The following is a 55,756-nucleotide window of genomic DNA, read 5'->3' as shown; positions in this document are numbered from 1 at the left end:
CAATATGCTCAGGTCCGCTGTTTCTCGCTTTATCAGACCCTTTGAGCTTTCGAATCACACGTTCAACGTACGGCGCTTCTTTCAAATGAAAGGTCACGATATAGTTTTCACCAACAAACAGATCGACTTCCTCAGAACGAAGCGTTTTTTGATTAAGGGCATGCAGCACGAAAAACAAATATCCTTCATAAAAATCAAGCTTGGGACGCTGTAAATAATGAAAACAATCTTCAATCGCAAGCGGATGGAAATGAAAATATTCCTTTAAAAGCGCTGCTTCCTTTTCCGTTGGCGCATGAAAATCAATCCAATACCAGGCGATATCGGGGCTTGAAATCTGCTGCAATGTTGCATGTTCAATCAAGTCGCCGTTTTTTGTCACTGCAAGTTTTCTCAGCATGTGCACCCCTCCAGACTTGCATTATATCATGAAGCAGCACCGGTGAACTTATACGTTTTCTTCATAAAAAAAGCCGATCTCATTTTTGAGATCGGTTCAATGTGCGTGTATGATTGATGGATAAAACCGAGAATTAAGGACGACGGAAGTTGACGAAACCACCATTACGGTCGAACCAGCCTCTAAATGCCCAGTTGATGTAGCCGCCGTCACCTTTGTTTGTGAAAGATCCATTTTCGAATACCCAGACTCCGTACGTAATACTTCCGTATTTCACAGTAGCAAACGTTTTGACGCCGTTGAAACGAGTCTCATAACCTTGGCTTAAGTTAAATACCATGACATTGTATTTTGCGCCAGCAGCATAGAAAGCAGACTCCATTAATCCTTTCACAAAGCCTTCACGGTTTGTGTTAGCATTTGCAGCATTGATTAATGCATTCGCAATACCAAGTACGTCAAAGTTAATATTAACGTTTCCTGCAGTTGTAGATGCTTTACCTTCAGCAGCTTTGTTTAAAACGGTTTGCTGTAATGTAGTAGAAACAGGTGCTGAAGTTTTTGGCTCAGCAGCGTCAGCGAATACTGGCAGTGTCGAAGAAACAGCAGTGGCAAGGGCAACAGAAAGAATTGTTTTTTTCATTGGTCGGATCTCCTTTGTTTTAAAATTTTGGGTCTTCTTTTTTGTAAAATGTGAAACTAAGTGAAGCCGGTCATCAATGAGGTAAATATGTTCCTGCAAGATAAAACAAATGATTGCCTAATCCGCTAATTTCTTTGTTCACCTCCTTGATATGTCATAATTATACAAATATTTTTAGAATGGAAGATATCACCCAGAGGTTCTATTTCTAATTTAAGGAAAATGAGCCTAAAATGTTGCAGGATGCTGTCGAATTTTAGCTGAATTCGACTAAAAACTTTCATCTATCCAAAAGGAGAATGACCACAAATAAGGAAGATATAACTGATAAATTCTTGTACTCTTTATGTTTAAAAGTATTCAATCTAGAGAATCATTCATGCAAAATGAAACAATCACATCTGCGTATGTTTGCAGAAAGGAAGAGGACATGTATGTGGGAAAAACAGCTGGCGGTAGAGCCGCCGTATCATTTCGATCAAGTGCTTAGACGCTTATCAAGTGATCCATTAAAAGCAGTCGATTTGAGTCAAAGAGAAATCAAAGTGCCGATCAGATTAGAGCAAAAACCGTACGTGGTCATCGTTCAAGCTACTGGAACAAAAGATGCGCCTATGTTCCGGGTGCAATCAAACGGCCCAGAGGAACCCCTTCTTTCTGAGGTGAAACGGATATTTGGCATGGAGCATCAATTACACATGATTCAAGACCATTTTTCTCAAACCAATCTAGCGCCCATTTTTGAGCAGCATATCGGAACGCCGCTCATGCTTGATTTCCATTTATATCATTGTTTAATGAAATGCATCATTCATCAGCAGCTTAATCTTTCGTTTGCTTACGAGCTCACGAAACGATTTGTCCATACGTACGGCGAGCAAATAGAAGGTGTATGGTTTGATCCTTTACCAGAAACCATTGCCTCTCTTGAAACAGATGATTTGAGAAAGCTTCAATTTAGTCAGCGAAAAGCAGAATATGTCATCGATGTATCGAAACGAATTGTGAGCGGCTCACTTTGTTTAGAGGAATTACACGATTTATCCGATCTGGAGGTGGAAGAGCGATTGCTTCCGATTAGAGGGATCGGCCCGTGGACGGTTCAAAATGTGCTCATGAATGGGCTTGGAAGACCAAATCTTTTCCCGATGGCAGATATCGGCATTCAAAACGCAATCAAACGACACTTCGACCTGCCTGAAAAACCGACAAAAGAAGAGATGGCAGCGCTAAGCAAGGAATGGACTCCATATTTAAGCTACGCTTCTTTATATTTATGGAGAAGCATTGAGACAGATAAATAACGGAAAGGAATTTTCTCTCTTTGTCTAAGACGTGATATACTAATGAGATGGAATAAAATGAAGACAACCTATCAAGGGTTCAAATAGAACGGAGAGAATAAAGTGAAAGAAAAACAGCAAGGTGCCCTTTTGCAAAAGGGACAGCAGTTCCCGCTTACCATTAAACGCCTTGGCATTAATGGTGAAGGGGTCGGTTATTTTAAAAAGCAAGTGGTCTTTGTCCCAGGTGCACTTCCAGGTGAGGAAGTGGTGGTTGAGGCAACGAATGTCCAAGCAAAATATGCTGAAGGTACAGTGAGGAAGGTGCGAAAGCGCTCCGAGCATCGAGTCAAACCGCCATGCCCAGTATACGAAGAGTGCGGCGGCTGTCAGCTGCAGCATTTGGCGTATGAGCAGCAGCTAAATGAAAAGCGTGATATTGTCATTCAATCAATGGAGCGACATACAAAGCTATCGGTTGAAAAGCTTGATATTCGGCCAACGATCGGCATGGAAGATCCGTGGCATTATCGAAACAAAAGTCAGTTCCAAGTAGGACGTTCTCACAGCGGAGACATCATTGCAGGACTTTATGGACTAAATTCCCATAAGCTTGTACCGATCAAGGAATGTATCGTGCAGCATCCAAAAACGAACAAAACAACAGGCGTTGTCCGCAAAATTTTAGAGAAATTCGGCGTATCGGTCTACAATGAACGGACAAGAAAAGGTGACGTACGCTCGATTGTCGTGCGTGTGGGCTTTGAAACAGGTGAAGTACAAGTCGTTCTTGTCACATCAAAACCTGAATTTCCAAAGAAAAAAGAAATCGCCGAAGCCATTCAAAAACGTCTGCCAGAAGTGACGTCTATCATGCACAATATTAATGGTGAAAAAACGTCGGTCATCTTCGGCCATAATACATCTCACCTAGCTGGAAATATGGTCATCCAAGAATTTTTAGGAGACGTCTCTTTTGAACTAAGTGCACGTGCTTTCTTCCAATTGAATCCGAAGCAGACGCTAAAGCTTTACGATGAAGCGAAAAAAGCGGCCAAACTGACAGGAAAAGAAAAGGTTGTCGATGCGTATTGCGGCGTTGGAACCATTGGAATGTGGCTTTCAGATGGCGCCAAAGAGGTACGAGGAATGGATGTCATCAAAGAATCAATTGATGATGCCAAGAAAAATGCCAAAAAACACGGCATGAAAAACGCGACCTATGTGACAGGAACAGCTGAACATTGGCTGCCAAAATGGGTCAAAGAAGGCTTCCGTCCTGACGTCATCGTCGTCGACCCGCCAAGAACCGGCTGTGAGCGCACCTTCTTAGACACCGTCAAACAAGTCAAACCAAAACGCTTTGTCTACGTCTCTTGCAACCCATCCACACTAGCAAAAGACCTTGAATACATGTCAAAAGACTACAAAATCGAATACATGCAGCCAGTTGATATGTTTCCGCATACCGCGCATGTGGAGTGTGTGGTGTCTTTATCTCTTAAGTAAAAAGGAAATGACAGCTATGATGGACCGAAACCAGCAATAGAAAAGGCAGTATCTAAATGATAAAAACCCTTCCAACAGGAGGGGTTTTACTTTAACTAACAATCTATTTTTCCTATTAGGATTCTTATTGTACTGAGTCCTCTATAATGAGACACCCATCATGTACTCTCGATTCTCAAAACAACTCATGTCTCACTCAATTATCAGCTGGATGAATATAAAATCAAGGTCTTCGGCAAGGTGCTCTTTAAATATAATTTTAAGTATTTTAATGGGAGTGATTCAATATGAGACTGAAAGAACATGAAATATAACAACTTTATACATTCGTAAGAGGCCCGCCAAATATTTAATCATTAAACTCAAAATGATAATTGGAGGGATTATGATGAATGACAAACAGTTTTCTTCATTTATAAAACAAGCAGATGAACCTTTTGTTGGGTGGGATTTCTCATTCATATCTGAAACTGGAAGAATGAAAAGTGAGCTGCTTTCATGGTCATATGGTAGTATAGCTACTTCTCTTGTTCAAAATGCAAAATCAATGCTGGACATGGGAACAGGTGGTGGAGAGTTTTTATCGAAATTAAGACCTTTTCCAACGTCAGTTTATGCTACAGAAGGTTACTTGCCTAATGTACCTATCGCAAAAGAACGATTAACACCTTTAGGAGTGAAGGTAGTTCAAATTTCTAATGATGGAAATCTTCCGTTTGAGACTGGAAAATTTGATCTTATCATCAATCAACATGAGTCATTTTCATCTAAAGAGGTGAGAAGAATTATCTCGAAAGAAGGTATTTTTCTAACTCAACAAGTCGGTGGACTCGATTGCATAGAGATTAATGAGAATCTAAGGGTACCAATAAATAAAGATTTTATTGATTGGAACTTAAAGAAAGCTTTAAACGAAATACAGGAGAATCATTTTGAGGTGTTGAAAAGTGCAGAAGAGTTTCCTGTTCAAAGATTTTATGATATTGGAGCATTGGTGTATTATCTGAAAGCAATTTCTTGGCAAGTGCCAGGTTTTGAAATAAGTAATTTCAAGGATGAATTATACACCATTCATAAAATCATTGAACAAAAGGGTTATTTTGACGCAAAACAACACAGATTTATTATTTTAGCTAAAGCAGTTTAGTTGGAAATGGAGCCTTTGATATATTTGAAGGCTCCAGCCTAATTTTGAATAGATGCCACCACGAAACAAAAGATGAAAAATAATAAAACGTACGATTCAGTTGATCATATGGTTCCTTTTATTATTGTCGGGCTTGAAAGCATTCTAAAAATAGAGGAGGATAACGATGAGCCAATTTGATAGTCTAACAAAATACATACCGATGCTCCGCGAGGACCATATCGGAGAATGGGTGATCGATCAAGAAAATGATGGAACAGCTGAACGCCCAATCCAGATGCCTTTTGTGCATTATTCTGAAACGGTCCAACGCTTTATCGAAGATGTCTATACCTTTGCAGAACAACATCAAGAGATGGAGCTTACCCGCTACAGAGAAATCCTCAAAGAAAATGGCATTGAAGGTGGATTGAACGATATCGAGAATGTGGACATTTCAAATTTAAATGTGCAGTGTGTACTTGCTCTCATCATGGGGGTTGTGAGAGCTGAGCGGTTTTGCGAGGGTTCCATATTCAATTCTTTTAAAAGTGGAACCATGTTGAAGTGTCTTGAAAGATTGGATTGTTTGGAGTAGGAGCGATGAGCGGTTTATTTCAATTATTGGAGTGATCATATGAAAAATAAAACAAATGTAGCCGATACTATTCCTTCTATGAAAATAGAAGAAATTGATCAAATATTATTATATGATCTTGATGCAATAAAAATTGAAAAAGAAGATGAACGTGTAAGAGAATAAAGTAAGTTTGGAACGGGTTTATGAATGATATGAAGATTGTTGAGCAGATGGGATTGTTAGAAAAAATTTTAGGATAATGGGCAAAGCCTAGATTTTAGAGAAATCTAGGCTTTTTTGCGCTTTTGGAAAATTTATTCAACTTCATCAAATGATTATGCAAATGAAATTCTTCTGTTGACTTTCCCCTTTACTGAAAGGTTTATACTTTGATCAGATCAACAAAACGGAGGAGATGCAGGATGTTCAAAATCGGTGATTTTTCTATGTTAAGTAAAGTGCCTGTCAAAACCTTAAGGTATTATGATCAAATTGAATTGGATGCGAAACCTGTGCGAACAGTGGTCAAAGGATTTTAATACAAAAGTGACTAGCAAATGATCAAAAAAGCAAAGAGAACGATTGTGAAGGGGAATTTGTGAATAAAGATATGAAAATCCCTTTTTTTAGGAGAATTCTATCAATAAATCAATCAATCAGAAAGAAAGTCTCAGAGCGGGTTGTACGCAAATGGCCCCATTTTATGGGGCTTTTCGTTTTTCGTAAAAGTCTAGCTTCCACGGTTCTGCCATGATCACTTCTGTAAAGATCTGATCATCTCTTTGTCATACTTTTGAATGAAATTGACTTAATAGAATTGACGCAAGCACCATGAATAGGTGAAGATGAAATAAACTGTAAGATAAAGGGAGTCGAATAATGATACATATCATATTTGGGGCGGCAGCTGCCGGTAGTTTAAAACAAGCAATACGTGAAATGAAGCAAGATCAAATAGATAATATTATCGCTTTTGATGATATTTATTCGATTGGACCACTTCTACATTTACACGAACATGAAGGACAAGCGAACCGTATAGAGTGGCTGCGTAACGTGATGTCAAATGAATTTGGCTATTTTGACGACATGGTTAACGATCAGCACAGAATGCTGCAGCAAATAAAAGAAATAAAAGCTGGCAGTCGTATACTCATCTGGACAGGCAGTAATGCCCATGAGCAAATTGGCTTGCGATATGCCGTCTATTTATTAAAAGAAAAAAGGGTTGAATTGTCTGTAATCAATACAACGACAGCATTTGATCAGCTGTTCAATACGAATACAAGAAGAATGATCCTTCGACATTCCGGAGAAATCACATCTGAAAAATTTAAAATTTTGTATGAGAGTAAAGAGCATATTCACCCAGTGACAAAAGAAGAGAGAGAAAGATTACAAAATGAATGGCTTTCACTTGCTAAAGAAAATCATACGCTGCGGATATGGCAAAAAGGACAAGTGATCAGCGTACCAGAAGATGAATTTGATGCTTATTTAGTGAAAATGGCTAAGCGGCTTCATCAGTCCGCGCCAGAAGAGGAGTATATCGTCACTCCACGCTTAATAGGAGAAGTCATTGGTCATTTAGATCAGTATATCGGTGATGATTTTATTGAATATCGATTGAAGACATTAATTGATCAAGGGATGTTTGACATGAAAGGAAAACGAACTTCCATGCGTTATTACTCGATTAAACTGACAGAGTTCGGTCAGAACTTCAAAAAATGGGTGTGCTGTCGAGAGTTTGAGGATCATCCTTTTGTGAAAATTGAAGGAGATTACGGTGGTGAACCTTTTCATTGCGGGCATTGTCAATGTCATTTAGAAAGAGATGATTTACCAATGAGTGATACCCTTTTCTCAAAGTTATGGAATTGGAATATACAGTATGGCCGCTGGTTTGACGAAGAAACCGATGATTTGCTGCCAAATGGTGTAGACATGGAAAAGAAATTCAATCAAGAAGGAGAGAGAATCACTGAAGAAGTGAAACGGGCCTTATCACCTGCGTTTCAAATTGAATATAGCCCAAGTGAATACACACAATATTACATTTAAAGAATGAATTTCAAAAGCTCTTCACAAAATAACCCTTTACATCATCCATTATCATCATGTAAGATATGGAGAAATTAAAAGCGAAGAAAAGGACATGAGCATTTTTTACTGGTTATCAGAGAGGGAAGTCACGCTGAAATCTTCCTAACACAGAAAAGTTGTCTTACCACCTTTGAGCTGTATTGGGGAAATTACAGTATCCAATATCGTTTACGCCACGTTACGGCACCAGAGCCATAAAGCGAATACGCATTATGGGAATTTGGGTGGAACCACGGATCTCACATTCGTCCCTTTATGAGGGATGGGTGTGTTTTTTTGTACGCTCATATAGGATCATTGCTTTGAAAAGGACATGAGCAGCTTTTATCGGTTACCAGAGAGGGAAGTCACGCTGAAATCTTCCTAACGCAGAAAAGCTGTCTTACCACCTTTGAGCTGTATTGGGGAAAATTGCAGTAACCAATACCGTCAATGCCACGTTACGGCGCCAGAGCCATAAAGCGAATACGCGTTATGGGAATTTGGGTGGAACCACGGATTACACATTCGTCCCTCTATGAGGGATGGGTGTGTTTTTTTATTTCAAAAAATAGGAAAGGTGTGTCAGTTATGAGAGAAAACATGGTGAAGATTCAATTTCCGGATGGAAAGATAAAGGAGTTTCCCGCAGGTACGACTGTTGCAGATGTTGCCTCCCATATTAGTCCGAGCTTAAGAAAAAAAGCAGTGGCGGGAAAGGTCAATGATCAAATGGTTGATTTAAGTGAAAAGTTAAACAGCGATGTTCGGCTGTCTATTGTCACACTTGATTCAAAAGAAGGGCTTGAAGTGCTGCGCCATACATCTGCACACGTATTAGCCCAGGCTGTGAAAAGGTTATATGACAATGTCACACTGGGGATCGGACCGGTCATTGATAATGGATTTTACTACGATATGAAGCTCGATCAAACATTAAGCGTTGAGGATTTAGCAGGAATTGAAAAAGAGATGAAAAATATCATAAATGAGAATCATCCTATCCAAAGAAAAGAGGTCTCTTACAAAGAAGCTGAAGCGCTGTTTGCACATGATCCATATAAGCTGGATATTTTAAAAGGTTTACCCTCTCAAGAAGCCATCATAGTTTATCAGCAAGGAGAATTTGTAGATTTATGCCGCGGGCCGCATGTACCTTCTACAGGGTACTTAAAGTCATTTAAACTAACACGTGTTTCAGGGGCTTATTGGCGGGGAGATAGCAATCAGGATGTCTTGCAGCGAGTGTATGGTGTAGCGTTTCAGCATACAAATCATCTAGCTGATTATCTTCATTTCATGGAAGAAGCAAATAAACGTGATCACCGGAAATTAGGGAAACAGTTATCCCTCTTTATGTTTTCAGAAGAAGCGCCAGGCATGCCGTTTTATTTACCAAAAGGTCAGATTGTCAGAAATGAATTAATGGCCTTTTCAAGAGAAGTGCGAGGAAAAGCGCAATACGAAGAAGTGAGTACACCGTTTATGATGAACCAAGAGCTTTGGGAAAAGTCAGGGCACTGGGATCATTATCATGAAAATATGTATTTCTCAGAAGTAGACCATACAAGCTTTGCTTTAAAACCGATGAACTGTCCAGGGCATATGCTCATGTTCAAAAACAGCTTATATTCATACAGAGACCTTCCGATCAGAATGGCTGAGTTTGGTCAGGTGCATCGTCATGAATTTAGCGGAGCGTTAAATGGATTGTTCAGGGTCAGAACATTTTGCCAAGATGATGCTCACATTTTTTTAAGAGAAGATCAAATCGAAGCTGAAATCAAAGGGATTTTCCAATTAGTTGATCATGTGTATCGGACATTTGGGTTTGAGTATTCAGTCGAGCTATCCACTCGTCCAGAAAAAGCCTTAGGGGATGATGCCATTTGGGAAATATCCGAAACGGCACTAAAAAATGTGCTTGATCGTCTAAAGGTCGACTACCAGCTAAATGAAGGAGATGGGGCATTTTATGGCCCGAAGATCGATTTTCATATTAAAGATGCCCTGCAGCGGAGCCATCAGTGCGCCACGATTCAGCTGGATTTTCAAATGCCTGAGAAATTTGATTTAACATATATCAATGAAAAAAATGAAAAGGTACGGCCAGTTGTGATTCACAGCGCCATTTTTGGTTCTCTAGATCGTTTCCTTGGCATTCTCATTGAGCATTTTGCGGGTGTCTTTCCATTATGGCTAGCACCAGTACAAGTACAAATCATCCCAGTCTCAACTGTTCACCTTGATCACTGCTTAGAGGTGCAGCAGCAATTAAGAAGTATCGGAATAAGAGCAACAATCGATGAACGGGATGAAAAACTTGGCTACAAAATGAGAGAAGCACAAATGCAAAAAATCCCTTATATCGCTGTCATTGGCGATACAGAAATGCAAGACAACACACTAAATATTAGACAGCACGGAGAAAAGACTTCAAAGCAGCTGTCTGTTGAGGATTTTAAACGTTTGGCAGCTGAGCAAATAAAAGACAGATCGGCTGCTCAGATATAATGTTACGAAGGATGAGACGACCATGAAATGATGGGCGTCTTTTCATTTGCAGAAAAACTGAATCTGCAATGGAAAGGGAAAATATTGAAACATTTTTTCGGTAAAATCGTAATAAAGATAGAGCGTTTAACAGAAACCTTTAAAACGGAGAGGAGTATTACATGGAACAAGCTGCACTGAAAAAGATGAGGACAAAACAAGTAGTTATCTCTAATTTACTATTCGGCGTGATGATCTTGATTTTTTTTATTTTGATTCAAAAAGTTGAGATTCAATTTACATATTTCTTTCTTTGTTTAGGAATCTTCATGTTCCTTCAAGGCATTTACGGCTTGATCAAAAAAGGATCAACAAAGTCTTTCATTCCCATTTTTGAGCAGGTAGCCATTTATGAAAAAGAGAAATTGGGGAAAGAGTGGGAGAAGGAACAGAGAATGGAGAACATTTGGAAATTGATATTGAGCGCGCTTATGTTCTTCCAATCATTTAGTTTTCAAACGTTACAAGATCCTTTCTTTCATATAGAACCTAAGTTTCTCATTTTCTTATTTGTTATGGCTCTAGCCCTTATCAATATAAGCATGCTTTTTCGCTTTAGAAAAATCGACCGATCGACGGAAGCGCATGGATTAAAAGGCTTTACAAAGGAATCAAATATGCTGGCAATGGCTTTAGGAATATTATCAGCGATCGTCATATTCGGCTTTATCGTCATCTTTTTTCTTCCATAAAACTGAATTTTGAGGTGAAACAAATGAATGCAAACATACAACAACTGATCGATCAGACAAAGGCGAAATTTGGCTTAGATTTTTACTATCTAAAAAGACACAGTTTTCATCGCTACGTCAATATGTTCAATGAAACGGTTTATACATTGAATATGGAATGGTTTCCCTCTCATGAAGCTGAACCCGAGGACGATGATCTAAACCCGGACGGCACAGCTGTGATTGATGTGAATTTGAATACAGGCCAGATTGAAACGGTCATTTTTGTCATGGATAAAACCTTCGCGAAGAATGGTGTCACATTTAAGAGGCCTTATCCAGCTCATGCCATTCAATGGATTGAACAAGAAACAGGGTTGATTGATGGTGAGCATTTTCACTTGCATCAAAAGGAGAAAGGGGAACTTTTTTTCGAAGAAGCAATTGATGGTGTGAAAGTGACGCCTTCAGGTAGAATCGAGGTGAAATGGGATGAACATGGGCAGCTCATTCACTTTACACATCGAGGGCCATTTATGGCAAAAAAACGACTAAGAGCTGAAGAATATGTGCTTTCCATTGATAGGATCGAGGATTTAGCTCAGCAGCAAGTGCAGCGATTTGATTGGCCATCCTTCGAGCAGAATCGAATCCGCCCTATATATGCGTTAGAAGAAATTTATGTCAAGAACGATGGAACGGGAACGATACCATTTGAAATTGGGCGTGAAGAAACACATTGTATAGACATGAATCAGGTCATGGAGTGGAATGAACCGTTAAACAAATCCTTTGAAAAAAAGGAAATCAATATAAACGAGGACATTACTGCTGAACAAGCCTTCTCACTGGAGCCTTCACCAGATACATTCCCGATCTCAAAAGAAGAGCAAGCTGAGTGTATCAAAGCGGTTCGCACCTTTTTGGCGCAAAAATATTCAAAGGATACAGGGAAGTGGGTGCTTAAAACACTCCACCGTGATCATGGCTATATCGAAGCGATATTAAAAACGAATGAGCAAGAAGGCTGTGGATTTATGGATAAGATCAAGGTCTTCATTGATCCCAGCACTTTTGAAGCCATTAATTACATAGATAAAAAAGAGATGTTTCAAGTATGCGGGATACTCAATCCATCTCAAACAGCTAGTGAAATCACCATATCTCAGAAAGAAGCCTTTGAAACATTGAGAGAACGCCTCGAACTTACACCCATCTACGTCTATGACGATGTGCAAAAACAATATATTTTATGCGGCAAGCTTGACTGTCATGATGGCGTTGATGCAGTGAGCGGCGAAGTTTTCTCTTTGACAGACCTTTCATAACTTCTAAAAGAACAGTGAGTAGCTGTTCTTTTTTGTCCCATTTTCCTCTTTTTAGAATAAAAATGGAATTTTGTAGAAGGAAGTTGTCGTTTCATCACGAAAGAAACAGATAAGAATATGATCATAGGTCCATCGGTTGGAATTCGTATTTCATATAGTAAACGTCATACATATTGAAAACCCATTGCAGTAAAGTTGATCTACAAATCTTTTAGTAGAAAAAATGAAATCATGTCTCTAGTAGTAAGCGAAACTACGCGGACTGAGATCATAGGATGAGTTGAACATGTTTGTTTTAGGTAAGCTTAAAGTTATAAATAGAAGAAAGTGAGGATATCTAACTTGAGTACATTGGAAGTGTTTCGTCAGTTTTTGGTTGACCATTATCCTGCGTTACAAGATGAGCTTTGGTTGCAAGATGTTGATACCCTTCGAATCTCTCCTATTCTTCATCCTTTTCTGAAAAGCAAGCTGCCAGAAGGAATCGAAAAATTCACTTGTGTCCTATTCACGCAGCAGACAGATCAAACCGCTGCACCGCTCAAAGTCTACCTTCTATTAGATGAATATGAGCAATCGCTTTACGCCATTGATTTGATGAATGAACAAATAGCGTTTCATTAATACAGAAGCAAAAAGCTGCTTGAGAGCTCCTCAGCAGCTTTTTTGATGAATATTAAATGGAAAATCAATTCCATTGCTTTTTCTATTACGCAAACAACTTCAGCCCAACCACACCAATCACAATCAGCAGCAGGCTGAGTATACGAATCAAGTTTTTCGGCTCTTTAAATAAAATCATATTAAACAAGACAGAGCCCGCCGTTCCAAGCCCGATCCAGACCGTATAAGCGACGGATACTTGAACGGAAGAAAACGAGGCGTATAAAAACAAAAAGGATAACGCAAACCCGCCGACAAATAAAATGCCTGTCGTGATTTGTTTTTTCTTACTAAACATATTGAGGCCAATGGTCCCGCCGATTTCGCAGGCAGAGGCTAACAGTACAAAAAACCAGCCCATGTTATACCGCTTCTCCTTTCTGCTCATGTGCATCTCCATCAGACACTTTCAGTCCAATAATTCCGAGAATTAAAATACCCATAAATAAGAGCTTTTCTAATGAAAATGAACCGCCAAACAGCGCATAATCCATCAAAGATGTCCCAATCGTTCCAACACCGGCAAACACGGCGTACACGGTTCCTGTCGGCAGCTTTTCACAGGCCTTCATTAAAAAATAAAAATCAACCGGGATCAGGCAGATAATGATGGCCCACTCCCACAATGCATCTGCTCTATTTAAACCAAACACCCAAAGTAATTCGAATAAACAAGTGAGTGCAACATACATCCAGCTTTTTTTCATTGTATTTCCTCCTAAAACTCAAAACTGACGATTCGTCATTTTAAAGCCAAAAAAGAGCGTACAGCAAGTGCTGTACTAAGTTAAGGTGTCTCTATGCCAAGTGCGTAAAGAAGAAATTGCTTCACCTCTCGCTTTTGAATCAGAACCTCTTCTGTATCTGTTTCCGTAAATAAGTACATTTGTTCAGCAGACGATTCGAGTAAACCAATAATGAATTTCGCCGCGTAATGACAGTTCAAATTCGCACGGACTCGTTTGTCCTGCTTTGCCTTTTCTAGAAAAGCAGCGACCCATTTGTAAATCGGCTCATAAATATCTTCCCATTCCTTTAAATGCTCGGTGGCGGCTAAGCCTGAGTAGGTCAGGGCAAGGACATCACGGTATTGCCTTGTAAAAGCGAAAATGAATTCAACAAGCGCATCTGCTTGATCGAGGACATCTGCATGCTGAGTGAATTCCTTTTCGATCGCAGGCACCATTTGAGCGATCAGATGTTCAGCGATGGCAGGCATGACGGAAAGCTTTGAAGGAAAATATAAATAAAACGTTCCTTGCGCTACTCCTGCTGCTTTCACAATATCCGAAATGGTCGTCTTTTCAATGCCTTTTTCTTTAAACGCATCAATCGCAGCAAGCATAATCTTTTCTCGTTTCGACATATCATCACCGACCTTAAATGACTGAATGTCATTCAGTTTAGCGAGAAAATGACGATTTGTCAATATGGTTTTCTCTTCATTGAATGTGAGAATAAGTGATGAATAGATGCGGGCAAGCCTGAATAAGCTGTAAATATGGTCAAGCATCATCATGTGAGAAAGGGGCAGCTCTCTGTATGACATCCAGTGCTATGTTTTCCATTGCTTATTTTCTCCTGCTCGTCCCGCTCTATTTACATATGAGATACAGACAGGCAAAAAAGCAACAGCGTTTTATCTATTTACGAACAGAATTGATCCTTGCCTGTCTGTTTATTTATACGAATGTTTTATTATATTTGACGGTCTTTCCAAATCGTTTTTCCGCCCCAAGGGATCAGGTGAGTGTGAATCTCATGCCTTTGCAGTCCATTTATCAAAATCTTCACGCTTACCATCACGGCTATCCCAATCTCGTCTTTTTAAATTTAGCAGGGAACATATTGTTATTTGTCCCACTCGGTTTTTTTCTTTATCAAGCCTTTCGAACCATGCGCTGGCAAAAGGCGGTTCTTGGCGGCTTTCTCCTGTCAACAATGATCGAAGTGCTCCAATGGATGTTCTCGCAATCTGGTATCATTACAAGAAGCAGCGATATTGATGATATTCTTTTAAATACACTTGGCACAGCGCTAGGCTGTATCATGTATCAGATCTATCGAAAAAGGAAGGAGAAAACCTGAGTGAAGCGAGTTTGTATCATTCCATGTGGCGCGAAGAAAATTTGGGACGTCGATCCAGAGGCAGGAAGCCAGCCAGCGAACCTTGTTTATTTAAGTCCCCTGCATCAGCGTACGAAAAGCTATGCTCAAACGTTCTTTTCAGACTGGATGATCTTATCAGCGAAGCACGGATTCTTAAAGGCAGATGATATCATACATGAAAATTATGATGTGGCTTTTGGTATACCGCATGCTAAACAGATCACACGAGAAGAACTGAGCCGACAATTTCATCAAAAAAATCTTTTCGCATATGATGAACTGGTGGTACTAGGTGGGAAGAAATATCGAAAAGTGATCGACCCTTTATTACATCCTCATCAAAAAGCGAATTACCCGCTGGCTCCATATAAAGGAATTGGCTATATGCTTCAGGCGTTACATCAAGCAGTAGAATCAAAAATAGAACTTCCGCCGCATATTTAACACATTCACATCTACCGGTAAGCAGGGTTTTGATCATTAAAAAGAGAATAATTGAAATAGCGATGCTGATTGTTTCATATCTTTTCAGCAGCCACTAGGATGCCCGTATCGCTCGGGTGAAGTGGCTCAATGAAAAAGGGAGGCGTATGAACATGACAATGACAACCATCTATTTAGCTGGTGATTCGACCGTTTCATCTTATCCAGATCGTCCTGTTCAAGGAGGATGGGGAGAGTTTTTACACCGCTATACAGCGCACGGCGTTCACGTCGAGAATCGTGCCATTGGTGGAAGAAGCTCAAAAACATTCATTGAAGAAGGACGCCTTGATGACATATTGGCTGACATTCAGCCAGGAGACTGGCTTTTCACACAAATGGGGCACAATGATGCTTCCAAGGAGAAGCCTGAGCGCCATACAGATCCTTTCACGACGTATAAAAGCTACCTGTCTCAATATATTCATGGAGCAAGAGCAAAAGGGGCAACACCACTTTTACTCACCCCAGTCGGCCGTTTTCATGAAAAAGACGGAGAATATATCAATGATTTTCCTGATTACTGTGCCGCTATGAAAGAATTAGCCGATGAAGAAGAAGTTCTTCTCGTCGATTTAAATACCGCAAGTCTTCAGTTTTATCAAATTTCCGGCATAGAGAAAACGACCTCTTACTTTATGCTGTCAACAGGAATTGAGGATCGCACGCACTTTACAAAAGAAGGTGCAGATGCGATTGCAAGACTTGTTTCTCTTGAATTAAAAGACCTTGGTTTAACCATCGTGTGATAAATGACAGGACGAGTGAGTGCTCGTCCTGTTCTTTTTTGCAGAAAGCTATTGATTCCCTTCAATAGAGTAGACTACAATAGATACATATGATAATGAGAATCAATATCACTGATAAATAGATCATTCGATGGGAAACTGGAGGGACTCAAATGACAGATCAGCTTGAATTGTTTGACGTCACCATTATTGGCGGCGGGCCAGCAGGCATGTACACCGCCTTTTATAGTGGGATGCGGGACTTAAAGACGAAGGTACTTGAGTACAACGAAAGCCTTGGCGGGAAAATCCTTCTGTATCCTGAAAAGGTCATTTGGGATGTCGGCGGTTTGCCGCCAACAAGAGGAGAACAGCTGATACAGCAGCTGGAAACACAGGCGAAAACATTTGAACCAGAGATTGCACTGAATCAAAAAATCACGTCATTCGAGCGAGATGAACATAATCATATCCTGCTGACGGCTGAAAATGGTGATCGTCATTTGACAAAGACCCTCATATTAGCGATGGGTCACGGCATTCCAGTTCAGCGGAAACTTGAAATTGAGCATGCAGACCGCTATGAAGTGACAAACCTTTATTACACTGTCCAGGAGCTCAAGACATTTGCAGGGAAGCGGGTTGTGATTTCTGGAGGCGGCGATTCAGCGGTTGACTGGGCCAATGCCCTTGCTCCAATTGCTGAAAGTGTCGCCGTTGTGCATCGCCGTGACATGTTTGGCGGACATGAGAAAAACGTCGCCAATATGAAGGCAACTTGCAAACGAATTTTAACCCCGCATGAACTAACAGAGCTGCATGGTCAAGGTGACAAAATTGATGCCGTCACCATTCAAAACATAGAGACAGGTGAAAAAGAACGAATCGAAACAGATGCTGTGATCGTTAATCACGGGATGAAAGGCGATTTAAGCGTGCTATCAGAATGGGGTCTCAAGCAAGGTGAATGGGGACTGATCGAGGTTAATGAAAAAATGGAAACCAATTTACCGGGCGTCTATGCGGTAGGCGACTTGTGTACACATAAAAGCAAGGTCCGCTTAATTGCCGGCACGTTTGTTGATGGAGTCAATGCACTGAATAGCGCAAAGCTTTACATCGAACCAGAAGCTGAAAAAGTGGCATACGTTTCCTCTCATAACGAACGCTTTAAAGAGAAAAACAAAGAATTGCAAACAGCTGGAGCTCGTTGAAGCATTTAAATAACATAGCAAAGTGCTGCCCGTATGTGGCAGCACTTTTTATATGGGTCCATTAACTGCGAGGGGCAAATAACATCACACTGACTCCAGCTAAACAGATCAAAGCCCCCATCCAGTCATAGAGATCAGGTGTTTTTCGATCGACCCACCAGCCCCAAAACACAGCAAGAATGACAAAAACACCGCCATAGGCAGCATAAACACGTCCGAAAGTCGGGAACTGCTGGAAGGTTGGAATGACGCCATATACAACCAAGATGAGGCTACCGGCGATTCCGAAGCTGACAGGTTTTGCTTCACGCAGCCAAAGCCACACCAAATAGCCGCCGCCAATTTCTGCTAAGCCTGCTAATAAAAAAAGAACAATCGTCACCATCATATACGGACACTCCAATTTCTCCAATTTACACCCTATTATGACATGAGGAAAGAATGCGTTCTACCTCAACTGAATTGAGAGGGAGAGAGAGTTTGCTAAAATTAGCTGATCAGAGAGTGGTCACAACATGGATTCTTGACTTTTGTACGATGGGTGATCCAAACGGTCTGTATGTCATAAAGTGTTTACATTCTCATGAGGAGCACACTTCCTTTTCAGAAAAAGAACTTGTAGTGAGTGCAGACGGCTTAAAGGGTCCGCTTGATTCATCTGCTGTTTATCAAGTGTGGCATTAAAGGAGATCAGCCGGTTCCAGCAGGTGAGATCACAAAGGGGAAGGAACCGTCACTTATGCTTTATCTGAAAAAGAAGCAAGCGAATCATGGCATACCGTGGCTGTTACACTTGAACCGAAAAAGGATAACAAGCTCCCGCAAGGTCCTGTCGTACTAAGCGCTGCTTTTTAAGTTTGATTCATGAAAAGGATGCCTTCTTGGGGCATCCTTTTTTGATAGCGAAGGGGAACATTTTGGCAATTGAAACGTAGTACATATGGAGGTGAAACACATGAAAACATCTATAGAAAAAGACCTATTTGTCTTATCAGTCAGACACGCATTGATTGCCTGTTATTTTTTAGTGTTTCCGTTCGTTGCACAAGTCCTTTATACCCCGTCACCTTTATTGATGGCCCTCATCGCTCTTTTTATGATTCATAACATAACAGAAAGTATCATTTGGTTCTACAAATCGAGAAAGATTAGAAAGCACCAGTCTGGTGATTTATCAAAACGCGGGCAGCTCCTTAGCCAGTTCGTGCAAAGAGTTGAACAGCTCATCATCCTCGGTTTTGTGATTCTGTTGATCAATGAATGGATAAAGGGAAGGGCGGATCTATCTACACTCTCATTCACTCTTTTTCTATTGGTCATCGTTTTTCTACAGCACGTCCAGTTTTACTACGTTCAGCTATTTTTTAAATCCAACAGCTGGTTCACTTATGTTCCTTCTTGCAAAAAGCACGTCCTTCATACATGGCGAGGGAGCGAAAGGCTCTGAAAAGGTCATAAATGTGCCGTCATTCGTTTGATCCAGCCATCAACATCAGAAAATTATGATAAAATGTGGAAAGAAAGAATGGAGAAAGGGAGTGCGAGCGAGTGAAAGCAGTTGGACTATTGGAGTATTTGCCGATTGAGCATGAGCAAAGCCTGATGGATCAGGAGGTTGAAAAGCCTAAGGCGTCTGGCAGAGATGTACTCGTGAAGATAGAGGCTGTGTCCGTGAATCCAGTTGATACAAAGGTGAGATCACCGAAGGATCAGAAGGAAGAAAAACTGAAGATTCTAGGCTATGATGCAAGCGGTACGGTTGTTGAAGTGGGCGAAGCGTGTACATTGTTTCAGCCAGGTGATCACGTATACTATGCGGGAGATATTACGCGTCAAGGCTCGAATAGTGAATATCAACTTGTGGATGAACGTATTGTGGCGAAAAAGCCTGCCAATCTATCCTTTGCAGAAGCAGCCGCAATGCCCCTTACAACAATTACGGCTTATGAGGCTTTATTTGACCGGATGCATATGAAGCGGAATGCTGAAGGCTCAACCTTGCTGATCATTGGTGGTGCAGGCGGTGTTGGGTCTATCGCCATTCAACTAGCTAAATTAGCGAAGGCAACTGTGATCGCTACCGCATCAAGACCAGAAACAAAAGAGTGGTGTCTGTCATTAGGTGCCGATCATATCATTGATCATCATCAGCCGCTTCTCGCGCAGCTCGAGGAAAAAGGAATCGGCGAAGTGGATTTTATTTTATGCTTAAATGATACAGATGGACATTTCAAAGGCATGGCAGAAGCCATCAAACCGCAAGGCACGATCTGTACCATTGTCGAGAACAAGCACAACCTAGACATTCAATTACTCAAAAATAAAAGTGCGGCATTTGTATGGGAATTCATGTTCACACGTCCTATGTATGAAACAGCGGACATGATCAAACAGCATGAGCTTTTGACAGAGGCGAGTGAGTTATTTGAGCAGGGAAAAATAACGCATACCTTAACAAAGGTTCTCAGTCCAATCAATGCTGCTAACTTGAAGCAGGCACATCAAACACTTGAGCAAGGAAAGATGATTGGAAAATTTGTGCTTGAAGGATTTGAGAAAGGAGAGAGCGTATGACGTCATTACAGTATCCGATTGGCTTATATGAACCGGTTGAAACAAAAACGAAAGCACAGCTTGAAGCATGGATTGATCAGCTGGCTGCAATCCCCGAAGAGTATGAAGCAGTGACTGCACCGTTGACAGATGCGCAGCTTGATACCCCTTATCGGCCGGGAGGATGGACTGTTCGTCAGCTCATTCACCACGTAGCAGACAGCCATCTGAATGCATACTTACGATTCAAGCTTGCTCTCACAGAAGATACACCGGACATACGTCCATATGATCAGGAGGGATTTGCCTCACTTCCTGACAGCAAGGCGCCCATCAGTTTATCCCTGCCTTTGATCAGCAGTCTGCATCGCAGGTGGGTCATTTTACTGCGGGGAATGTCAGAGGAAGACTTCAACGCTTCTTATTATCACCCTGCCGATCAACAAACGGTGTCCTTATATGATGCAACGGGAATGTACGTCTGGCATTCAAAGCATCACCTTGCCCATATCACGGAATTAATCAAAAGAAATCAGTGGAATTAAAGGAGTAAACGCATGTCTGGAAGAAGAATTGTCGGCGCCATGTTTATCTGTATGGCGGCATTGTTTTATATAGCGAAATATGTTCTTTTTGAGATACGCTATAGTAACAGCTTAGGCTCAGAAAGAACGATTGAGGAACTTGAACAGCTGATTCCTGGCGGTACGTGGATCAGCATCTTTTTTCTCCTCATTGGCTTAGCCTATCTTTTATGGGATGACAGGGAAGTGATTCGTAAAAATCTTTACACCCCAGATCGACAAGTAGAAGAAACAAAAAAGACGGACCTCAAGTGACCGTCTTTTTTCCTTTTCATGTTTAGCCGCGTTCAGGACGCAGTGCTTTTTCTAGGATAGCAAGGCCTTCATTGACTTTTTCTTTTTCCTCGTCATTGAGCCGCTGCAGGGAATTTTTGATTTTTTCGTGTCCTTTTTGATAAATACTTCTGAAAATATTTTTCGCTTCCTCTGTCAGTTCTACGACAATGATTCTCCGGTCACGCTCAGAGTGCTTTCGCACGACAAAGTTAGACTGTTCTAACCGGTCAAGCAGGCCTGTCATATTGGACAAAGAAGCGCCCATTTTTTCAGCGATTTCGGATACTTTGAGAGAGCCATGGTTATTGAGCAGCATGAGCACCTTCATTTGAGGCATACTCATATCAAGCTTCATCCATTCAGAAACATCTCCGAGACCTGCAGCTGTGAGTACTTTCATATAAAGAACCCATGTCTTTTTTTCTTCTGGAGATAGAATCTCTTCTTTTAATACGGTGGTGTCATGAATATTATATTCCACGCTTGTTCACTTCCTTTAAGCGGCTCTTTTTCTTTATATTACTGATTTTTACTTCTAATTGAAAGGATCGTCAAGCTTTTAAATGTTAAACTGCATGAATCAAGTGGTATTTGTTGTATAATAATGTTCAGTTGAAATAATGAAGCAACCTAGAAAGTTGGGGAAAACATGTGGAACAAAAAAACGGGTATGACGATCTTAAAAATGCTTTTTCCGATCGTCATTATCCTTGTCTTAATTTTTGTCGCGAAGCAGGAGCTGAGCGGACTTTCCATTAAAAAGACGTTTTATATTATTGACAGCTTGAACCGAATGGACTTGTTTATTCTTGTCTTTCTTGGACTTGTCGCGGTTTTATCGATGTCCTTATATGATTTTATTTTACGAAAAAGCCTTGATATGCCGATCAGCGGCTGGAAAACGATACGCATTTCCTGGATTGCGAACTCCTTTAACAGTGTTCTTGGATTTGGCGGTCTATCAGGAGCAGGGCTTAGAACGCTTCTCTATAAGGAGTACATAACAGATACGAAAAAATTGCTGAAAGGCATTGCCCTTTTGACTTCCTCTGTCCTTTTGGGCTTATCTATTTTCAGTGATTTGATCTTGGTCAGGGTGCTTCCAGTTGAAAGTATTATCAGCCAGGAGCCGTGGCTATGGGCATTTGTCATTATCTTTGCCTGTATTGTACCGATATATATCGTCATGGCATCCATTCGAAAAAGCTCGATCGAGAGCGGTGAAAATGGACTGAAGCATCCAATTTACGCTTATATCGGTGCATCGTTTTTAGAATGGCTGGCAGCTGGACTTGTCATGTACATGGCTGTCGTCTCTATGGGGATGAATGTCGATGTCCGAATTGTCTTAGGTGTATTTGCGATTGCGTCAATCGGCGGTTTAATCAGTATGGTTCCGGGAGGATTTGGTTCGTTTGACCTCATCTTTTTACTAAGCATGCAGTACATTGGTTTTGATAAAGAGATGGTCCTGACGGCGCTCGTCTTGTACCGCTTCGTGTACTCGATCTTCCCGTTTATCCTAGGGCTTTGTCTAGCTGCTTACGATTTAACAGGAACAACGCTTAGACGTCTTGAAGGCAATCCGAAAATGGCACCTGCCATTGAAACAACGAACGTTTTAATTGTTTTGCACCGTGCTTTATTAATCCGATTATTGTATGGATCTTTATCGATTTTAACCTTTGGAAGCGGCTTGCTCATCATGGCGTCTGTTGTGCTTCCAGTCGATCGATTAGGTGTGATTACCAGCATTCCGCACTTTCTGTTATCGGGATTTAATGGTCTTTCTTTAATGTTCGGAATCATTCTAATGATTTTGTCCATTGAAGTGTATAAAAGAACGAAAAGATCGTACGTGCTGACAATGATCTCTTTAGCAGGCGGTTTTGTGTTTACTTTGTTAAAGGGGTTTAACCTCAGTCTGATTTTTATTTTGCCAGTCATCATGGCTGTGTTTTTCTCTCTTCGAAATCAATTTGTGAAGCAGCAGGCACCTTATTCCTTGTATCAGTTTGTGACGGCTGCCGCTGGTTATTTATTCGTGCTCTTTAACTATAATGTTATTGGCAACTTTATTTGGACAAAAATTGGGCATTTCTTGAGTAAGGATTACTTGGTGCATAATGAACGGCATATCACGATGACAAGCATGATCGCTCTCATCGGTGTACCGCTTTTCTTCTTCATTAGTAAATTGATCTTTAATAAGAAAGCATTTCCGATTGGAGAAAAAGCAGATGAGGAAAAACTAAAAACGTTTTTAGAAGAAAAGGGCGGAAATGCCCTCAGTCATCTTGGCTTTTTAGGCGACAAAAAACTATTTTTCTCAAGTGATGGAGAAGCAATGCTTCAGTTTGGGCGAATTGGCCGCTGCGTCATTGTGCTCGGAGATCCATCTGGACGTGAGGCGTCTTATCCGCTTGTACTTGAAGAGTTTTTACAGGAGACAGAAAAAGCCGGCTACCGCGTCGCTTTTTATCAAGTAGAACGAGAAGGGATGGCTCTTTATCATGACTTAGGCTTTCACTTCTTTAAGCTTGGGGAAGAAGCCATGGTCGATTTAGAAACGTTTACTCTGTCAGGTAAGAAAAAATCAAATTTACGAGCTGTGGCGAATAAATTTGAACGAGAAGGCTACACCTTTGAAATGCTGGAACCTCCCTTTTCAAATGAGTTGATCTCAACCTTAAAACAGATCTCTGACAGCTGGCTCGGAAAGAAAAAAGAAAAAGGATTTTCGCTCGGTTATTTTCAAGAAGACTATCTTCAAAAAGCACCGATTGCGATTCTAAAGGATGAAGAAGGGCAGATCATTTCCTTTGTATCATTGATGCCGATGTATCAAGAAGGGGAGATTTCCATCGATTTAATGCGTCATATGCATGATGCACCGAACGGGATGATGGATGCGCTGTTTATCCACCTGTTTCAATGGGCGAAAGAAAGAGGCTACAAATCGTTTAACATGGGAATGGCACCTTTATCGAATGTGGGGACGTTCCATCAATCCTTTCTCACGGAGCGTTTGGCGAGTGTTATTTTCAACAATGTCAGATACATGTACAGCTTCAGCGGTTTACGGTCATTTAAACAGAAATATAAGCCTGAATGGCGCGGGAAATATTTAGCGTATAAAAAGAATACGTCACTGCCTGTCACAATGGTGCTTGTCACTAAGCTGATCGGGATGGACCCAAATCGAAAGCGGCGTCCATAAACCAAAAGACCTTTACCTTTCACTAGGTGAAGGTTTTTTTAGACAAAAGAATAGCAAAAGTGGTAAAGTTGAAGGGTAAGGGGGATGTTCATATGACATTAAATGAATGGTTTACAAAGGGATTAGCTGAACGTACATATGTACACAACATGGAGAAAAACCGGGAAAATCTGCTCACGGTGTACAACCAGTATGCAATTCATCAAAAAGAAAAAGAGCTGCTGCAAAAGCTGCAAAAGAAAAAGCTCAGAGCACTTGTCATCACAGCGGATTGGTGCGGAGATGCGATGGTCAATGTCCCAATTTTCATGCGTATTGCAAATGAAGCACTCATTGATGCGCGCTATTTTATTCGGGATGAGCATCTAGACCTGATGGATCAGTATTTAACGAACGGGACCGCAAGATCGATTCCGATTATCGTCATCATTGATCAGGATGGGAATGAAGTGGGCAAATGGGGACCTCGCTCAGCAGAAGCGCAGCGCTTTGTCGACGAGAAAAAACCGGACAAGGATGCACCTGATTATGAAGAAGCTTTTCAAGTATTTGCGAAAGAAGCCGCACATCACTATACGACAGACCGCTACTTATGGAAAGATATTGAGAAAGAAATAGTAGAAGTTTTGGCAAAAATATAAACCAAAAGACTACTTCGCCGCAATGGGAAGTAGTCTTTTTTTATCTTGTTTTTGCGTTTTACCTACAAAACCACCGCATAAAGATGTAGAAAACCGCAGAATTCTATCAAATACCGCAGAAAACCGCAAAGCACCACGATTTTCCCAACCACTTTTAGTTGAAAAACCTCATATATGCTATGAAATCAATGATTTTGCCCTTATCCAAAGGCTCATATAACGCACAACGGTTGGCTTTTTCCCAATACAAGAGGCCCAGCAACTATAGTAATCTAGTTGTAATCTCCTTTGAACGAACTAAAAAAATGATGGAAAAGGACAGGCGATCAATTTATGAAAAAAATCATTTATCTCGATCAAGAAAAAAAGAAGCTCGCTGAATCGAAAAAAAGAGAACAGCGTTCCATTAAATCACTGAGGCTGCTTGTGTTTTATGACGGACAAAGCCCTTCATGTGCAAAAACGATTGATGTGTTAAGATCACTCGATTGGAAAAATCGGATTCACTTTGAATCCTTTAGACACTCGCAGCTGCTCAGGCTGAATAAAATCAGTGAAGAGAAGGCGGAAAAACGAATTGTGTCTATTTCCCTAGCCAAAAATCAAAAGAATTCAGGGATTTATACTTGGCTGCGTATGGCCTGCCATATCCCTGCTTTATGGGGAACGGTCCCATTCATCGTACTCAGTATTTGGCTTGGCTTTGGACAGCATGCGTACGATTTCTTTGCAAAAAGACGGTATATTCATTCTGTCAAACGGGTGAACCATCATGACACAGATCAACAAGAGACCATTTAATAAATAGAAAAAGCATGACCTTCGATCGGCAGAAGGTCATGCTTTTTTGTAATAGGGAAGATATACTGTTAAATGATCGAGCAATTTCTTTGTGTAGGACTTATAGGCCTGCTCATCAAGCTCAGCACCTGCGTAGGTAAGCAAGGTTCTAAGAGCAAATAAATATTCATTGTGCAGCTCATTGTGTTCAAAGTAAGGAAGGGCTGCTTCGACCAAATAGGTTTTCAAGTCAAGAGGGTTTTCCTCAATCATCAATTTATAGATTTTGATCATATATAAACAGTTTGGCTGAATACGAGGCTGTTTTAACAGCTCGTGTATGTAGGGAAGTGCTTTTTTGCGGTCATATTCAGCATATAGTGTCGCAATTTCATATAGCGTTTCACAGTAACGATCTTCTATCTGTTCTTGATTAAAGTAATTGAGTGAATCTAGTAAATAAGGCACAGCTGAAGAGAAATCACCTTCACGTTTTAAGAGCACCCCGTAATAAAAATAAGCGGACATTTTAATATAGGCATCAGGATGAAGGGACGTGTGCAAAATCACTTCCTTTATATATTTCTTCGCAGTTTGATAGGCTTTTAGTTCAAGTGAGATCACGCCATGAATAAGTGTACAGTGAATAATCCGCTTGAAATTGTTCTTTTGTCTATATAGATCCATCGCTTGATGTGTCGCTTCAAGCGCATCACCCAGCTGTCCCATGTTTCCAAGTGCTTTTGCATAGTGATAATACAAATCACTTTGTTCAACTGAAGCGTAGGAAAAGCAGCTTTCAAGCTTTTTCAGCCCATCTTCAAGCTGACCAATTTTAATTTGATGAATGCCGTCAAGATATTCAAAAATTTCTTTTTCCGTTTCAATAAAGGTTTTTTCGAATTTTTTGAGCACGCGGTGTGTTTTTAAGGCAAGCGGCTGTTTATCCGTTAATAAATAAAATTGAAATAAGGACAAATGATACTGAATGCCTAAATCGAGCGAAAAGAACTGCTCCTCGTGCTGAATAATCATTTCTGCATTTTGTTCAGCCTGATCGAGAGCATAGAAATACATATTCATTTGAAACTCATCCAAAAGTGACAGCAGATGACGCGCCTTTTGTGACAGCTTTTCTTGGCTGATGCCAAGCCGTTCAAGCAGCAGATTGATCGTATCTTGATTGGCCTCCTTTGAGCCATTTTCAATTTTACTTAAATGAGAGACAGAACAAATTCCTTCTGCCAATTCAGATTGGGTCATATTTTGTTTATAACGGTAGAGTTTAATGATTTGTCCAATATTGATTTTCATTCCATCCAGAAGCCTCCCTTCCAATCATGGTTGAAAGCCTTTTGACAAAAAAACCAGATCAGACAAAATGGGAATACTTGAAAATCATTTCATCATCTTGGCTTTTTTCTCAAAATTTGTTTAAAACGTAATATGATTGTAACATTACTTGAAAAAGTCAAACAACTATTTAGCAGACGGGGAGGAGGGATACTTGATTTGCAACTGCACGCGATGACGTTTATAATGTGAATGAGAATCAATTTCAATTAAGTTGATTGAAAGGATGACATATCATATGCCAGAAAAGAAACAACAAACAGAAGCGTTAACGGTTCGAGACGCTGTCAGATATAGACGATCGATTCGAAAATTCAAAGACACACCGGTGACGATTGAGCAGCTTCAGCCGTTATTAGAGGATGCAGTCTATGCACCGAACCATAAAATCACGGAGCCGTGGCGCTTTTTATATGCGGTGACGGATGAAGCCAAAGCCACATTTGTAGAGCGCTTCATTGCTTTCTTTCAGCGCAACAACCCAGATGCAAAAGAAGAAAAAATCAATCAATACAGAGAATACTTTTCTAAGGTTCCAGCGCTTTTACTTGTCGTGCTAAAAGAAGACGAGAACCCTGTAGTGAGAAATGATGATTTTGCCGCTGTCAGCGCCCTCATTCAAAATCTTCAGCTGCTTGCGTGGGATCAAGGAATCGGTATGGTATGGAAGAGCGGACGTATTTTATACGACAAAGGCTTTCAACAAGACATGGGATTAAAGGAAAACGAACGGTTTGCTGCGATCCTTCATATAGGTTATCCAGAAGAGGTGCCAGAGGAAAAATCACGCCAGAAAGCATCAAGTCTTCTTACTGAAATCAAATAAAAGAAAAGCAGACCGCTGAATAAGGTCTGCTTTTTTACTTATTGTTTTTTGGCGCGCTGATCGGCTGCTTTCATACGTGCCATTGCTTTTAAGTCATTCGGATCTGCAAGTTCTTTGGAAAATTCAACATATTCGCCATCCGTCTCTTGTGCTGCGAGCTCGTGGTTGGATTTTTTGTGTTGGTCTTTTTTCAAAGCCTTTCCCTCCTTTACAAGATCACTTTAGTTATGTGCTTGTTGGAGGGGAATATCCGTCTTATTTGTTTCTTTTTTCTGCTGCTCTTTCCGCTTTTTTGAATTCCTGCTGATACAGGACTTCCTGGGTTTTCTTCAGCTTCGAAGTTGGCTGGTGTTCTTTTTTCTTCATCAAAATCGCCCCCTCATCTCATTTCTAATAGGATGGGTGTTTTTGACAACATTTATTCCCCAGAATGCAAAATCGCTTCTTTTAGTTCAGGGTGCAAAAAGTCATAAGAAGAGAGCAGTGCTTTTTTTGGCAGAGCACGCTGACCTTCTAAAACAAGTAATGACATTTCACCAAGCGCCGTTTTGATCACAAAAGATGGCACCTTCAGCCAATGGGGGCGGCGAAGGGCAGAAGCAATGGTTTGTCCAAGCTGTTTCATTTGAACAGGATTCGGTGATGTCGCATTGAGCGGACCTGACAGGTCGTCATGATGAATTGCATAAGCAATGAGATGTGCCACATCCTCAACATGAACCCATGAAACCCATTGCGTACCAGAGCCAATTGTCCCGCCGGCAAACAGCTTGTAAGGAAGTGTCATCAGCGGCAGTGTGCCTTTTTCACCTAACACGACACCAAAGCGTGTGTAGACCGTACGAATGCCGAGGGCTTCAATCTTTTGCCCTTCAGCCTCCCAAAGCCTTGATGTATGACTTAAGAAATCAGACTCCGCAGGAGGTGATTCCTCCGTAAAATCTTCTGTTTGAGATGTGCCATAAATTCCGACAGCACTTGCTTGAATCAGCACAGATGGTTTTGATTCCTGCGCTTCTATAATGCGTCTTACCTCTTGTGTTGATTTGAGACGGCTGGAGAGGATGCCTTCTTTTGCCTTGTCTGTCCAGCGCGTGAAAATGGATTTTCCAGCAAGGTTAATCCATACATCGATGGCAGGCAATTCATGCTCAGGCGCAGCACCTTCAGTCAGCCACTGCACATAATGTAAATGATTTTGTTCGGATTCCTTTGGATTTCTTGTTAAAATATATAGATGATGTCCCTCAGCAGCGAGCACTTTTGTGACATGCTGGCCGATAAAACCGGTTCCTCCGGTAATGGCGATATTCAATTGACATCTCTCCTCTCATATACATACCTATATCTTTCACGATTTTGAATCAGAAGAAACATCCTGACTGTTTTAGAAAAGGAGTGATCACAGGATGCCCTATATTACAAAAATTTCTGCTCAGAAAAACAATACCGAGCGGGTCAACATCTTTCTTGATGAAAAGTACGCCTTTAGCGTTGATTTAGATGTGCTCGTCCAGCACGATTTGAAAAAAGGAAAAGAGCTGGACGAAGCAGATATCATTGAGATTCAATTCGGTGATTCAGTGAAAAAAGGATTTCAGCAGGCCGTTGATTATTTATCCTACCGCATGAGATCAGTGAAAGAAGTCACCGATTATTTAACGAAAAAAGAAATCCCTGCACCTGCTATTAGTGAAATTATACACAAATTAAAGCATTATAAGTATTTAAATGATCTTGAATTTGCAGAAGCCTATGTCAGCACACACCGAAAAACGAACAGCAAGGGACCGTCCGTCCTAAAAAAAGAATTGAAGCTCAAAGGCATAGACGATGACATGATTGAACAGGCGCTGTCGCAATACCCTGATGACTTACAGCTGGAGGAAGCTGTAAAGCAGGTTCTCAAACTTGTCAAAAAAGAAAAAAATCGTTCTGCAAAAGAGATCGAGCAGCGCATCAAGCTGCAGCTGCAGCGAAAGGGATTTTCGTTTGAGATCATTGATAAAGCCCTTCAAGAAGCCTATGATGGACAAGAAGAGGAAAAGGAAGAAGAAGCCCTCCTTTATATGCTGGAGAAGGCAAAACGCAAGGTAGGATATGACGGATCATTTGAAAAAAAGATGAAAGTGAAGCAATTTTTATTCAGAAAAGGCTTTGATCTCGATACAATTGATCACGTTTTAGACAAAGGGGAATGACAGATGGAAAAACGCTATAGTGAAATGACAGAATACGAATTGAAGCAGGAAATTGCCGCCCTTTCTGAAAAAGCACGAAAGGCTGAGCAGCTTGGCATTGTGAATGAATACGCAGTTTTAGAACGGAAAATCGATATGGCGAAAGCCTATTTATTAGATCCAGCCTCAATTCAAACGAAAACGACTTATCAAATTAAAGACACAGAAGAAGAGTTTTATGTGGAATATCTAAATGGCGTTTTTGCGTGGGGATACAGAGTATTGGCACCAAATAAGGAAGATGCCCTGCCGATTTCAATGCTGACGCAAAAGGACTGATCCTAAAAGATCAGTCCTTTCAGCGTGTAGACAAACCCTCGCATTCGGTGTCAGTCCTGCGCTCCGGTACTCACGAATGTCAAATTCGCTCCGTTCCGGTGCTCATCCTTCCTAGGCTGCAAAGGTTTTCTATCATGCTGAAAAGAAGACAAAGGGCTAAAATAAACATCATTTTAGCCCTTTGTCAACAACCTGAAGGACTGATCCCAAGAGATCAGTCCTTTTCTTTACTTCGAACGCTGTTTACGGACGTTGTTCTGAAGTACGATGTCGTGCTGCGTTTGCTGTGTTTCTCCGTTGACCTGAGAGGCAGAATGCTTTGCATTTGCCCATGGTTGAGGGTAAGCGGTTGTCCTTAATTGAACAAAGTCTGCCATATACGATTTCCCATTTGAACTCATATCTCAAGCACTCCCTTTGGAAAAATTAGCGTTTCCCTGATGCCCTCATACGTTCCTGTGGACGTGTATTCGTTTCACCATTCGGCCGTTTAGACGCATAAGCATCTGTAGCGCCTGGTTCGCCTTCAAACTTGTGATTTACCTGATTTGGAAAGCCTTTTGCTTTATTACGCATATCGATTCCCTCCAAACAATACAAATCATTTGCGTCTTTTGAAGACGTAAGGGTAGTATATGAAAAAAGAAGTTTTTTTAAAAAGGCACTTTCTGCTAGATGAAGGAGGAACAGACATGGAACAATACTTTGAGCGACTAACAGAACAACTTATGGAAAAAAACAATATGCTGACATATGACGAAGCACGTACATGGGTAGAGCTGCTTTGGAGTGATTTTGAAACGACTTATGCAAAGGCTGGCCGCAAGTATAAAGGACAGGAAACAACAGAACGAATTGTCCAAGAGTGGATCGAGAGCTACGGCGCGCAGCTCCATTTATTTCAAAATAAACAATCAAAGGCAAACGAGCATCTGCAACAAAACAATCGAGGGCTGCTTCACTAAAAAGGCTGCCCTTTCACTTCCATTCATCTTTTTCAATAAATAGGAAAATATATAAATGAACAAACAATTTTATGAAACAATACCCAGTCTGTGATCAAAATTACAGGCTTTTTACAATGATTAAACTTAAAATTACATTAAATTCATCCTGCTGAAAATCAATGGAAATAAAACTCTGATATAATGAAACGATTAAAGAGACATGTAATTTATGGATAATAAAAAAGGGTTTCGTTTTCTGACAAAAAAGGAATAATGAACATATCAGACTATGTGAAAAAAGTGAAGAGAAGGTGCGATATGGAACGGGAACTGCTCTCTGTTATAATTCCTTCTTACAATGAAGGTGAAAACATCAGACGAATCTTTGAGGCACTCGAGGAAGAGTTTCGCGATTTTCATTATGACTTTGAAATCATCTTTGTAAATGATGGAAGCAAAGACAACACGCTTCAATACATGAGAGAGCTCTCTCGCAAAAGTGCAAAGGTTAAATATATTTCCTTTTCGCGTAACTTTGGAAAGGAAGCCGCTATTTTGGCAGGTCTTGAACATGCAAAAGGAGCAGCTGCGATTATTATGGACGCCGATCTGCAGCACCCGACGTATTTAATTCAGGACTTTGTCAGAGGGTATGAAGAAGGCTATCATCAAGTCATTGCCAAACGGAATCGTAAAGGTGACAGCAAGCTGCGCTCTTACCTGTCATCCATGTACTATAAGGTGATGAACAAGGTAGTAGAAGTGGATTTGCGTGATGGTGTCGGGGATTTCCGTTTAATTTCACGCCAAGCCATCGATGCACTGCTTCAGCTGAAAGAGGGAAATCGTTTTTCGAAAGGGCTTTTTTGCTGGATTGGGTTTGAAGAAAAGGTCATCTATTATGAAAATGTAGAAAGACAGCATGGGGATACAAAATGGTCACTGAAGAAATTATTTAACTATGGCATAGATGGCGTCATTTCTTTTAACAACCGTCCGCTGCGAATTTGTTTTTATACTGGCATACTGATCTTATTTCTCTCATTGATTTACATCGTGGCCACCTTTATTCAAATTGTCAGAACGGGCATTATGGTGCCGGGTTATTTTACTTTGATATCGGCTGTGCTGTTCCTCGGAGGTGTCCAGCTTTTGAGTCTAGGTGTGATTGGAGAATATATTGGCCGTATTTATTATGAAACGAAAAAGAGGCCGCATTATTTAATCCAGGAATCAAATGTGATGGAACAAGAGACAAGCTCAAAGGAACAAGACCGAGTGTTAACACAGTTATTTAAATAACGTGGAGTCAAATAACCGGCAAGCACGAATCGCTTGCTGGGTTGTTTTGTTTCAAAGAAAAGTGGATCTTTTGTGGAAAGGATTTAGATGATGAAACGTAGATGGATAATGATAGGAATGTGCCTCATTCTCGCTTTATTAGGACACTCCTTTTTCTTATATGAATATACGCAAGGCCGGTATATGACAGGAGATGGAGACGGAATCTCACAAATGCTCCCATTTAAAAAGCTTCTTTACGATGAATACGTCAAAGGGAACTTCTTTTATTCCTATCAATTCGGTCTAGGCGGCGGTACATATACGCAATTAGGTTATTATTTCACAACGTCGACTGTCTTTATGGTCACAGTCGCTGTCGTCTGGCTGATGAATGCGCTTCATGTCATCCAGTCAACGGACATTCATTTCTGGGCAAATGCCGTCATTTGGCTGAGTGTGATCAAGCTGACGCTTATTCTTTTCATCGCTTACCGTGTGCTTCTTTCAATGGTTCAGCATAGGCTGAGCGCATTAACAGGAGCCGCAATTTACGGATTGTCTATTGTGTATTTTCGGCATCAAACGTTTTGGGAGTTTTTCACCGACAGTATGATGTGGCTCCCGCTGCTTGTGCTTGGGGTTGAACGGATTTTCAAAACGGGTAAGCCGGCTTGGTTTATTGCGGCGTGCAGCCTGATGCTCATCAACAACTTTTACTTTGCTTATATTCATTTTATCTTTTTAGCGATCTATCTTGTCTTCAGATATATCATCAAGCTTCGAAGTGAGGAGAACGGGTGGAAGGTGTTCTGGACGCTGGCGGTCTCTACGCTGTTATCCTTTGGAATCAGTGCTGCTTTTTTTGTCCCGTCTGTCTATGGATTTCTTAATAATATAAGACCGCCATATGATCAATCTATACCTTGGTTTGATCTGCATGATCATCTGCTGTTTGCAAGCAGGGTGTATTTATTACCTGTGATCTTTCTCATTTGTATGTTCCTCGTTCCGCTCTACCGGAACAGGTGGTTTTTCATGTTTACATTGATCAGCATTCTGCTCATTGTTTTTCACTACAGTCCAAAGATGGCGAGCGTGTTTAATGGTTTTTCGGCACCGCAATACAGATTTGAGTACATTCTTGCCTTTACAGTTGGAGCGGTCGTTGCCATCACCATCAAGCATTTCTCGCAAATCGAGTGGAAGTGGAAAAAGCGTGCGGTATTAGGCGCTTGGATCGTGTTTCTTCTCGCAGTCATCTTATCAGAACGAGCAAAGGGAAATATGGATGTTGTTGTATTTACAGGCATAGGACTGCTTGTGATCAGCTTGTTTTTCCTTTTGATTCATGCGGAAAAACGCCAGCATCTTCGTCTCTTTTCAGCTGTGCTCATCGTTGTCAGCTTACTGACAGCAGGCGTATATCAGCAGGGCTACTTATCTGAAAGAAGCAATATTAAGAGCGTATCAGATACGTATCTGAATAGTGAGGCATATGCTGGACATGAGCAAATGAAGCTTATTCAGCAGATTCAAAGCCGCTCCTCAAAAGATCCGCTTGCCCGGATTGACTGGATGAACGGCGTGCGCAACAATACCCCGTTATTTGAAGGCTTTCAAGGCATGAGTGCGTATTCAAGTATATTGAATCAGCATTTGCTCAATTTCTACTGGAATGACCTGCAGATCGATATGGGACGGGAAAGTGTCAGCCGTTATGCAACAATGGGGGACAGGGCGAATTTATACAGCCTGACCTATGGAAAGTATTATATGAGAGAGCGCGCGATGCCTTACTCACCGCCAGCTTATTTTAAACCAATATTGGAAAGCGAACATTATAAAGTGTATGAAAATACACGGCCGCTGCCATTTGCAAGAACAACAAGCACCGTTTATTCAGAAGAATCCTTAAAAGATGCCTCAGCACTTGATAGGGAGCATGCAATGCTGCAAGGTGTGATTTTAGAGAAAAAAGGAAACGCTGAAATAGAGCATGCGCCAGATCGAGTCAAGGATACAAAGATTCATACGGAACAAGCCGTATACGAACACGGCGTGCTTGATGTATACGGAGAAACAGGCGGCCTGAATATCACGCTGCCAGATGATATGGCCCGCGCTGGGGATGTGTATGTGAGCTTTTATGTGAAGCGGACAGACCGTAACGAAGGATTTCAGTTATCCGTCGACAACTATGTCACCTCACGAAAAAGCAATACATCCATCTACAAAACAGGCGTCAATGAAGTGACGATTCGAGTCCCTGCGGAAAAAATCCTTTCCATTCGAGTACCAAAAGGGACGTATGAACTCGATCAATTGAAGTTGTATCAAGAGCCTTACCGCGTCCTAGAGAAGGCATATGAAAAAGAAAAGCAGGATGATGGCAGCCAGCAGGTAAAGCTCGAAAACAACCGCTTTACGATTTCATATGATAACAAACGCGGCGATGATTATATGGTTCTGCCAGTACCATATGAAAAAGGCTGGGAGCTCACAGTAAACGGACAGCAGACCGATATTGAACAAGCCAATTACGCCTTTATCGGTTTTCCAATAGAAAAAGGCAAAAACGAGATTGTGTTAACTTACTATCCGCCATATATCAGAATTCTCGCGTTGATTTCACTCGTCAGTTTGATCGTTGCGATCCTATATGCACGAAGAAAACACAAGAAACACCACTTTTCATCATAAGTGGTGTTTTTTTATCTTCCGAGGGCTGATTGAGCATGATATCCATCATATGAAGCATTCACTAAACTTCTTTCTCAAACGAAAAGGTCGCATAATCAAACAAAAAATGAAACAACCAAAGGCTTAGAGCAAAGAGGATTTCCTCAGAGGTAGACAGTAAAATGCCGCCTACCAATTCATCTGATAAATAGACAGCACCCCAAATAAACAAAAGATGAATTGAGATGGCATAGAAAACGATGGAGCGTTTTTTGGAACGGCACTTTCTCACAACCCTCATGAGCACATGCTCCACATGCTCAAAGGATATCCCAAGTACCACATAGATGCCCATAAATAAAAGCATCGATAAAATCGATTGATAAAAAGCACCTGTTAAATGAAAGAACAGCACACAAAACAACAAAAATATGTAACAGACAGCCGACGCCGCCATGAGCCATTTCAGCCCTTGCCATAAAGCGTGAACAGATTGCTGCATAGGTGAATCAACACTCCTTTACATGAAGATACCTGCAAAAAGGACAGCCTTTTTGCAGGAAGTTATATGTTAATCCTCTTTTTTAGGTGCAGCGATCACAGGATGTTTTTCAGTATCAAGCAGTTTTAAGAATTCTTCACCTTGATCTAAATGATCAAGAACAAGCTGTTTCGGTGTAACCGCAAGCCACTGATTGAGTGAAATATCTGCATAATGATCGCTCTTAAAAATTTCTAAGAAATAAAGCGGTTCGTCGCCTGTATTTTCTACATAATGCCCCATCGCAAATGGTACATATCCAACGTCTCCCGCCTGATAGTTGAAGGTTCTCGCATGTCCATCAGAAGCAAATACCGTCATTCGTGCTTTTCCAGAAATAAAATATTGCCATTCATCCGTATTTGGATGCCAGTGCAGCTCTCGGATAGCACCTGGATCAACTTTCACAAGAGCGGATGCAATTGTTTTAGACGCTTTGAAATTGGTAGAGTCCGCAATCCACACTTGTCCGCCGCTTGACGTAATCGGCTCTTGTTTTAACAGCTCATATTTAAAGGAATTCGGGATTTCTCCCTGCTCTGTTTTCACCTTGTCACATTCAAGGGAACCAGGAATGCCTTTTTGGAAAATATACTTTTCTTTCTCTGGCAGCTTGTCAAACTGCTCCTTTGTCATACCGAAGTTCTTGAGCACGACTTCCTCTGGCGTATGGGCAAGCCAATCGGTTACTTGGAACGTACTATTTTCTGAGAATGACCCATCATCAAACACAAGCAAGAATTCAGCTCCCGGTTCAAGTGCTTGGATAGAGTGCGGCAGGCCAGAAGGGAAGTACCACAAATCACCCTCAGTCACATCCTCTGTAAAATTGCGCCCCTCTGCATCAACCGATGTAATCCGGGCTTCCCCATAAATCATGTACGCCCATTCCGCTTCCTTATGCCAGTGAAGCTCACGAATCGCACCAGGCTTTAGCCGCATATTGACAGATGCAAGACTTTTAGAGATCGGCAGTTCGCGGACTGTTACCTCGCGGGCGTAGCCGCCTTTTTCTAAACGATTGTGTGTATCAGAAAAAGAATATTTCAGGTTGGAGACCGTTCCATGATCGGTTTCTGGCGGCGTGAGCATATCTGGATTTTGTCTGTCCCGCTCGAGATTACGTGGAATTTTGACCGTTGCTCCTTTTTCTCCTCGAATCGGCTGTGGTATTCCATTTTGCTTTTCACTCATGATAAAATCCCCTTTCAACATCGTATTGTGTGAGGTGACAAAAGGCCTTTCATTTCGCCCTCGTTTTCATAAGGTGAAACGAATCAAGCAGATGTCAATCTGATTCATCATTTTTTTGAGCAGCGACTAATCGTTGGATGAGCTTGCTTAATTCATCAAACTTTCGTTCAAAGCGTGTCAGCAAGTACACCGTCAAAATGGCAGGGAAGCCAGCCTGACCGAGCTGCTTCAGCCATTCCTCTGAAAAAAAGGTCTCCATTTGTCTCACCTCCCAGCGGATACTCGTCTTCTATATAAGTGGTATGAAAGAAGAAAAAGGAAAGCAGAGGGGGAGAAAATGAATCATTAGACCCGTTTCACGAAGTTTACTTTTTTTAACTTTTGTCCACTTAATGCTAGTAGAGGGAACAAAGGGGAGGATGCACATGGATTATCGGCTGTTATTGAAAGCAAAATGGAAGGAAATCATTGATCACCCGCTCATTCAGCAGTTTTTAAGCAACCCGAAAAACGAGCAGCTGCTCCGGCAAGTCATGGAAGAGCCAAACGAGGAAAATGCCAAAAAACTAGATTCCGAGTTCAAACAGTTCTATCAGAAAATCCGCATCATCAAGTATATCTCCACTATGATACGCATCTTTTCAGTCGACTTTGACAAACGAGTAAAAAAGAAACAGCAGCGTTTTCCGCTCATACTCGATCATCCTGATACGCAAGAAGTGAAAGACCCTGTTCAAACAGATACGTATGAAGCCGTGCTCTTCAACCAGCAAGACTTAGGGGAGCACCTGCAAGATCAAACATTGTACAAGGCCTACCAGCAGCTCACAGACAAACAAAAAATGGTCCTAACCCAAATCTATGTCGAAGGCCAAACGATGAAGGAAATAGCCGATCAGTTAGGCGAAACAAGACAAAACATCTCAAACATTCACAAAAAAGCGCTCAACAAACTAAAAGAAGAAACAGGGGGAGATGTCCGTGCACGAAGACAAAATGACCAATGGAGAAATGGAAGAACTCATTGAAACCTTCACACCCATGATCAAAAAGAAACTACAAAACACGGCATATCAAGAAAGAGAAGACCTCGAACAAGAACTTTATATCAAACTCATCGAAAAAGTAGACTGGCTGATTTACCAAGAGGGACCTGGATTTTGGGAGTTTATTGTGGAATATATGACGAAGTTGTAAGAGTGAAGCACAAAAAAGACTCGCTCACACAGAGCCGAGTCTTAATTTTTTTTGCAGTTTTTCTTCACTGAAAATCCAGCCGGTATAGGAATTTTTGATTTGGTGGTCCATGTCGATATGGCAGATTGCGACAAAAGGATAGTGCCCTTTGCTGCGGTAGCGCAAATCAATGAACCGCACTTCATAATGATCCTTGTATTTATCTACTTCCCACCGGTAGACAGGGGAGAAGGAGAGAAAGGCAGAAATGTTTTCATCTTGTTTGGCAATTTTCATAATTTCAGTATCAGGAACCGGCACACGGTTAAAGGTGTCTAAAATGACGACTTCTCCATTCATGCTGCGCCCAACATGGAAAGAGGATTTACATTTCACGGCAATGCGCCATTGTCTGAACTTCATTGTAGGCGAAATAATAATCTCTTCAATTTCATCGAATCGTGCACGCAGCTGACGTTTAATCTGAAGCTGCATGATGACCCTGACGATATAGTAGCAGAAAATCACGGCATACAGCGTAATAAACGTATAGCCGGGATGTCCGCCAATCGCCCAAACGACAATGGCGACAAGGTGAGTAAAAAAGATAAACGGATCAAACGTATTAATGATCCCAAGCGCTACCCATTTCTTCGAAAATGGACGAATGGCCTGCGTGCCGTATGCGTTGAAAATATCGACAAACACATGAAGCACAACGGCTAATAGTGTCCATAACCAAAGGTGAAGTAAATCCGCCCCCGGCACAAATGGGAAAATCACAGCCGGAATCAGCAATGACCAAAACAGTACAGCCGGAATGGAATGTGTAAATCCTCGGTGATTTCTTATATAAACCGCATTATTTTTTAGTTTTAGCACAGTATCAATGTCTGGTGCTTGGGAGCCGGCGATGGTCGCGATCATCACGGCGTGTGCCATGTGTGGATCTGCACTGACGGCTGGATCTAAAAGTGCAAGTCCCCCAAGAGAAATGCCCATTACTACATGAGTACCAGTGTCCAATTGATTACCTCCTAGTTGTCATGCTTAGGAACAATCATACAAAGTATACGTCTCCAATCAAGACTATGTGCAAAATCACTTTTGCTTTATCCCGATTTAATGTAACATGTTAACGTATCTACAAACAGTATACAACAAATAAGGTTCTTTTCAGAACGTTAGCCCTCGGTCCAATGAGAAGGAGTATAGATATGAAAGACATTCAAGAAAAGCTGGACCGCAAAGATATTGCGGGCTTTCAGCATGATTTAATTGATTGGTATGAAAAAGAACAACGAACACTGCCATGGCGAGAAAATCAAGATCCATACCGCGTCTGGGTATCAGAAGTGATGCTCCAGCAAACGAGAGTGGATACGGTCATTCCGTACTTCACCCGGTTTATGGAGCAATTTCCGACGGTGAAGGATCTCGCTTTAGCTGATGAAGAAAAGGTCATGAAAGCATGGGAAGGTCTTGGCTACTACTCAAGAGTACGTAATTTACAGGCAGCTGTGAAAGAAGTCTATGAATCCTACGGGGGTGTTGTCCCTGATACGAAAGAGCAATTTTCAAAGCTCAAAGGTGTAGGCCCATATACGAGCGGCGCAGTACTGAGTATCGCCTATAACAAGCCGTATCCTGCGGTAGACGGCAACGTGATGAGGGTCATTTCTCGTATTTTGTCCATATGGGATGATATTGCAAAACCAAAAACGAGAAATATTTTCGAATTTGCGGTCGATCAGCTCATTTCCCGGGAAAAGCCGTCAGAATTCAATCAAGGGCTGATGGAGCTAGGTGCGCTCATTTGCACTCCAACTTCCCCTGCCTGCCTCATCTGCCCTGTGAACATGCATTGCTCGGCACTCGAGGAAGGCGTTCAGCATGAGCTCCCAGTGAAAAGCAAAAAGAAAAAGCCGACTGCGAAATCAATGGCAGCAGCGGTGTTATTTGATGACGCAGGCAACCTATATATTCATAAGCGGCCAAGTACAGGCCTCCTTGCGAATTTATGGGAATTCCCTAACATGGAAACCATGAAGGGAAGAAAAACGGAAAAAGAGCAGCTGATTGATTTCTTAAAAGAGGAGGCGGGTGTACAAGCGGAGCTTGGTGATTTAGAAGGCACCATTCAGCATGTCTTTACCCACCTCATCTGGAATATTTCTGTTTTCTTTGGACGAGTTACCTCTGTATCTGATGACACGAAGCTGAAAAAAGTCACAACAGAAGAATTTGAGGCATATGCTTTGCCAGTCTCACACCAAAAAATTTGGGAGCTGGCACTTGAGCAGCCTAGTCATATTTAACCGTTGTACCGTGGGTATAATCAGCTTCATTTCGATGCAAACCCCCGCGGTCTTCGATTTCAGAAATGATTTCTCGATACTTAGATTGCCCTTCTTCATTCAAATAAGGTAAAATTTGTTGGAAAGCATGATGAAAGTAAGCAAGCTCAGTATCTTTCCATTGATCCTTGGACATCATGCCAAGCTGGCTTAAATCGCGTCCGACATACATGAATGTAACCTCCTAATAGGAACTTTCCTATTAGTGTGAAGCGAATGAACGAAAACTATTCAAATCAGGAGATGAACCATAATGAGTCAACGTAAATGTGCATTAATTACAGGAAGCAGCAGAGGAGTAGGGAAAGAAGTAGCCCTTCGCCTCGCTGAAAAAGGATATGACATTGTCATTAACTATGCGAGAAGCAAAAAAGCCGCACTTGAAACAGCGGAAGAAATTGAAGCGATGGGTGTCAAAACATTGGTTGTCAAAGCCAATGTAGGCCAGCCTGAGAAAATCAAAGACATGTTTCAGCAAATTGACGAAACCTTTGGCCGTTTAGATGTATTTGTGAACAATGCGGCATCAGGTGTTCAGCGTCCAATTATGGATCTTGAAGAAAATCATTGGGACTGGACGATGAATATCAATGCGAAAGCCTTGTTATTCTGCGGACAAGAAGCGGCGAAACTAATGGAGAAAAACGGCGGCGGACATATCGTCAGCATTAGCTCACTAGGCTCTATTCGCTATCTTGAAAATTACACAGTAGTCGGCGTATCAAAAGCAGCACTAGAGGCTTTGACACGTTACCTTTCTGTTGAGCTGTCACAAAAAAATATCGTCGTTAACGCTGTATCAGGCGGCGCGATCGATACCGATGCACTCAAGCACTTCCCGAACCGTGAAGAGCTTTTAGAAGATGCGAAGAAAAATACACCTGCCGGCCGAATGGTGGAAATTAAAGACATGGTCGACAGCGTGGAATTCCTTGTATCAGGCAAAGCAGACATGATTAGAGGCCAGACGATTATTGTGGATGGCGGACGTTCTTTGCTTGTTTAAAAAAATCATGAATAGGATGTACACCTTCTGCACAAATTAATGTGCGTGGAGGTGATAATGATGGATCAACAACAAAACAAAACAAACGCGCAACAAGTAAAGAAACAAAACCAAGCTTCTGCACAAGGCGGTCAATTTGGTACTGAATTTGCTAGTGAGACTGACGCACAGCAAGTAAAAAAATACAACCAAAAAGCTGAGCAAAACAAACAACAAAACAGCTAATCACTGAAACAAAGGAAAGCACTTCATATACGAATGAAGTGCTTTTCTTTTTTGCCCCTCATCACCATCCGACAAAACCTGTAAAACCTCTACATAAACAGTCAAAGGATTTCTTCTTTCTTTCAAGAAATGGTATACAGACAAAAAGTGGATTCGATGAAAAGGGAGGAGTTAGATGTCTGATTTCGATCAGCTTGTAAAAGAACAAATGCAGCTCATGGATCAGCTGCTCGATGTGCAGGGAGAACTCGATCTATGCTTAGAAACAGAAAAACAATTGTTGCAGGATGAAAAAAAAGAAGAGTGGCATAGGCTTTGTGATCAGATCAAACAGAAACGCGCGGAACTGCAAAAAGTGCAAACCTTATTTACAAAACAAACAGAAGAGGTCATCAATTCATATAAACAGATGGAAAAGAGTTCTAGCGTGATGTAAGTCAGTGTGCCGTTCAATTGGGTTGAATGGCTTTTTCATTTCATTTTTTAATGATGTAACGGTATAATATAATAGAGACATGTTTAGTTGGGAAATTAGGTCTTTGGACTGTTAGGTTTGTTTGTTATAGAAAGTAGGGGAGAAAATATGGGCTATCCCAAGGAAGGAGAAACCATCCAAATTCAAAGCTATAAACATAATGGCTTGATCCACAGGATTTGGAATGAAACCACCATTCTGAAAGCAACGGAATTGTGTATCATTGGTGCAAACGACCGTACAATGGTGACTGAATCCGACGGCCGTACTTGGATGACGAGAGAACCGGCTATTTGCTATTTCCATGCAAAACAATGGTTTAATGTAATTGGGATGCTTAGAGATGATGGGGTATATTATTACTGCAACATCAGCTCTCCTTTTGCGACAGATGATGAGGCAATTAAGTATATTGATTACGATTTAGACGTCAAAGTCTTTCCAGACATGACGTACAATATTTTGGATGAGGATGAATATGCAGATCATAAGAGGCAGATGAATTATCCAAAAGAAATCGATAGTATCTTAAGAGAGCATCTGAATACATTACTGCATTGGATTCACCAGCGGAAAGGTCCGTTTGCTCCTGAATTTGTGGATATGTGGTATGAACGTTTTTTACATTATACAAAATAAGCAAGAGCATCAAAAAACCTGTTTGGCTTTTTTTAGGCTAACAGGTTTTTGACTGCGTACGGATAAGAGGCACTGATAGATTGGGAAGGAGATTTACATGGGGGTCATTAAACGCTACATGGCTTTTGTAACACCGTATAAAAAACAGATTGCATTGACAATGGTCATCGGAATGATTAAGTTCTCGATTCCCTTAACCTTGCCTCTGCTTTTAAAGTATGTCATTGATGATGTCATTCAAGGCTCGGGGTCAGCTGAAGAAAAGACATCAACTCTACTGATCATAATGGGAATCATGCTCGTATTATTTTTAGTGTTGAGGCCGCCTGTTGAATACTATAGACAATACTACGCTCAGTGGACAGGCAGTAAGGTATTATTTGATATTCGGGAAAAACTGTTCTCGCATATTCAAAAGCTAAGTCTTCGTTATTATGCCAACACGAGAACAGGAGAAATTATTTCAAGAGTGATCAACGATGTGGAGCAGACAAAGGAATTTGTCATCACAGGGCTCATGAACATTTGGCTGGATATGATGACCGTACTGATCGTGATCGCCATTATGTGTACACTGGATCTGAAGCTCACCATCGTGTCTGTCATTATTTTTCCGCTATATGCGTTTGCAGTAAAGTATTTTTACGGACGGCTTCGCAAGCTGACAAAAGAGCGGTCACAGGCGCTGGCAGAAGTGCAAGGGCACCTGCATGAGCGGGTACAAGGAATGCCGGTCATTCGCAGCTTTGCGATTGAAGAATATGAACAAGAGAATTTTCATGATGAAAACAAAAATTTCTTAAACAAAGCAATCAACCATACGAATTGGAACGCCAAAACATTTGCTGTCGTCAATACGATCACTGACATTGCACCGCTGTTAATCATTGCATTTGCTGGCTACACCGTGATTAACGGTTCGCTTTCGATCGGGACCATGATCGCCTTTGTCGGTTATATTGACCGGATGTACAATCCAATTCGCCGTCTCATTAACTCATCCACAACTTTAACCCAGTCCGTTGCATCAATGGATCGGATCTTTGAGTTTATTGATGAGCCATATGAGGTCACAGACCGGCCGAATGCAAAAGAAGCCAATCATTTAAAAGGAGAGGTAGAGTTTAAACATGTGTCGTTTCGTTATGAACACACGCAGGAAGAGATTCTGCACAATATCTCCTTGAAAGTAGACAAAGGACAAACGGTTGCGCTTGTAGGAATGAGCGGTGGAGGGAAGTCGACACTCGTCAGCTTAATTCCAAGGTTTTATGATGTCACAAACGGGTCACTTGAAATTGACGGGATTGATATAAAAGAGTACAAAGCAAGAAGTCTTCGAAATCAAGTCGGAATGGTGCTGCAGGATACATTCCTATTCAGTGACACGATTAAAGAAAATATTGCGGTTGGTGACCCTGAAGCACCTTTTGAAAAAATCGTGTCGGCTGCAAAAGCGGCAAATGCGCATGATTTTATTATGTCTCTTCCTGAAGGATATGACACGAAAGTAGGAGAACGGGGCGTAAAGTTGTCAGGCGGGCAAAAACAGCGGATTTCCATTGCAAGAGTATTTCTTAAAAATCCACCGCTGTTGATTTTAGACGAAGCGACGTCTGCACTTGATTTAGAAAGTGAGCATTACATTCAAGAAGCGATGCAAAAGCTGGCGAAGGATCGCACAACCTTTATTGTCGCACACAGATTATCAACCATTACACACGCTGACCAAATTGTGGTCATGGAACAAGGCGAAATAGTGGAAAAAGGAACACACGAAGAATTAATGAACCGAGACAGCCACTATCGTCATTTATTTACCATTCAAACATTAAATTAGTAGAAGCCTATCCGATTCTAGCGGATAGGCTTTTTTATGTTGTCAAAAACATGACATATTTCCCAGCTTGTCTCAATACAATTTTAAAAAGTATGACGGGGTGGTGAATATGTGAAAGAACAAGACGTGCTGCTAGATGTCAAACAGCTGTCCATTGCGTTTCAGCAGAAAAAGCAAAAAGTGCCCATCGTCCATCACATATCGTTCTCAATTCAAAAAGGAGAAACGTTAGGGATTGTGGGCGAATCTGGCTGCGGGAAAAGTATCACAAGCATGTCATTAATGGGTCTGAATCAGCAAACCGATACAACGGGCGAGGTTCATTTCGAAGGGCAAAATCTGCTGTCACTTTCAGAGAAACAGTGGCGAGAGATAAGAGGAAATGACATTTCGATGATTTTCCAAGAGCCTATGACCTCTCTGAACCCATTAATGACCATCGGCAAACAAATGACGGAAGCCCTTTTCACACATCAATCAATCGGTCAAAAAGAAGCAAAAGCGAAGGCGATTGATCTGCTTCAAACAGTTGGGTTGAAGCAAGCGGAATCGCTGCTTAGAAAATATCCACATGAATTATCAGGCGGTATGCGCCAGCGAGTCATGATTGCGATGGCAATGCTTTGTCATCCAAAGCTCATGATCGCTGACGAACCGACAACTGCACTTGATGTGACCATCCAAGCGCAAATTCTTCGTCTGCTCAAAAAGCTGAACGAAGAGATGGACACCGCTATTTTATTTATTACCCACGATCTAGGCGTCGTGCGGCAAATATGCCAGCGAGTCATGATTATGTATGCCGGTCGAATTGTAGAAGAAGGAACCGTTGACCGTATTTTTCAAAAACCTCTGCATCCCTACACGAAAGGTCTTTTCGCCTCAGTTCCATCGTTTAAAGATAAAAAAGAAAAACTCATCTCTATTGCAGGTCATGTGCCTAAGCCAGGGGCCATCCGGTCCGGCTGTCAATTTGCACCACGCTGCCCATATCAAATGGCGCAATGTCTTGAAAAAGATCCAGCCTTACAATCCATTGAACAAAATCACCGCGTGGCATGTTTTCTAATGGAAGGAGGAGAAGACACTGAGTCACCCACTCTTGCAAGTGAATCAGCTGACAAAACGGTATGACACAGCCGCTTTTTTTTCTAAACATAAACAATCGACTTTGGCTTTAAATCAAGTGTCCTTTCACGTGAAGGAAGGAGAAACGCTTGGCATTGTTGGTGAATCAGGCTGCGGTAAATCAACACTTGGCAAAAGCCTAATGAGATTGACTGAACCCACATCAGGCTCTATTCAATTAAAAGGGCAGGAGATCACCCTTCTAAAAGAACGAGACATGCGTTCCTTAAGAAAAGACATTCAAATGATCTTTCAAGATCCATATGCTTCTTTAAATCCAAGAATGAAAATCAAAGATATTTTAGAGGAACCACTGATTGTTCATCATCATGGGACGAAAGCAGAAAGACGGAAATGGGTAAAAGAGATGCTGCACATTGTTGGATTTGATCCTTCTTACGGGGAACGTTATGCGCATCAATTCAGCGGCGGACAAAGGCAGCGTATCGGTATCGCTAGAGCGCTTATTACGCACCCGAGTCTAGTTATTGCCGATGAACCAGTTTCGGCTTTAGATGTATCCGTTCAAGCGCAAATTTTGAATTTGATGCTTGAATTGCAAAAGACGCTTTCTCTGACGTATTTGTTTATTTCTCACGACCTTGGGGTTGTCAGGTATATGAGCGACCGGATCGCCGTCATGTATGCTGGGCGCATTGTGGAGATGGGGCCGGCCGAAGATGTGTTTCACAGCCCGCTCCATCCCTATACGTCGCTGCTTCTGAAATCCATTCCACATATGGATCACGTACTAGAGGCGCAAGACGTGGCAGCAGAAGAGACCACAATGACGGAACGCGGCGGCTGTCCTTTCTACAAAAGGTGTCCAAAAAGATGGGAGAAATGCTTGAAAGCAGTTCCTGCTTTGTATGAGGAGGAACCGGGGCACGCGGCCGCGTGTTATTTATATCTAAAGGAGGAACACAATGAAGAAGACATGGTTATTCAGTAGTTTCATTTTTGTGCTGGCACTGGCGCTCTTTTTAGGGGGATGCTCGTCTTCACCGACATCAGAAGAAAAGGCAACAAAAGATACCCTCGTATTTGGCAGAGGGGGAGATTCCACTTCACTAGATCCAATCACAACAACAGAAGGCGAAACCTTTAAGGTCACAGAGAATATATTTGAAAAGCTTTTGAACTACGGTGAGAAAGACACGACCATCCATCCTGGCCTCGCAACAGAATGGGATGTTGCAAAGGACGGAAAATCGTACACATTCTATTTAAGAAAAGGTGTGAAATTTCACGATGGCACAGACTTTAACGCAGAAGCAGTGAAATTCAATTTTGACCGCTGGATGAATGGAGACGCAGAAAAGTTTCCTTACTATGGGATGTTTGGCGGCTATAAAAAAGATAAAGGGCATGTCATTAAAGACATCATCGTCAAAGGCGAGCATGAAATTGAATTTCAGCTAAAGCGCCCGCAGGCGACATTTCTCAAAAACATTGCTATGTCACCATTTGGCATTGCCAGTCCAGCGGCTGTTGAAAAAAGCGGTGATTCATTTAGAGAAAATCCAGTGGGGACAGGACCATTCAAGTTTAAAGAGTGGAAGCAAAACGACCGCATCGTGTTAGAAAAGAACGAGGAGTATTGGCAGAAGGATAAACCAAAGCTGAATCAAATCATCTTCCGCTCCATTCCAGAAAACTCTGCTCGTTTAAATGCCCTTAAAACAGGCGAGATCGACTTAATGGATGGCGTGAATCCGTCAGATTTAGATGGCATTAAAACCGACAAAGCACTCCAGCTCATTGAAAGACCATCGATGAACGTAGGCTATATCGGACTGACCGTCACAAGAAAGCCGCTTGATAACAAGCTGGTTCGTCAGGCACTCAATTATGCGGTCGATAAAGAATCGATTATTGAGTCATTTTATGGCGGACTTGCTGAGCCAGCAAAAAATCCATTGCCGCCAGCTTTAGAAGGTTACAATGACGACATTGAACCATATCCGTATGATCCAGAAAAAGCGAAAGAACTATTAAAAGAAGCGGGCTTCCCTGACGGCTTTCGCATCAAGCTTTGGGCAATGCCTGTACCGCGTCCATATATGCCAGATGGGATGAAGGTAGCAGAAGTCATTCAGTCAAATTTTGAAAAGGTCGGCGTCAAAGCAGAAATTGTGACATATGACTGGGCCACCTATTTAGATAAAGCAAGTAAAGGGGAAGCAGATGTGTTCTTATTAGGCTGGACAGGGGACAATGGCGATCCTGATAATTTCATTTACACACTGCTGGACAAAGACAGCATTGGTGGTAACAACTATACATTCTTCGAAAACGATAAAATGCATGACATTCTTATTGAAGCGCAAACAGACACAGATCAAAAGAAACGAAATGAGCTGTATAAAAAAGCTCAGGAAATCATTCATGACGAAGCGCCTTGGATTCCATTGGTGCATTCAATTCCAATGCTTGCCGCATCTAATGATTTAAAAGAATATCAGCCGCACCCAACTGGTTCAGAAGCTTTAACTGACGTGTATTTCGAATAAGCAAATAAGGGAGATCATGTATCTCCCTTATCAAACAAAGATAAAGGCGGTGAAAGCTGTTTGTTTGCTTATTGTATGAAGCGGGCAGGAATGCTCATCCCAGTACTGATCGGAATGACATTGGTCGTGTTTTCAATTATTCGTTTTATACCTGGAAATCCAGCGCAGGTCATCTTAGGACAGCGGGCAACGAAAGAGGCTGTAGAACAATTAACGATCCAGCTCGGTTTAGATCAGCCATGGTACGTTCAATACGGTCATTATATGCTTGGCCTTTTAAAAGGGGATTTAGGGACTTCCATTCGAACAGGAGCGGCTATTGCCCAGGAAATGAAGCCCTACTTATTTGCGACGTTAGAATTGACCTTTTTTGCCATGGTGCTGGCGATTGTCGTGGGAGTGAATGCTGGAATCATTAGTGCTTGGTTTAAGCATTCTTTCTTTGATTATGCCGCGATGTTTATTGCACTCATCGGAGTGTCCATGCCAATTTTCTGGTTAGGCTTAATGGGGCAGTGGCTGTTCTCGATCGAATTAGGTATTTTGCCGACAACGGGCCGAGAAGACGTAAGGAATCCAGTCGAATCAATCACGTATATCCATACACTGGACACGCTTTTGCAGGGCCGGTTTGATCAATTCGCTGACAGCATCAAGCATTTGATCTTACCAAGTACAGCACTCGCCACAATTCCTGCTGCGATTATTGCGAGAATTACAAGGGCAAGTATGCTGGAAGTGCTTCATTCCGACTTTATTCGAACAGCAAAAGCAAAAGGAGTACGTTCATTTTTTATCATTTATCAGCATGGCCTGAAAAATGCGCTCATTCCGATCTTGACGATTATTGGTCTTCAGACGGGCCTCTTGCTTGGTGGAGCGATTTTAACAGAAACCATTTTTGCTTGGCCGGGAATCGGGCGGTATATATATGACGCCATCAGTTATCGTGATTACCCAGTCATTCAAACAGGTATTCTTGTCGTTGCGCTTATATTTGTCCTGATCAATTTCATTGTGGACATCTTGTATGCGGTCATTGATCCAAGGATTAAATATTAGGGAGGGAGAGTGACAATATGGAAGCACAAAAAGAGCTTGAACCACCTCAGCCAAAAGATGAACGCTCTCAATCATTGATTCTTGAATCAATGAAGCAGTTCTTTCAGCATAAGCTGGCGGTCATTGGCAGTGTGATTGTCTTTTTATTTCTGATCCTAGCGATCTTTGCACCGCTCATTGCTCCTTATGGAATCAATGAACAATCACTCGGGGAGCGATTTAGTGCCCCTTCAGCTGCACACTGGTTTGGTACGGATGATTTCGGCAGAGATATATTTTCGAGAGTTGTGCATGGAGCACGGATTTCCTTATGGGTCGGCTTCTTCTCGGTTCTCGGGTCTGTCATTTTAGGCACACTGCTTGGATTGATAGCAGGCTATGGCGGAAGAGTGTTAGATGCTGTGATCTCCAGATTGTTTGATATTTTACTTGCTTTTCCTAGCATTCTATTAGCGATTGCTATTGTCTCCATTCTAGGCCCCTCCTTACAAAATGCCCTTATTGCCATTGCGATTATTAATGTCCCAACCTTTGGACGGCTCGTTCGTTCAAAAGTGCTGAGTATTAAACAAGAAGAATACGTGCTGGCAGCAAAGGCGGTTGGGATGTCACACCGCCGCATCGTACTGCGTCACATTCTGCCAAATAGTATGGTGCCAGTCATCGTCCAGGCGACGCTAGCGATCGGAACCGCAATTATTGAGGCAGCCGCTTTAGGCTTTTTAGGGTTAGGTGCACAGGCGCCAAGCCCAGAATGGGGGAAAATGCTCGCCGACGCGAGACCTTATCTCGTTCAAGCCCCTTGGACATTATTCTTTCCAGGGATAGCGATCATGCTGACTGTTCTCGGCTTTAACCTGATGGGAGATGGATTAAGAGACACACTGGATCCTAAAATGAAGAAAATAAAATAAGACCGATTCTCAGAATCGGTCTCAGCGCGCGGGCAAACCCTCGCATTAAGTGTCAGTCCTGCGTGCCGGTGCTCACGAATACTCAATTCGCTCCGCTCCGGTACTCGTTCTTCCTAGACTGCAAAGGTTTTCAGGTCACGCTGAAAAGAAGACAAAGAGCAAAAATCAAGATCATTTTAGCTCTTTGTCAACAATTTAAGACCGATTCTAGGAATCGGTCTTTTCTATTTATGCTTCTTTTTCTTCTGTCTCGATTTCACTATCTTTTGGGTGATACGTCTGGAAGCTTGTAATCAATGTATCTAAATGCTCTAATTCATCACGGTATTCGATGATGCTGGACATGACATTCAGCATATTGTAATCGAGCAAGTCGTTTTCTTGGTTTTGCTGATGCTGAATAAATGATTTCGTTAACGTCTCAAGGCGAAGAGAGCATTCATTTTGAAATTCATCGTCCTGCGGCTTCATTTTTCCGACGAATTTCATCAAGGTGCGCTCATGCCAATACAATAAATAATCAATCTCATCCGTTAAGCTTTCCCTGAAATGCTCTGGCATCAAATGAATTTCATTTTCTAATTTATGAAGCTTTTTCAGCAAATACAGAGCGCGATTTGATGTCATAATGGCCTGCCTGAACAAAACAAGCTTTCTTGATTTGACATACGTGGTTTTCTTTAAATAGCTTCGTTCTTCTTTGTATAACAAGTAAATGTGATCTAACTTGATCATGCGTTCTTTTATTTGATCGATGTCATCCTTTAATGTGGAATGATCAGTAGACTGTCTGGAGGTCAGACGAATCCATTTTAAAATCTCCTCCGTATTTTCCATAATGTGATGAACAAGTTTTGTTTCATACTTTGGCGGCAGGAAGATTAAATTCACTAAAAATGAAGAGAGAACCCCTAACACCACAGTAGCTGTTCGGATTAAGGCAAAGGAAAGGAAATGATCCCCTGCACTTTCTAAAATCGCAATGACGGTTACAAGTGCAATCGGAATGGTGTGTTCAATCTTCAGCTTTAAATTAATGGCGATGACCATGACGGCGGTTAAACCGATAATGACTGGTCCTGTGCCAAAAAGCAGACCGAACGTAATGGCAAGCGCTGCTCCAATAATATTGGCTTGCACTTGATCTACAATGGTTAAAAAAGATCGATAAATTGATGGCTGGATAGCAAATACAGCTGCAATTCCCGCGAAGACGGGCGTTGGCAACCCAAGCCATGTTGCCAGGTAAAGCGCGAGTACAATGGCAATACCAGTTTTTAAAATACGGGCTCCAAGTTTCATTGGTTTTGTCCCTGCATTCCTTTCTTTTCGATAATAGATGATCACTCGTCATTTATCATTCATATTTTGATGAAACAACTAAGTAATATACAGCGGTCTTCCGAAATATTCAAGTGATTTTTGAAAGTTCATGAAAACATCAAAAGAAGGTATTGAGAAGAAATGTAACAGATTCGCACGCTTTTGACAAACAAGAGCTGGTAAATAAAAAAACAGGCGCCTGTTTTTACGCCTGTTTTGGACTTCATTATGATTGTTTCAGCTGTGCAAATGCATGATCTACTGCTTGCAGCGTCTCAGAAATATCTTTTTCAGTATGAGCGATCGTTAAGAACCAAGCTTCATATTTAGAAGGAGCGAGGTTAATGCCTTGCGCGAGCATTAATTTGAAGAAACGGGCAAACATTTCGCCATCCGTATTTTCAGCCTGCTCGTAGTTCACAATCGTTTCTGTTGTGAAATAAATTGTGAGCGCTCCTTTTAAGCGATTCACTGTAATATCTACTTGATGCTTTTTGGCATGGGCTAAAATGCCTTCTTCTAACATAGCGCCAAGCTGATCAAGACGCTCGTAAACGCCGTCTTCTTTTAACAATTCCAAGCAGGCAATACCTGAAAGAATGGATGCAGGGTTTCCTGCCATTGTGCCAGCTTGATAGGCTGGTCCAAGCGGGGCAACTTGTTCCATAATTTCTTTTTTACCGCCGTAAGCGCCGATAGGAAGTCCGCCGCCAATAATTTTTCCTAATGCAGTGAGGTCAGGTTTTACTTGAAGCAAGTCCTGTGCACCGCCATACATAAAGCGGAAAGCGGTAATGACTTCATCATAAATCACCAGTGCGCCTTTTTCATGTGTGAGGTCATTGACCTGCTGCAGGAAACCGTCCTTAGGCTCTACGATGCCAAAGTTCCCGACAATTGGCTCGACAAGGACAGCTGCTACTTCATCACCCCAGCGATCTAATGCTTCTTTATAGCTGTCAATATCATTAAATGGAACGGTAATGACTTCATTAGCGATACTCTTTGGTACGCCCGCTGAATCAGGTGTTCCTAAAGTGGAAGGACCAGAGCCGGCTGCCACTAGCACAAGATCAGAGTGGCCGTGATAGCATCCGGCAAACTTAATGATCTTTGTTCTGCCTGTATATGCGCGAGCCACTCGAATCGTTGTCATCACCGCTTCTGTACCTGAATTGACAAAACGAACTTTGTCCAAAGCAGGCATGGCTTCCTTCAGCATTTTAGCAAAAGTGACTTCATGTTTCGTTGGTGTTCCGTAAAGGACACCTGTTTCAGCCGCTTTCGTGATGGCTTTTGTAATATGCGGGTGGGCGTGTCCTGTAATAATAGGACCGTATGCTGCCAGATAATCGATATAGCGATTTCCATCAACATCCCAAAAATAAGCGCCTTCTCCTCTTTCCATCGCAACGGGTGAACCGCCGCCTACTGCCTTATATGAACGAGACGGGCTGTTGACACCTCCAACAATGTGCTCCAGCGCCTCTTGATGTAATTTTTCTGATTCTGTGAATTTCATAAATAGCCTCCTATCTCAACGTATCACGTCGTCTATCATTATTTTAACATGCCGATGCAAGCGTCCTTAGTTGAATATCCTCTCAAAATTGGATAGGCTAATTAAAAAATAGGTTGGAGGGATTGTGTCATGACAATCGAAGTAGGGCAGCAAGTACCTGACATTGAATTAACCGGTGACAACGGGGAGAAAGTAAAGCTTTCTGATTTTAAAGGAAAACATATTGTCCTTTATTTCTATCCAAAAGATATGACACCAGGCTGTACAACAGAAGCATGTGATTTCCGCGACCGCCATCAAAGCTTTGCAGAATTAGATGCTGTTATTATCGGCGTAAGCCCAGACAGTCAGGACAAGCACCAAAAGTTTAAAGAAAAACATGATTTGCCGTTTCTGCTTCTTGTAGACGATGAACAGAAATTGTCTGAAGCCTTTGGGGTATGGAAGCTGAAAAAGAACTTTGGCAAAGAATATATGGGAATCGAGCGTTCAACGTTTCTGATTAATAAAGAAGGCACGCTTGTGAAAGAATGGCGAAAAGTAAAAGTGAAAGACCACGTAGAGGAAGCGCTTGAGGAATTGAAAGCTCACGCTTAATATCCTCACAGGATGAGATCGGCAGTCATGCCGGTCTTTTTTGTAAAGAAGAATAGGTAAAAAAGAGGATTGTAATTGACAAAGTTTCGGCTCTGGGGGTACACTATTTATAAAGATTATAATATAAGAATATTTTTGAAGAGAGGTGCATGATGAAATGGCTGCTCACGAACTAAAAGACGCTTTAGATGCTCTAAAAGAAACCGGTGTTCGAATTACTCCGCAGCGCCATGCCATCTTGGAGTTTCTCGTAAATTCTATGACTCACCCAACCGCGGACGATATATATAAAGCACTTGAAGGAAAATTTCCAAACATGAGTGTCGCAACGGTTTACAACAATTTACGAGTCTTCCGGGAATCTGGATTAGTAAAGGAATTAACGTATGGTGATTCCTCAAGCCGATTTGATTTTGCGACATCTGACCACTACCATGCGATTTGTGAAAACTGCGGAAAAATCGTGGACTTTCACTATCCTGGCCTTGATGAAGTTGAACAGCTTGCATCCCATGTGACAGGCTTTAAAGTCAGTCATCATCGCTTGGAGATCTATGGAACTTGTCAAGAATGTGCGAAAAAAGAAAATCATTAATGAAAAAGCTGACCGTTTAAATGGTCAGCTTTTTTTATGACTTTTTTCGATTGTAGGATTCATCAAACTCTTTACCTTCTAATGCTGGATCAAGTGTAAGCGGCTCTCTGCAATGCATGCACATGTCCACCCGCCCAAGCACTTTTGTTTCCTTTTCACAGCCTGGACAAACGACACGTACAGCCTTCGTAGAAAGCATACCAATCCAAAAGTAAACGGCTGTACTTAATCCAATCGATAAGACGCCAAGCAGCATAAAGAAAGTCGACAGCCAGATCGATTCCTTGAAGAACACACCGATATACATGATCAGAAAGCCAACAAAAACCAAACTAAGTGCAAATGTTCTGATTTTATTAATCTTACTGGAGTATTTCGCCATCCCTAGTCCCCCTTATCTCCAATATAGCACATTTTACCTTTCCGTTTGAATTAGTTATAGAGTTTTGTGAATAAATTGCTTATAATGATTCAATGATCTTTTTTCATGTATTGAAGGAATTTTGATTCTATGAGGAGAAATACATAGCATTAGAGAAGAACTTTACACCCGAGTATTGGAGGAATCACTATGGAAAATCTTCTCCGTCCTATTTATCAAGAGAGAGCAAGCCATCCAGACACATTGGCTGTGATTATAGTAGAAAGAAGACATAAAGTATCTTCTGAGACGGATAACTTTGATGCAGCACTTTTAGTCATCGTAAAAGAAGCGGAAGAGCCGTTATTTATCAAGCACTATGAATCCGATCACCAAACAGCTTCTTTAAACGTTGTCACAGATGATCAACTGAAGGAATGGATTACCCTCGGTACTAACCGCCGAATCATCGATTGGATTTTGAATGGCAAAGTCCTATTTGATCGAAATGAATATATCTTCAACTTAATTGATGAACTAAGTACATTCCCGTTTTCAAACCGCAAGCTTAAAATCGGTTTAGAATATGGCAAGCTCATTCGCAGATATATAGAAGGAAAAGCATTTTTTGAGTCAAATCAATTCCTTGATGCATATAATTCCATTGTGCATGCCCTGCATCACTTAGCACGTATTGAAGTAATTGATAAAGGCTTCCACCCAGAAGTGACCGTTTGGAACCAAGTGCGTCATATGGAGCCGGAAGTATACAAACTTTATTCAGAACTGATTGAAAGCCATGAAAGCCTGCATAAACGTTTGGAACTTTTATTTTTAGCAAATGATTTTTTGATCCATTCAAAAGCAGAAATTGGTGCCGCTCATTTGCGTCATGTCATGGAACAGAAGGATATATGGCTTTTTGGTGAGCTTCTTGCACACCCTGATCTAAAGTATTTCACGCCTGACCTTAGCGTTATGATTGATTTCTTTGTGGAAAAAGGAATTGTTCAAGTGGAGCCGATTGAGACAAAGGGACAAAAAATCTATCATCGAGGATATTTTGTGAAAAAAGATATTGACGCATGAATATTATGATGGTATATTATTAAACGTCGCTAACGAGCAACTGAGTTGCTTTGAAAGAAAAGCTGACAAAAAGAAATTCTAAAAAACGCTTGACGCACACGGTGCTCAAATGTTATATTAAGAAAGTCGCCTCTGAGCGATAACGAAGATGATCTTTGAAAA

At 41.5% G+C, this 55,756-nt stretch carries 64 protein-coding genes, 2 pseudogenes and 2 other annotated features (1 of these 68 cut by a window edge); of the genes and pseudogenes, 45 read left to right on the top strand and 21 right to left on the bottom strand.

What is annotated here, in order from left to right; all coding sequences use genetic code 11:
- On the bottom strand, positions 1-400 hold the beginning of the coding sequence (gene corA / locus AWT60_RS18220) for a magnesium/cobalt transporter CorA (protein WP_076839097.1). Its footprint begins 560 nt before the window's first position; 400 of the gene's 960 nt are visible here — the first part of the coding sequence; the start codon lies at positions 398-400; its stop codon lies off the left edge, out of view.
- Between the two features lie 133 nt (positions 401-533).
- On the bottom strand, positions 534-1,043 hold the full coding sequence (locus tag AWT60_RS18215) for a hypothetical protein (protein WP_024425256.1): 510 nt from the start codon (positions 1,041-1,043) through the stop codon (positions 534-536).
- Between the two features lie 434 nt (positions 1,044-1,477).
- Between AWT60_RS18215 and AWT60_RS18210 the strand changes: the two genes are divergently transcribed.
- The 11 genes and pseudogenes from AWT60_RS18210 to AWT60_RS18165 all read left to right on the top strand — a co-directional run bounded on the left by AWT60_RS18210 (position 1,478) and on the right by AWT60_RS18165 (position 12,802).
- Positions 1,478-2,347: a DNA-3-methyladenine glycosylase family protein gene (locus AWT60_RS18210; RefSeq protein WP_076839096.1), complete on the top strand. Its 870-nt coding sequence runs from the start codon at positions 1,478-1,480 to the stop codon at positions 2,345-2,347.
- A 102-nt stretch (positions 2,348-2,449) separates the two neighbouring features.
- The gene (rlmD, locus tag AWT60_RS18205; RefSeq protein ID WP_076839094.1) at positions 2,450-3,835 is read left to right on the top strand and encodes a 23S rRNA (uracil(1939)-C(5))-methyltransferase RlmD; all 1,386 of its coding nucleotides are present in this window, start codon (positions 2,450-2,452) and stop codon (positions 3,833-3,835) included.
- Between the two features lie 385 nt (positions 3,836-4,220).
- A complete protein-coding gene (locus AWT60_RS18200) occupies positions 4,221-4,982 on the top strand; it encodes a methyltransferase domain-containing protein (protein ID WP_369810490.1) in 762 nt (253 codons plus the stop codon).
- A 166-nt stretch (positions 4,983-5,148) separates the two neighbouring features.
- A complete protein-coding gene (locus AWT60_RS18195; RefSeq protein ID WP_076839091.1) occupies positions 5,149-5,559 on the top strand; it encodes a DUF6508 domain-containing protein in 411 nt (136 codons plus the stop codon).
- 39 nt (positions 5,560-5,598) lie between these two features.
- A complete protein-coding gene (locus tag AWT60_RS18615) occupies positions 5,599-5,724 on the top strand; it encodes a hypothetical protein (protein ID WP_255222342.1) in 126 nt (41 codons plus the stop codon).
- A gap of 239 nt (positions 5,725-5,963) precedes the next feature.
- Positions 5,964-6,041: pseudogene (locus tag AWT60_RS18190) on the top strand (MerR family DNA-binding transcriptional regulator); the annotation flags it as partial.
- A 379-nt stretch (positions 6,042-6,420) separates the two neighbouring features.
- Positions 6,421-7,605, top strand: coding sequence for a DUF1835 domain-containing protein (locus AWT60_RS18185; protein ID WP_218677589.1), 1,185 nt, complete (start codon positions 6,421-6,423; stop codon positions 7,603-7,605).
- Between the two features lie 74 nt (positions 7,606-7,679).
- Positions 7,680-7,903 (top strand) — a binding site (T-box leader).
- A 37-nt stretch (positions 7,904-7,940) separates the two neighbouring features.
- Positions 7,941-8,165, top strand: a binding site (T-box leader).
- Between the two features lie 52 nt (positions 8,166-8,217).
- Positions 8,218-10,140, top strand: a complete 1,923-nt coding sequence (gene thrS / locus AWT60_RS18180) for a threonine--tRNA ligase (protein WP_218677588.1) — start codon at positions 8,218-8,220, stop codon at positions 10,138-10,140.
- A 161-nt stretch (positions 10,141-10,301) separates the two neighbouring features.
- Positions 10,302-10,871: a hypothetical protein gene (locus tag AWT60_RS18175; protein WP_218677587.1), complete on the top strand. Its 570-nt coding sequence runs from the start codon at positions 10,302-10,304 to the stop codon at positions 10,869-10,871.
- A 23-nt stretch (positions 10,872-10,894) separates the two neighbouring features.
- Positions 10,895-12,178, top strand: coding sequence for a hypothetical protein (locus AWT60_RS18170; RefSeq protein WP_041087295.1), 1,284 nt, complete (start codon positions 10,895-10,897; stop codon positions 12,176-12,178).
- Positions 12,179-12,520: 342 nt separating this feature from the next.
- A complete protein-coding gene (locus tag AWT60_RS18165; RefSeq protein WP_041087297.1) occupies positions 12,521-12,802 on the top strand; it encodes a hypothetical protein in 282 nt (93 codons plus the stop codon).
- Between the two features lie 85 nt (positions 12,803-12,887).
- On the opposite strand, the gene AWT60_RS18160 is transcribed toward AWT60_RS18165, so the two are convergent.
- The 3 genes from AWT60_RS18160 to AWT60_RS18150 form a co-directional block, all read right to left on the bottom strand.
- Positions 12,888-13,202: a DMT family transporter gene (locus tag AWT60_RS18160; protein ID WP_073978546.1), complete on the bottom strand. Its 315-nt coding sequence runs from the start codon at positions 13,200-13,202 to the stop codon at positions 12,888-12,890.
- A 1-nt stretch (position 13,203) separates the two neighbouring features.
- On the bottom strand, positions 13,204-13,548 hold the full coding sequence (locus AWT60_RS18155; RefSeq protein WP_024425239.1) for a DMT family transporter: 345 nt from the start codon (positions 13,546-13,548) through the stop codon (positions 13,204-13,206).
- A gap of 80 nt (positions 13,549-13,628) precedes the next feature.
- Positions 13,629-14,207, bottom strand: coding sequence for a TetR/AcrR family transcriptional regulator (locus AWT60_RS18150; protein ID WP_039183028.1), 579 nt, complete (start codon positions 14,205-14,207; stop codon positions 13,629-13,631).
- A gap of 176 nt (positions 14,208-14,383) precedes the next feature.
- Between AWT60_RS18150 and AWT60_RS18145 the strand changes: the two genes are divergently transcribed.
- From AWT60_RS18145 to AWT60_RS18130, 4 genes are all read left to right on the top strand, one after another.
- Positions 14,384-14,929: a VanZ family protein gene (locus AWT60_RS18145; protein WP_073978543.1), complete on the top strand. Its 546-nt coding sequence runs from the start codon at positions 14,384-14,386 to the stop codon at positions 14,927-14,929.
- On the top strand, positions 14,930-15,394 hold the full coding sequence (locus AWT60_RS18140) for a DUF6884 domain-containing protein (RefSeq protein ID WP_039177212.1): 465 nt from the start codon (positions 14,930-14,932) through the stop codon (positions 15,392-15,394).
- Positions 15,395-15,552: 158 nt separating this feature from the next.
- The gene (locus tag AWT60_RS18135) at positions 15,553-16,182 is read left to right on the top strand and encodes a rhamnogalacturonan acetylesterase (RefSeq protein WP_041087393.1); all 630 of its coding nucleotides are present in this window, start codon (positions 15,553-15,555) and stop codon (positions 16,180-16,182) included.
- A gap of 152 nt (positions 16,183-16,334) precedes the next feature.
- Positions 16,335-17,375, top strand: a complete 1,041-nt coding sequence (locus AWT60_RS18130) for an NAD(P)/FAD-dependent oxidoreductase (RefSeq protein WP_218677586.1) — start codon at positions 16,335-16,337, stop codon at positions 17,373-17,375.
- Between the two features lie 61 nt (positions 17,376-17,436).
- Here AWT60_RS18130 and AWT60_RS18125 read toward each other — a convergent pair whose 3' ends face one another.
- Positions 17,437-17,763, bottom strand: a complete 327-nt coding sequence (locus AWT60_RS18125) for a YnfA family protein (protein WP_218677585.1) — start codon at positions 17,761-17,763, stop codon at positions 17,437-17,439.
- 92 nt (positions 17,764-17,855) lie between these two features.
- On the opposite strand from AWT60_RS18125, the gene AWT60_RS18610 reads away from it, so the two are divergent.
- The 5 genes from AWT60_RS18610 (at position 17,856) to AWT60_RS18100 (ending at position 20,767) form a co-directional block, all read left to right on the top strand.
- Positions 17,856-18,059 (top strand): hypothetical protein, encoded by a 204-nt coding sequence (locus tag AWT60_RS18610; protein ID WP_256928565.1) that lies wholly within the window; start codon positions 17,856-17,858, stop codon positions 18,057-18,059.
- A 271-nt stretch (positions 18,060-18,330) separates the two neighbouring features.
- The gene (locus AWT60_RS18115; RefSeq protein WP_256928564.1) at positions 18,331-18,822 is read left to right on the top strand and encodes a hypothetical protein; all 492 of its coding nucleotides are present in this window, start codon (positions 18,331-18,333) and stop codon (positions 18,820-18,822) included.
- A gap of 101 nt (positions 18,823-18,923) precedes the next feature.
- The gene (locus tag AWT60_RS18110; RefSeq protein WP_076839073.1) at positions 18,924-19,949 is read left to right on the top strand and encodes a zinc-binding alcohol dehydrogenase family protein; all 1,026 of its coding nucleotides are present in this window, start codon (positions 18,924-18,926) and stop codon (positions 19,947-19,949) included.
- Complete coding sequence (locus AWT60_RS18105; protein ID WP_075622587.1) at positions 19,946-20,473, top strand: YfiT family bacillithiol transferase; 528 nt, start codon at positions 19,946-19,948, stop codon at positions 20,471-20,473. The genes AWT60_RS18110 and AWT60_RS18105 overlap by 4 nt, the downstream gene beginning before the upstream one ends.
- 12 nt (positions 20,474-20,485) lie before the next feature.
- Complete coding sequence (locus tag AWT60_RS18100) at positions 20,486-20,767, top strand: hypothetical protein (RefSeq protein WP_202739277.1); 282 nt, start codon at positions 20,486-20,488, stop codon at positions 20,765-20,767.
- Positions 20,768-20,789: 22 nt separating this feature from the next.
- On the opposite strand, the gene AWT60_RS18095 is transcribed toward AWT60_RS18100, so the two are convergent.
- Positions 20,790-21,269, bottom strand: a complete 480-nt coding sequence (locus AWT60_RS18095; RefSeq protein ID WP_024425228.1) for a MarR family transcriptional regulator — start codon at positions 21,267-21,269, stop codon at positions 20,790-20,792.
- 168 nt (positions 21,270-21,437) lie between these two features.
- Here AWT60_RS18095 and mprF point away from each other — a divergent pair, with 168 nt between their 5' ends.
- From mprF to AWT60_RS18080, 3 genes are all read left to right on the top strand, one after another.
- The gene (gene mprF, locus AWT60_RS18090) at positions 21,438-24,008 is read left to right on the top strand and encodes a bifunctional lysylphosphatidylglycerol flippase/synthetase MprF (RefSeq protein ID WP_041106351.1); all 2,571 of its coding nucleotides are present in this window, start codon (positions 21,438-21,440) and stop codon (positions 24,006-24,008) included.
- 92 nt (positions 24,009-24,100) lie between these two features.
- Entirely contained in the window at positions 24,101-24,649 is a 549-nt protein-coding gene (locus tag AWT60_RS18085; protein ID WP_024425227.1) for a thioredoxin family protein, read from the top strand.
- A 333-nt stretch (positions 24,650-24,982) separates the two neighbouring features.
- Entirely contained in the window at positions 24,983-25,450 is a 468-nt protein-coding gene (locus AWT60_RS18080; protein WP_218677584.1) for a thiol-disulfide oxidoreductase DCC family protein, read from the top strand.
- Positions 25,451-25,486: 36 nt separating this feature from the next.
- Here AWT60_RS18080 and AWT60_RS18075 read toward each other — a convergent pair whose 3' ends face one another.
- Positions 25,487-26,743 carry a transcriptional regulator gene (locus AWT60_RS18075; protein ID WP_218677583.1) on the bottom strand — a complete coding sequence of 419 codons (1,257 nt, stop codon included), beginning with the start codon at positions 26,741-26,743 and terminating at the stop codon, positions 25,487-25,489.
- Positions 26,744-27,020: 277 nt separating this feature from the next.
- On the opposite strand from AWT60_RS18075, the gene AWT60_RS18070 reads away from it, so the two are divergent.
- A complete protein-coding gene (locus AWT60_RS18070) occupies positions 27,021-27,608 on the top strand; it encodes a nitroreductase family protein (RefSeq protein ID WP_218677582.1) in 588 nt (195 codons plus the stop codon).
- Positions 27,609-27,646: 38 nt separating this feature from the next.
- Here the strand turns inward: AWT60_RS18070 and AWT60_RS18065 are convergent, their stop codons facing one another.
- The 3 genes from AWT60_RS18065 to AWT60_RS18055 all read right to left on the bottom strand — a co-directional run bounded on the left by AWT60_RS18065 (position 27,647) and on the right by AWT60_RS18055 (position 28,923).
- Entirely contained in the window at positions 27,647-27,802 is a 156-nt protein-coding gene (locus AWT60_RS18065) for a YfhD family protein (RefSeq protein ID WP_041087330.1), read from the bottom strand.
- A 61-nt stretch (positions 27,803-27,863) separates the two neighbouring features.
- Positions 27,864-27,974: a YfhE family protein gene (locus AWT60_RS18060; protein WP_017358836.1), complete on the bottom strand. Its 111-nt coding sequence runs from the start codon at positions 27,972-27,974 to the stop codon at positions 27,864-27,866.
- Positions 27,975-28,026: 52 nt separating this feature from the next.
- The gene (locus AWT60_RS18055; protein WP_218677581.1) at positions 28,027-28,923 is read right to left on the bottom strand and encodes a TIGR01777 family oxidoreductase; all 897 of its coding nucleotides are present in this window, start codon (positions 28,921-28,923) and stop codon (positions 28,027-28,029) included.
- A gap of 94 nt (positions 28,924-29,017) precedes the next feature.
- Here AWT60_RS18055 and recX point away from each other — a divergent pair, with 94 nt between their 5' ends.
- Positions 29,018-29,809, top strand: coding sequence for a recombination regulator RecX (gene recX, locus AWT60_RS18050; protein ID WP_087976448.1), 792 nt, complete (start codon positions 29,018-29,020; stop codon positions 29,807-29,809).
- 3 nt (positions 29,810-29,812) lie between these two features.
- On the top strand, positions 29,813-30,127 hold the full coding sequence (locus AWT60_RS18045) for a YfhH family protein (protein ID WP_218677580.1): 315 nt from the start codon (positions 29,813-29,815) through the stop codon (positions 30,125-30,127).
- A 227-nt stretch (positions 30,128-30,354) separates the two neighbouring features.
- On the opposite strand, the gene AWT60_RS18040 is transcribed toward AWT60_RS18045, so the two are convergent.
- Entirely contained in the window at positions 30,355-30,528 is a 174-nt protein-coding gene (locus AWT60_RS18040) for a YpzG family protein (protein WP_008360604.1), read from the bottom strand.
- Positions 30,529-30,553: 25 nt separating this feature from the next.
- The gene (locus AWT60_RS18035; RefSeq protein ID WP_003217849.1) at positions 30,554-30,703 is read right to left on the bottom strand and encodes a small, acid-soluble spore protein K; all 150 of its coding nucleotides are present in this window, start codon (positions 30,701-30,703) and stop codon (positions 30,554-30,556) included.
- Between the two features lie 116 nt (positions 30,704-30,819).
- Here AWT60_RS18035 and AWT60_RS18030 point away from each other — a divergent pair, with 116 nt between their 5' ends.
- The 3 genes from AWT60_RS18030 to AWT60_RS18020 all read left to right on the top strand — a co-directional run bounded on the left by AWT60_RS18030 (position 30,820) and on the right by AWT60_RS18020 (position 35,058).
- Positions 30,820-31,092, top strand: a complete 273-nt coding sequence (locus tag AWT60_RS18030; RefSeq protein WP_024425219.1) for a YfhJ family protein — start codon at positions 30,820-30,822, stop codon at positions 31,090-31,092.
- A gap of 300 nt (positions 31,093-31,392) precedes the next feature.
- Positions 31,393-32,376 carry a glycosyltransferase family 2 protein gene (locus AWT60_RS18025; RefSeq protein WP_024425218.1) on the top strand — a complete coding sequence of 328 codons (984 nt, stop codon included), beginning with the start codon at positions 31,393-31,395 and terminating at the stop codon, positions 32,374-32,376.
- Between the two features lie 87 nt (positions 32,377-32,463).
- Positions 32,464-35,058 (top strand): YfhO family protein, encoded by a 2,595-nt coding sequence (locus AWT60_RS18020; RefSeq protein ID WP_218677579.1) that lies wholly within the window; start codon positions 32,464-32,466, stop codon positions 35,056-35,058.
- 61 nt (positions 35,059-35,119) lie between these two features.
- Here the strand turns inward: AWT60_RS18020 and AWT60_RS18015 are convergent, their stop codons facing one another.
- The 3 genes from AWT60_RS18015 to AWT60_RS18005 all read right to left on the bottom strand — a co-directional run bounded on the left by AWT60_RS18015 (position 35,120) and on the right by AWT60_RS18005 (position 37,031).
- The gene (locus tag AWT60_RS18015) at positions 35,120-35,539 is read right to left on the bottom strand and encodes a regulatory YrvL family protein (protein WP_163115491.1); all 420 of its coding nucleotides are present in this window, start codon (positions 35,537-35,539) and stop codon (positions 35,120-35,122) included.
- 69 nt (positions 35,540-35,608) lie between these two features.
- Positions 35,609-36,772, bottom strand: a complete 1,164-nt coding sequence (locus AWT60_RS18010) for an oxalate decarboxylase family bicupin (protein WP_218677578.1) — start codon at positions 36,770-36,772, stop codon at positions 35,609-35,611.
- Between the two features lie 94 nt (positions 36,773-36,866).
- Positions 36,867-37,031, bottom strand: coding sequence for a YvrJ family protein (locus tag AWT60_RS18005; RefSeq protein ID WP_073204399.1), 165 nt, complete (start codon positions 37,029-37,031; stop codon positions 36,867-36,869).
- Positions 37,032-37,197: 166 nt separating this feature from the next.
- Here AWT60_RS18005 and AWT60_RS18000 point away from each other — a divergent pair, with 166 nt between their 5' ends.
- Together AWT60_RS18000 and rsoA are read left to right on the top strand one after the other, a co-directional pair.
- Positions 37,198-37,800, top strand: a complete 603-nt coding sequence (locus AWT60_RS18000) for a sigma-70 family RNA polymerase sigma factor (protein WP_024425214.1) — start codon at positions 37,198-37,200, stop codon at positions 37,798-37,800.
- Positions 37,748-37,969, top strand: a complete 222-nt coding sequence (gene rsoA / locus AWT60_RS17995; RefSeq protein ID WP_041116267.1) for a sigma-O factor regulator RsoA — start codon at positions 37,748-37,750, stop codon at positions 37,967-37,969. The genes AWT60_RS18000 and rsoA overlap by 53 nt, the downstream gene beginning before the upstream one ends.
- Before the next feature lie 24 nt (positions 37,970-37,993).
- On the opposite strand, the gene AWT60_RS17990 is transcribed toward rsoA, so the two are convergent.
- Positions 37,994-38,974: a metal-dependent hydrolase gene (locus AWT60_RS17990; protein ID WP_041106780.1), complete on the bottom strand. Its 981-nt coding sequence runs from the start codon at positions 38,972-38,974 to the stop codon at positions 37,994-37,996.
- Between the two features lie 191 nt (positions 38,975-39,165).
- Between AWT60_RS17990 and mutY the strand changes: the two genes are divergently transcribed.
- On the top strand, positions 39,166-40,266 hold the full coding sequence (gene mutY / locus AWT60_RS17985; RefSeq protein WP_218677577.1) for an A/G-specific adenine glycosylase: 1,101 nt from the start codon (positions 39,166-39,168) through the stop codon (positions 40,264-40,266).
- On the opposite strand, the gene AWT60_RS17980 is transcribed toward mutY, so the two are convergent.
- Entirely contained in the window at positions 40,253-40,477 is a 225-nt protein-coding gene (locus AWT60_RS17980) for a hypothetical protein (RefSeq protein ID WP_003217808.1), read from the bottom strand. The genes mutY and AWT60_RS17980 overlap by 14 nt on opposite strands.
- Before the next feature lie 81 nt (positions 40,478-40,558).
- Here AWT60_RS17980 and fabL point away from each other — a divergent pair, with 81 nt between their 5' ends.
- The 10 genes and pseudogenes from fabL to AWT60_RS17930 all read left to right on the top strand — a co-directional run bounded on the left by fabL (position 40,559) and on the right by AWT60_RS17930 (position 50,107).
- Positions 40,559-41,311, top strand: coding sequence for an enoyl-[acyl-carrier-protein] reductase FabL (fabL, locus tag AWT60_RS17975; RefSeq protein WP_024425211.1), 753 nt, complete (start codon positions 40,559-40,561; stop codon positions 41,309-41,311).
- Positions 41,312-41,386: 75 nt separating this feature from the next.
- Positions 41,387-41,536, top strand: a pseudogene (locus AWT60_RS17970) (gamma-type small acid-soluble spore protein); the annotation flags it as partial.
- Between the two features lie 175 nt (positions 41,537-41,711).
- Positions 41,712-41,972 carry a YgaB family protein gene (locus AWT60_RS17965; RefSeq protein WP_041106781.1) on the top strand — a complete coding sequence of 87 codons (261 nt, stop codon included), beginning with the start codon at positions 41,712-41,714 and terminating at the stop codon, positions 41,970-41,972.
- Positions 41,973-42,119: 147 nt separating this feature from the next.
- Complete coding sequence (gene ntdP / locus AWT60_RS17960) at positions 42,120-42,650, top strand: nucleoside tri-diphosphate phosphatase (RefSeq protein WP_024425209.1); 531 nt, start codon at positions 42,120-42,122, stop codon at positions 42,648-42,650.
- Between the two features lie 97 nt (positions 42,651-42,747).
- Positions 42,748-44,490 carry an ABC transporter ATP-binding protein gene (locus tag AWT60_RS17955; RefSeq protein WP_218677576.1) on the top strand — a complete coding sequence of 581 codons (1,743 nt, stop codon included), beginning with the start codon at positions 42,748-42,750 and terminating at the stop codon, positions 44,488-44,490.
- Positions 44,491-44,601: 111 nt separating this feature from the next.
- On the top strand, positions 44,602-45,624 hold the full coding sequence (locus tag AWT60_RS17950; protein ID WP_041106785.1) for an ABC transporter ATP-binding protein: 1,023 nt from the start codon (positions 44,602-44,604) through the stop codon (positions 45,622-45,624).
- Positions 45,593-46,570 carry an ABC transporter ATP-binding protein gene (locus AWT60_RS17945; RefSeq protein WP_080769497.1) on the top strand — a complete coding sequence of 326 codons (978 nt, stop codon included), beginning with the start codon at positions 45,593-45,595 and terminating at the stop codon, positions 46,568-46,570. Before AWT60_RS17950 ends, AWT60_RS17945 begins: the two co-directional genes overlap by 32 nt.
- Positions 46,545-48,131: an ABC transporter substrate-binding protein gene (locus tag AWT60_RS17940; RefSeq protein WP_041106789.1), complete on the top strand. Its 1,587-nt coding sequence runs from the start codon at positions 46,545-46,547 to the stop codon at positions 48,129-48,131. The genes AWT60_RS17945 and AWT60_RS17940 overlap by 26 nt, the downstream gene beginning before the upstream one ends.
- Positions 48,132-48,191: 60 nt before the next feature.
- Positions 48,192-49,193, top strand: coding sequence for an ABC transporter permease (locus AWT60_RS17935; protein WP_024425205.1), 1,002 nt, complete (start codon positions 48,192-48,194; stop codon positions 49,191-49,193).
- A 17-nt stretch (positions 49,194-49,210) separates the two neighbouring features.
- On the top strand, positions 49,211-50,107 hold the full coding sequence (locus AWT60_RS17930; RefSeq protein ID WP_025093464.1) for an ABC transporter permease: 897 nt from the start codon (positions 49,211-49,213) through the stop codon (positions 50,105-50,107).
- 228 nt (positions 50,108-50,335) lie between these two features.
- Here the strand turns inward: AWT60_RS17930 and AWT60_RS17925 are convergent, their stop codons facing one another.
- Positions 50,336-51,409 carry an FUSC family protein gene (locus AWT60_RS17925; protein ID WP_024425203.1) on the bottom strand — a complete coding sequence of 358 codons (1,074 nt, stop codon included), beginning with the start codon at positions 51,407-51,409 and terminating at the stop codon, positions 50,336-50,338.
- Positions 51,410-51,656: 247 nt separating this feature from the next.
- Positions 51,657-52,952: a glutamate-1-semialdehyde 2,1-aminomutase gene (locus AWT60_RS17920; RefSeq protein ID WP_075622604.1), complete on the bottom strand. Its 1,296-nt coding sequence runs from the start codon at positions 52,950-52,952 to the stop codon at positions 51,657-51,659.
- Between the two features lie 129 nt (positions 52,953-53,081).
- Between AWT60_RS17920 and bcp the strand changes: the two genes are divergently transcribed.
- Both bcp and perR read left to right on the top strand, forming a co-directional pair.
- Positions 53,082-53,549 carry a thioredoxin-dependent thiol peroxidase gene (gene bcp, locus AWT60_RS17915; RefSeq protein ID WP_024425791.1) on the top strand — a complete coding sequence of 156 codons (468 nt, stop codon included), beginning with the start codon at positions 53,082-53,084 and terminating at the stop codon, positions 53,547-53,549.
- Between the two features lie 157 nt (positions 53,550-53,706).
- Positions 53,707-54,144 carry a peroxide-responsive transcriptional repressor PerR gene (perR, locus tag AWT60_RS17910; protein WP_012009347.1) on the top strand — a complete coding sequence of 146 codons (438 nt, stop codon included), beginning with the start codon at positions 53,707-53,709 and terminating at the stop codon, positions 54,142-54,144.
- Positions 54,145-54,178: 34 nt separating this feature from the next.
- Here perR and AWT60_RS17905 read toward each other — a convergent pair whose 3' ends face one another.
- The gene (locus AWT60_RS17905) at positions 54,179-54,526 is read right to left on the bottom strand and encodes a YgzB family protein (RefSeq protein ID WP_024425201.1); all 348 of its coding nucleotides are present in this window, start codon (positions 54,524-54,526) and stop codon (positions 54,179-54,181) included.
- A 189-nt stretch (positions 54,527-54,715) separates the two neighbouring features.
- Here AWT60_RS17905 and AWT60_RS17900 point away from each other — a divergent pair, with 189 nt between their 5' ends.
- Positions 54,716-55,594 carry a nucleotidyltransferase-like protein gene (locus AWT60_RS17900; RefSeq protein ID WP_024425790.1) on the top strand — a complete coding sequence of 293 codons (879 nt, stop codon included), beginning with the start codon at positions 54,716-54,718 and terminating at the stop codon, positions 55,592-55,594.
- Positions 55,595-55,756: the final 162 nt, after the last annotated feature.

Origin of the sequence: Bacillus sp. F2HM (assembly GCF_019266135.1) — a bacterium.
Classification (GTDB): Bacteria; Bacillota; Bacilli; order Bacillales; family Bacillaceae; genus Bacillus; species Bacillus safensis.
This window is presented reverse-complemented; position numbering and strand designations above follow the sequence as displayed.

What these genes read in the sequence shown, in the direction of transcription:
- AWT60_RS18125 (WP_218677585.1), bottom strand. Translation starts at nt 17,763, where the DNA reads ATGATGGTGACGATTGTTCTTTTTTTATTAGCAGGCTTAGCAGAAATT.
- AWT60_RS18000 (WP_024425214.1), top strand. Translation starts at nt 37,198, where the DNA reads ATGGATTATCGGCTGTTATTGAAAGCAAAATGGAAGGAAATCATTGAT.
- AWT60_RS18030 (WP_024425219.1), top strand. Translation starts at nt 30,820, where the DNA reads ATGGAACAATACTTTGAGCGACTAACAGAACAACTTATGGAAAAAAAC.
- AWT60_RS18025 (WP_024425218.1), top strand. Translation starts at nt 31,393, where the DNA reads ATGGAACGGGAACTGCTCTCTGTTATAATTCCTTCTTACAATGAAGGT.
- AWT60_RS18005 (WP_073204399.1), bottom strand. Translation starts at nt 37,031, where the DNA reads ATGGAGACCTTTTTTTCAGAGGAATGGCTGAAGCAGCTCGGTCAGGCT.
- AWT60_RS18070 (WP_218677582.1), top strand. Translation starts at nt 27,021, where the DNA reads ATGCCAGAAAAGAAACAACAAACAGAAGCGTTAACGGTTCGAGACGCT.
- AWT60_RS18185 (WP_218677589.1), top strand. Translation starts at nt 6,421, where the DNA reads ATGATACATATCATATTTGGGGCGGCAGCTGCCGGTAGTTTAAAACAA.
- AWT60_RS17925 (WP_024425203.1), bottom strand. Translation starts at nt 51,409, where the DNA reads ATGAAACTTGGAGCCCGTATTTTAAAAACTGGTATTGCCATTGTACTC.
- rsoA (WP_041116267.1), top strand. Translation starts at nt 37,748, where the DNA reads ATGTCCGTGCACGAAGACAAAATGACCAATGGAGAAATGGAAGAACTC.
- AWT60_RS17905 (WP_024425201.1), bottom strand. Translation starts at nt 54,526, where the DNA reads ATGGCGAAATACTCCAGTAAGATTAATAAAATCAGAACATTTGCACTT.
- AWT60_RS18045 (WP_218677580.1), top strand. Translation starts at nt 29,813, where the DNA reads ATGGAAAAACGCTATAGTGAAATGACAGAATACGAATTGAAGCAGGAA.
- AWT60_RS18150 (WP_039183028.1), bottom strand. Translation starts at nt 14,207, where the DNA reads ATGTCGAAACGAGAAAAGATTATGCTTGCTGCGATTGATGCGTTTAAA.
- fabL (WP_024425211.1), top strand. Translation starts at nt 40,559, where the DNA reads ATGAGTCAACGTAAATGTGCATTAATTACAGGAAGCAGCAGAGGAGTA.
- AWT60_RS18615 (WP_255222342.1), top strand. Translation starts at nt 5,599, where the DNA reads ATGAAAAATAAAACAAATGTAGCCGATACTATTCCTTCTATGAAAATA.
- AWT60_RS18105 (WP_075622587.1), top strand. Translation starts at nt 19,946, where the DNA reads ATGACGTCATTACAGTATCCGATTGGCTTATATGAACCGGTTGAAACA.
- mprF (WP_041106351.1), top strand. Translation starts at nt 21,438, where the DNA reads ATGTGGAACAAAAAAACGGGTATGACGATCTTAAAAATGCTTTTTCCG.
- AWT60_RS18200 (WP_369810490.1), top strand. Translation starts at nt 4,221, where the DNA reads ATGATGAATGACAAACAGTTTTCTTCATTTATAAAACAAGCAGATGAA.
- AWT60_RS17955 (WP_218677576.1), top strand. Translation starts at nt 42,748, where the DNA reads ATGGGGGTCATTAAACGCTACATGGCTTTTGTAACACCGTATAAAAAA.
- AWT60_RS18040 (WP_008360604.1), bottom strand. Translation starts at nt 30,528, where the DNA reads ATGAGTTCAAATGGGAAATCGTATATGGCAGACTTTGTTCAATTAAGG.
- AWT60_RS18145 (WP_073978543.1), top strand. Translation starts at nt 14,384, where the DNA reads ATGACATCCAGTGCTATGTTTTCCATTGCTTATTTTCTCCTGCTCGTC.
- mutY (WP_218677577.1), top strand. Translation starts at nt 39,166, where the DNA reads ATGAAAGACATTCAAGAAAAGCTGGACCGCAAAGATATTGCGGGCTTT.
- AWT60_RS17930 (WP_025093464.1), top strand. Translation starts at nt 49,211, where the DNA reads ATGGAAGCACAAAAAGAGCTTGAACCACCTCAGCCAAAAGATGAACGC.
- ntdP (WP_024425209.1), top strand. Translation starts at nt 42,120, where the DNA reads ATGGGCTATCCCAAGGAAGGAGAAACCATCCAAATTCAAAGCTATAAA.
- AWT60_RS18020 (WP_218677579.1), top strand. Translation starts at nt 32,464, where the DNA reads ATGATGAAACGTAGATGGATAATGATAGGAATGTGCCTCATTCTCGCT.
- AWT60_RS18080 (WP_218677584.1), top strand. Translation starts at nt 24,983, where the DNA reads ATGAAAAAAATCATTTATCTCGATCAAGAAAAAAAGAAGCTCGCTGAA.
- AWT60_RS18010 (WP_218677578.1), bottom strand. Translation starts at nt 36,772, where the DNA reads ATGAGTGAAAAGCAAAATGGAATACCACAGCCGATTCGAGGAGAAAAA.
- AWT60_RS18115 (WP_256928564.1), top strand. Translation starts at nt 18,331, where the DNA reads ATGAAAACATCTATAGAAAAAGACCTATTTGTCTTATCAGTCAGACAC.
- AWT60_RS17900 (WP_024425790.1), top strand. Translation starts at nt 54,716, where the DNA reads ATGGAAAATCTTCTCCGTCCTATTTATCAAGAGAGAGCAAGCCATCCA.
- AWT60_RS18210 (WP_076839096.1), top strand. Translation starts at nt 1,478, where the DNA reads ATGTGGGAAAAACAGCTGGCGGTAGAGCCGCCGTATCATTTCGATCAA.
- AWT60_RS18195 (WP_076839091.1), top strand. Translation starts at nt 5,149, where the DNA reads ATGAGCCAATTTGATAGTCTAACAAAATACATACCGATGCTCCGCGAG.
- AWT60_RS18170 (WP_041087295.1), top strand. Translation starts at nt 10,895, where the DNA reads ATGAATGCAAACATACAACAACTGATCGATCAGACAAAGGCGAAATTT.
- AWT60_RS17980 (WP_003217808.1), bottom strand. Translation starts at nt 40,477, where the DNA reads ATGTATGTCGGACGCGATTTAAGCCAGCTTGGCATGATGTCCAAGGAT.
- AWT60_RS18130 (WP_218677586.1), top strand. Translation starts at nt 16,335, where the DNA reads ATGACAGATCAGCTTGAATTGTTTGACGTCACCATTATTGGCGGCGGG.
- AWT60_RS18135 (WP_041087393.1), top strand. Translation starts at nt 15,553, where the DNA reads ATGACAACCATCTATTTAGCTGGTGATTCGACCGTTTCATCTTATCCA.
- recX (WP_087976448.1), top strand. Translation starts at nt 29,018, where the DNA reads ATGCCCTATATTACAAAAATTTCTGCTCAGAAAAACAATACCGAGCGG.
- bcp (WP_024425791.1), top strand. Translation starts at nt 53,082, where the DNA reads ATGACAATCGAAGTAGGGCAGCAAGTACCTGACATTGAATTAACCGGT.
- AWT60_RS18085 (WP_024425227.1), top strand. Translation starts at nt 24,101, where the DNA reads ATGACATTAAATGAATGGTTTACAAAGGGATTAGCTGAACGTACATAT.
- AWT60_RS18160 (WP_073978546.1), bottom strand. Translation starts at nt 13,202, where the DNA reads ATGGGCTGGTTTTTTGTACTGTTAGCCTCTGCCTGCGAAATCGGCGGG.
- AWT60_RS18035 (WP_003217849.1), bottom strand. Translation starts at nt 30,703, where the DNA reads ATGCGTAATAAAGCAAAAGGCTTTCCAAATCAGGTAAATCACAAGTTT.
- AWT60_RS18015 (WP_163115491.1), bottom strand. Translation starts at nt 35,539, where the DNA reads ATGCAGCAATCTGTTCACGCTTTATGGCAAGGGCTGAAATGGCTCATG.
- AWT60_RS17940 (WP_041106789.1), top strand. Translation starts at nt 46,545, where the DNA reads ATGAAGAAGACATGGTTATTCAGTAGTTTCATTTTTGTGCTGGCACTG.
- AWT60_RS18175 (WP_218677587.1), top strand. Translation starts at nt 10,302, where the DNA reads ATGGAACAAGCTGCACTGAAAAAGATGAGGACAAAACAAGTAGTTATC.
- AWT60_RS17920 (WP_075622604.1), bottom strand. Translation starts at nt 52,952, where the DNA reads ATGAAATTCACAGAATCAGAAAAATTACATCAAGAGGCGCTGGAGCAC.
- AWT60_RS18060 (WP_017358836.1), bottom strand. Translation starts at nt 27,974, where the DNA reads ATGAAGAAAAAAGAACACCAGCCAACTTCGAAGCTGAAGAAAACCCAG.
- AWT60_RS18155 (WP_024425239.1), bottom strand. Translation starts at nt 13,548, where the DNA reads ATGAAAAAAAGCTGGATGTATGTTGCACTCACTTGTTTATTCGAATTA.
- AWT60_RS17965 (WP_041106781.1), top strand. Translation starts at nt 41,712, where the DNA reads ATGTCTGATTTCGATCAGCTTGTAAAAGAACAAATGCAGCTCATGGAT.
- thrS (WP_218677588.1), top strand. Translation starts at nt 8,218, where the DNA reads ATGAGAGAAAACATGGTGAAGATTCAATTTCCGGATGGAAAGATAAAG.
- AWT60_RS18215 (WP_024425256.1), bottom strand. Translation starts at nt 1,043, where the DNA reads ATGAAAAAAACAATTCTTTCTGTTGCCCTTGCCACTGCTGTTTCTTCG.
- AWT60_RS18075 (WP_218677583.1), bottom strand. Translation starts at nt 26,743, where the DNA reads ATGAAAATCAATATTGGACAAATCATTAAACTCTACCGTTATAAACAA.
- AWT60_RS18100 (WP_202739277.1), top strand. Translation starts at nt 20,486, where the DNA reads ATGTCTGGAAGAAGAATTGTCGGCGCCATGTTTATCTGTATGGCGGCA.
- perR (WP_012009347.1), top strand. Translation starts at nt 53,707, where the DNA reads ATGGCTGCTCACGAACTAAAAGACGCTTTAGATGCTCTAAAAGAAACC.